Annotated in this window: 48 protein-coding genes, 12 tRNA genes and 1 riboswitch; of the genes, 9 read left to right on the top strand and 51 right to left on the bottom strand. The window is 42.4% G+C overall.

What is annotated here, in order from left to right; genetic code table 11:
- Positions 1-2 precede the first annotated feature (2 nt).
- From BA79_RS17680 to BA79_RS17595, 18 genes are all read right to left on the bottom strand, one after another.
- Positions 3-93 (bottom strand) — tRNA-Ser (locus BA79_RS17680).
- A 3-nt stretch (positions 94-96) separates the two neighbouring features.
- Positions 97-171 (bottom strand) — tRNA-Asn (locus BA79_RS17675).
- 43 nt (positions 172-214) lie between these two features.
- Positions 215-290: transfer RNA gene (locus BA79_RS17670), tRNA-Ala, on the bottom strand.
- A gap of 14 nt (positions 291-304) precedes the next feature.
- Positions 305-381: transfer RNA gene (locus BA79_RS17665), tRNA-Ile, on the bottom strand.
- A 158-nt stretch (positions 382-539) separates the two neighbouring features.
- A tRNA-Gln gene (locus BA79_RS17660) sits at positions 540-611 on the bottom strand.
- A 9-nt stretch (positions 612-620) separates the two neighbouring features.
- Positions 621-696: transfer RNA gene (locus BA79_RS17655), tRNA-His, on the bottom strand.
- 62 nt (positions 697-758) lie between these two features.
- Positions 759-834 (bottom strand) — tRNA-His (locus BA79_RS17650).
- A 24-nt stretch (positions 835-858) separates the two neighbouring features.
- Positions 859-932: transfer RNA gene (locus BA79_RS17645), tRNA-Trp, on the bottom strand.
- A 13-nt stretch (positions 933-945) separates the two neighbouring features.
- Positions 946-1,030: transfer RNA gene (locus BA79_RS17640), tRNA-Tyr, on the bottom strand.
- Between the two features lie 15 nt (positions 1,031-1,045).
- Positions 1,046-1,118 (bottom strand) — tRNA-Thr (locus BA79_RS17635).
- A gap of 6 nt (positions 1,119-1,124) precedes the next feature.
- Positions 1,125-1,200 (bottom strand) — tRNA-Phe (locus BA79_RS17630).
- 26 nt (positions 1,201-1,226) lie between these two features.
- Positions 1,227-1,303 (bottom strand) — tRNA-Asp (locus BA79_RS17625).
- Between the two features lie 264 nt (positions 1,304-1,567).
- Positions 1,568-3,415, bottom strand: a complete 1,848-nt coding sequence (locus tag BA79_RS17620) for a sigma-54-dependent Fis family transcriptional regulator (RefSeq protein ID WP_025206802.1) — start codon at positions 3,413-3,415, stop codon at positions 1,568-1,570.
- A 103-nt stretch (positions 3,416-3,518) separates the two neighbouring features.
- The gene (gene lpdA, locus BA79_RS17615) at positions 3,519-4,898 is read right to left on the bottom strand and encodes a dihydrolipoyl dehydrogenase (RefSeq protein ID WP_035704233.1); all 1,380 of its coding nucleotides are present in this window, start codon (positions 4,896-4,898) and stop codon (positions 3,519-3,521) included.
- A gap of 16 nt (positions 4,899-4,914) precedes the next feature.
- Positions 4,915-6,045 (bottom strand): dihydrolipoamide acetyltransferase family protein, encoded by a 1,131-nt coding sequence (locus BA79_RS17610; protein WP_008346885.1) that lies wholly within the window; start codon positions 6,043-6,045, stop codon positions 4,915-4,917.
- A gap of 17 nt (positions 6,046-6,062) precedes the next feature.
- The gene (locus BA79_RS17605; protein WP_035704231.1) at positions 6,063-7,100 is read right to left on the bottom strand and encodes an alpha-ketoacid dehydrogenase subunit beta; all 1,038 of its coding nucleotides are present in this window, start codon (positions 7,098-7,100) and stop codon (positions 6,063-6,065) included.
- A 20-nt stretch (positions 7,101-7,120) separates the two neighbouring features.
- Positions 7,121-8,098 (bottom strand): thiamine pyrophosphate-dependent dehydrogenase E1 component subunit alpha, encoded by a 978-nt coding sequence (locus tag BA79_RS17600; RefSeq protein WP_035390370.1) that lies wholly within the window; start codon positions 8,096-8,098, stop codon positions 7,121-7,123.
- A 192-nt stretch (positions 8,099-8,290) separates the two neighbouring features.
- Positions 8,291-8,764, bottom strand: coding sequence for a SprT family protein (locus BA79_RS17595; protein ID WP_035704229.1), 474 nt, complete (start codon positions 8,762-8,764; stop codon positions 8,291-8,293).
- Between the two features lie 99 nt (positions 8,765-8,863).
- On the opposite strand from BA79_RS17595, the gene cmpA reads away from it, so the two are divergent.
- The gene (cmpA, locus tag BA79_RS19420) at positions 8,864-8,998 is read left to right on the top strand and encodes a cortex morphogenetic protein CmpA (protein WP_008346893.1); all 135 of its coding nucleotides are present in this window, start codon (positions 8,864-8,866) and stop codon (positions 8,996-8,998) included.
- Between the two features lie 19 nt (positions 8,999-9,017).
- Here the strand turns inward: cmpA and BA79_RS17590 are convergent, their stop codons facing one another.
- The 14 genes from BA79_RS17590 to acpS all read right to left on the bottom strand — a co-directional run bounded on the left by BA79_RS17590 (position 9,018) and on the right by acpS (position 20,003).
- A complete protein-coding gene (locus BA79_RS17590) occupies positions 9,018-11,177 on the bottom strand; it encodes a Tex family protein (protein ID WP_035704226.1) in 2,160 nt (719 codons plus the stop codon).
- A 76-nt stretch (positions 11,178-11,253) separates the two neighbouring features.
- The gene (locus tag BA79_RS17585; RefSeq protein WP_035704223.1) at positions 11,254-11,853 is read right to left on the bottom strand and encodes a PP2C family serine/threonine-protein phosphatase; all 600 of its coding nucleotides are present in this window, start codon (positions 11,851-11,853) and stop codon (positions 11,254-11,256) included.
- Positions 11,853-12,641 (bottom strand): RNA polymerase sigma factor SigB, encoded by a 789-nt coding sequence (sigB, locus tag BA79_RS17580; protein ID WP_025206796.1) that lies wholly within the window; start codon positions 12,639-12,641, stop codon positions 11,853-11,855. Before sigB ends, BA79_RS17585 begins: the two co-directional genes overlap by 1 nt.
- Positions 12,607-13,095, bottom strand: coding sequence for an anti-sigma B factor RsbW (gene rsbW / locus BA79_RS17575; protein ID WP_007496471.1), 489 nt, complete (start codon positions 13,093-13,095; stop codon positions 12,607-12,609). Before rsbW ends, sigB begins: the two co-directional genes overlap by 35 nt.
- On the bottom strand, positions 13,092-13,421 hold the full coding sequence (locus BA79_RS17570; protein WP_008346902.1) for an anti-sigma factor antagonist: 330 nt from the start codon (positions 13,419-13,421) through the stop codon (positions 13,092-13,094). Before BA79_RS17570 ends, rsbW begins: the two co-directional genes overlap by 4 nt.
- Before the next feature lie 59 nt (positions 13,422-13,480).
- Entirely contained in the window at positions 13,481-14,488 is a 1,008-nt protein-coding gene (locus BA79_RS17565) for a PP2C family protein-serine/threonine phosphatase (RefSeq protein WP_008346904.1), read from the bottom strand.
- A gap of 10 nt (positions 14,489-14,498) precedes the next feature.
- Positions 14,499-14,900, bottom strand: coding sequence for an anti-sigma regulatory factor (locus BA79_RS17560; protein ID WP_003214085.1), 402 nt, complete (start codon positions 14,898-14,900; stop codon positions 14,499-14,501).
- 2 nt (positions 14,901-14,902) lie between these two features.
- Positions 14,903-15,271, bottom strand: a complete 369-nt coding sequence (gene rsbS / locus BA79_RS17555; protein WP_003214235.1) for an RsbT antagonist protein RsbS — start codon at positions 15,269-15,271, stop codon at positions 14,903-14,905.
- Positions 15,272-15,275: 4 nt separating this feature from the next.
- Positions 15,276-16,106 (bottom strand): RsbT co-antagonist protein RsbRA, encoded by an 831-nt coding sequence (locus BA79_RS17550; RefSeq protein ID WP_007496484.1) that lies wholly within the window; start codon positions 16,104-16,106, stop codon positions 15,276-15,278.
- A 114-nt stretch (positions 16,107-16,220) separates the two neighbouring features.
- A complete protein-coding gene (gene ndoA, locus BA79_RS17545) occupies positions 16,221-16,571 on the bottom strand; it encodes a type II toxin-antitoxin system endoribonuclease NdoA (protein ID WP_003214169.1) in 351 nt (116 codons plus the stop codon).
- Positions 16,572-16,575: 4 nt separating this feature from the next.
- Positions 16,576-16,857: a hypothetical protein gene (locus tag BA79_RS17540; protein WP_003214273.1), complete on the bottom strand. Its 282-nt coding sequence runs from the start codon at positions 16,855-16,857 to the stop codon at positions 16,576-16,578.
- Positions 16,858-17,150: 293 nt separating this feature from the next.
- Positions 17,151-18,332 carry an alanine racemase gene (gene alr / locus BA79_RS17535; RefSeq protein WP_035704220.1) on the bottom strand — a complete coding sequence of 394 codons (1,182 nt, stop codon included), beginning with the start codon at positions 18,330-18,332 and terminating at the stop codon, positions 17,151-17,153.
- 128 nt (positions 18,333-18,460) lie between these two features.
- Positions 18,461-19,477, bottom strand: coding sequence for an outer membrane lipoprotein-sorting protein (locus BA79_RS17530; protein ID WP_007496489.1), 1,017 nt, complete (start codon positions 19,475-19,477; stop codon positions 18,461-18,463).
- Between the two features lie 160 nt (positions 19,478-19,637).
- Entirely contained in the window at positions 19,638-20,003 is a 366-nt protein-coding gene (acpS, locus tag BA79_RS17525) for a holo-ACP synthase (RefSeq protein WP_017358398.1), read from the bottom strand.
- A 94-nt stretch (positions 20,004-20,097) separates the two neighbouring features.
- Between acpS and BA79_RS17520 the strand changes: the two genes are divergently transcribed.
- Positions 20,098-20,703, top strand: coding sequence for a rhomboid family intramembrane serine protease (locus BA79_RS17520; RefSeq protein ID WP_007496491.1), 606 nt, complete (start codon positions 20,098-20,100; stop codon positions 20,701-20,703).
- Between the two features lie 55 nt (positions 20,704-20,758).
- Here the strand turns inward: BA79_RS17520 and BA79_RS17515 are convergent, their stop codons facing one another.
- The 7 genes from BA79_RS17515 to BA79_RS17485 all read right to left on the bottom strand — a co-directional run bounded on the left by BA79_RS17515 (position 20,759) and on the right by BA79_RS17485 (position 28,204).
- Complete coding sequence (locus tag BA79_RS17515) at positions 20,759-22,255, bottom strand: PH domain-containing protein (protein ID WP_017366662.1); 1,497 nt, start codon at positions 22,253-22,255, stop codon at positions 20,759-20,761.
- Positions 22,245-22,724 (bottom strand): PH domain-containing protein, encoded by a 480-nt coding sequence (locus BA79_RS17510; RefSeq protein ID WP_008346922.1) that lies wholly within the window; start codon positions 22,722-22,724, stop codon positions 22,245-22,247. The genes BA79_RS17515 and BA79_RS17510 overlap by 11 nt, the downstream gene beginning before the upstream one ends.
- Positions 22,725-22,834: 110 nt before the next feature.
- Entirely contained in the window at positions 22,835-24,325 is a 1,491-nt protein-coding gene (cshA, locus tag BA79_RS17505; RefSeq protein ID WP_017358400.1) for a degradosome RNA helicase CshA, read from the bottom strand.
- Positions 24,326-24,491: 166 nt separating this feature from the next.
- Positions 24,492-24,830 carry an avidin-fold protein gene (locus BA79_RS17500; RefSeq protein WP_017366661.1) on the bottom strand — a complete coding sequence of 113 codons (339 nt, stop codon included), beginning with the start codon at positions 24,828-24,830 and terminating at the stop codon, positions 24,492-24,494.
- 120 nt (positions 24,831-24,950) lie between these two features.
- Positions 24,951-25,649, bottom strand: a complete 699-nt coding sequence (locus BA79_RS17495; protein ID WP_017366660.1) for an alpha/beta hydrolase — start codon at positions 25,647-25,649, stop codon at positions 24,951-24,953.
- A gap of 26 nt (positions 25,650-25,675) precedes the next feature.
- Positions 25,676-27,040, bottom strand: coding sequence for a UDP-N-acetylmuramoyl-tripeptide--D-alanyl-D-alanine ligase (locus BA79_RS17490; protein WP_035704216.1), 1,365 nt, complete (start codon positions 27,038-27,040; stop codon positions 25,676-25,678).
- Between the two features lie 81 nt (positions 27,041-27,121).
- Entirely contained in the window at positions 27,122-28,204 is a 1,083-nt protein-coding gene (locus BA79_RS17485) for a D-alanine--D-alanine ligase (RefSeq protein WP_035704213.1), read from the bottom strand.
- Positions 28,205-28,389: 185 nt separating this feature from the next.
- On the opposite strand from BA79_RS17485, the gene BA79_RS17480 reads away from it, so the two are divergent.
- Both BA79_RS17480 and fbpB read left to right on the top strand, forming a co-directional pair.
- Complete coding sequence (locus BA79_RS17480; protein ID WP_008346934.1) at positions 28,390-28,710, top strand: thioredoxin family protein; 321 nt, start codon at positions 28,390-28,392, stop codon at positions 28,708-28,710.
- Positions 28,711-29,049: 339 nt separating this feature from the next.
- On the top strand, positions 29,050-29,199 hold the full coding sequence (gene fbpB, locus BA79_RS17475; RefSeq protein WP_081827014.1) for a Fur-regulated basic protein FbpB: 150 nt from the start codon (positions 29,050-29,052) through the stop codon (positions 29,197-29,199).
- A gap of 98 nt (positions 29,200-29,297) precedes the next feature.
- Here fbpB and BA79_RS17470 read toward each other — a convergent pair whose 3' ends face one another.
- From BA79_RS17470 to BA79_RS17435, 8 genes are all read right to left on the bottom strand, one after another.
- Positions 29,298-29,633, bottom strand: coding sequence for a hypothetical protein (locus BA79_RS17470; RefSeq protein ID WP_017366657.1), 336 nt, complete (start codon positions 29,631-29,633; stop codon positions 29,298-29,300).
- A gap of 117 nt (positions 29,634-29,750) precedes the next feature.
- Positions 29,751-30,518, bottom strand: a complete 768-nt coding sequence (locus BA79_RS17465) for an ABC transporter permease (RefSeq protein WP_024720482.1) — start codon at positions 30,516-30,518, stop codon at positions 29,751-29,753.
- Positions 30,496-31,422: an ABC transporter ATP-binding protein gene (locus BA79_RS17460; RefSeq protein WP_035704208.1), complete on the bottom strand. Its 927-nt coding sequence runs from the start codon at positions 31,420-31,422 to the stop codon at positions 30,496-30,498. Before BA79_RS17460 ends, BA79_RS17465 begins: the two co-directional genes overlap by 23 nt.
- 324 nt (positions 31,423-31,746) lie before the next feature.
- Positions 31,747-32,988 carry a dicarboxylate/amino acid:cation symporter gene (locus BA79_RS17455; protein ID WP_035704242.1) on the bottom strand — a complete coding sequence of 414 codons (1,242 nt, stop codon included), beginning with the start codon at positions 32,986-32,988 and terminating at the stop codon, positions 31,747-31,749.
- Between the two features lie 77 nt (positions 32,989-33,065).
- A riboswitch (cyclic di-AMP (ydaO/yuaA leader) is annotated at positions 33,066-33,200 on the bottom strand.
- Positions 33,201-33,263: 63 nt separating this feature from the next.
- Positions 33,264-34,286 carry an AI-2E family transporter gene (locus BA79_RS17450; RefSeq protein ID WP_035704206.1) on the bottom strand — a complete coding sequence of 341 codons (1,023 nt, stop codon included), beginning with the start codon at positions 34,284-34,286 and terminating at the stop codon, positions 33,264-33,266.
- 210 nt (positions 34,287-34,496) lie between these two features.
- Entirely contained in the window at positions 34,497-35,765 is a 1,269-nt protein-coding gene (gene dctP, locus BA79_RS17445) for a C4-dicarboxylate transporter DctP (protein WP_007496516.1), read from the bottom strand.
- A 124-nt stretch (positions 35,766-35,889) separates the two neighbouring features.
- On the bottom strand, positions 35,890-36,573 hold the full coding sequence (locus BA79_RS17440; protein WP_035704203.1) for a response regulator: 684 nt from the start codon (positions 36,571-36,573) through the stop codon (positions 35,890-35,892).
- Positions 36,570-38,189, bottom strand: coding sequence for an ATP-binding protein (locus tag BA79_RS17435; protein WP_035704239.1), 1,620 nt, complete (start codon positions 38,187-38,189; stop codon positions 36,570-36,572). The genes BA79_RS17440 and BA79_RS17435 overlap by 4 nt, the downstream gene beginning before the upstream one ends.
- A 67-nt stretch (positions 38,190-38,256) precedes the next feature.
- Here BA79_RS17435 and BA79_RS17430 point away from each other — a divergent pair, with 67 nt between their 5' ends.
- Positions 38,257-39,354: a TRAP transporter substrate-binding protein gene (locus tag BA79_RS17430; RefSeq protein ID WP_035704200.1), complete on the top strand. Its 1,098-nt coding sequence runs from the start codon at positions 38,257-38,259 to the stop codon at positions 39,352-39,354.
- Positions 39,355-39,380: 26 nt separating this feature from the next.
- Here BA79_RS17430 and BA79_RS17425 read toward each other — a convergent pair whose 3' ends face one another.
- Positions 39,381-40,211, bottom strand: a complete 831-nt coding sequence (locus BA79_RS17425) for an EcsC family protein (RefSeq protein ID WP_007496524.1) — start codon at positions 40,209-40,211, stop codon at positions 39,381-39,383.
- Between the two features lie 156 nt (positions 40,212-40,367).
- Here BA79_RS17425 and BA79_RS17420 point away from each other — a divergent pair, with 156 nt between their 5' ends.
- From BA79_RS17420 to BA79_RS17405, 4 genes are all read left to right on the top strand, one after another.
- Entirely contained in the window at positions 40,368-40,628 is a 261-nt protein-coding gene (locus BA79_RS17420; protein WP_003214275.1) for a GlsB/YeaQ/YmgE family stress response membrane protein, read from the top strand.
- A 430-nt stretch (positions 40,629-41,058) separates the two neighbouring features.
- On the top strand, positions 41,059-42,336 hold the full coding sequence (locus BA79_RS17415) for an Nramp family divalent metal transporter (RefSeq protein WP_008346963.1): 1,278 nt from the start codon (positions 41,059-41,061) through the stop codon (positions 42,334-42,336).
- A 67-nt stretch (positions 42,337-42,403) separates the two neighbouring features.
- Positions 42,404-42,973: a GNAT family N-acetyltransferase gene (locus tag BA79_RS17410; RefSeq protein WP_008346964.1), complete on the top strand. Its 570-nt coding sequence runs from the start codon at positions 42,404-42,406 to the stop codon at positions 42,971-42,973.
- A 99-nt stretch (positions 42,974-43,072) separates the two neighbouring features.
- On the top strand, positions 43,073-43,336 hold the full coding sequence (locus tag BA79_RS17405) for a hypothetical protein (RefSeq protein WP_008346966.1): 264 nt from the start codon (positions 43,073-43,075) through the stop codon (positions 43,334-43,336).
- A 39-nt stretch (positions 43,337-43,375) separates the two neighbouring features.
- On the opposite strand, the gene BA79_RS17400 is transcribed toward BA79_RS17405, so the two are convergent.
- The 3 genes from BA79_RS17400 to BA79_RS19970 form a co-directional block, all read right to left on the bottom strand.
- Positions 43,376-43,600 (bottom strand): hypothetical protein, encoded by a 225-nt coding sequence (locus BA79_RS17400; protein ID WP_035704197.1) that lies wholly within the window; start codon positions 43,598-43,600, stop codon positions 43,376-43,378.
- 81 nt (positions 43,601-43,681) lie between these two features.
- The gene (locus BA79_RS17395; protein ID WP_035704194.1) at positions 43,682-44,137 is read right to left on the bottom strand and encodes a hypothetical protein; all 456 of its coding nucleotides are present in this window, start codon (positions 44,135-44,137) and stop codon (positions 43,682-43,684) included.
- Between the two features lie 16 nt (positions 44,138-44,153).
- Positions 44,154-44,968 (bottom strand): pre-toxin TG domain-containing protein (locus tag BA79_RS19970; RefSeq protein WP_282706818.1); only part of this gene is annotated, 815 nt, incomplete at its 5' end.

Here is a 44,968-nt window from a genome sequence, read left to right as displayed (position 1 = left end):
AATGGCGGAGAAGGAGGGATTTGAACCCTCGCGCCGCTTACGCGACCTACACCCTTAGCAGGGGCGCCTCTTCAGCCACTTGAGTACTTCTCCATTTGGCTCCGCAGGTAGGATTCGAACCTACGACCGATCGGTTAACAGCCGATAGCTCTACCACTGAGCTACTGCGGAAAGTCTGTATTACTTATTGTTATCTAGTTTTCAAAGAACACGTTGGTGGAGCCTAGCGGGATCGAACCGCTGACCTCCTGCGTGCAAGGCAGGCGCTCTCCCAGCTGAGCTAAGGCCCCGATTTAATAGAAGATGGTGGGCCTGAGTGGACTCGAACCACCGACCTCACGCTTATCAGGCGTGCGCTCTAACCAGCTGAGCTACAGGCCCATGAACGATATGCAAATGGAGCGGGTGATGGGAATCGAACCCATGCTTATATTTTACTTTCTCGGTACCTTTTGACTCAACTCAACAATATTTTGAATAGTTATACATTCCAATCGTCAAAATAAAAAAAAGACACCTTTTTAAAAAAGGTGTCTTAACTGGGCTAGCTGGATTCGAACCAACGCATGACGGAGTCAAAGTCCGTTGCCTTACCGCTTGGCTATAGCCCAATAATAAAATGGGGCGATTGATGGGAATCGAACCCACGAGTGCCAGAGCCACAATCTGGTGCGTTAACCACTTCGCCACAACCGCCATACTGATATTTATTTGTAAAGTCCGTTGCCTTACCGCTTGGCTATAGCCCAATAATAAAATGGGGCGATTGATGGGAATCGAACCCACGAGTGCCAGAGCCACAATCTGGTGCGTTAACCACTTCGCCACAACCGCCATAGATGTTATGAATCATATAATTGGCAGGGGCAGTAGGAATCGAACCCACACCGGAGGTTTTGGAGACCTCTGTTCTACCGTTAAACTATGCCCCTATGAAAATAAAAATGGTGGAGGGGGGCGGATTCGAACCGCCGAACCCGGAGGGAGCGGATTTACAGTCCGCCGCGTTTAGCCACTTCGCTACCCCTCCACATTTGAAAAACAGTGCCGGCAAGAGGACTTGAACCCCCAACCTACTGATTACAAGTCAGTTGCTCTACCAATTGAGCTACACCGGCAAATAGTGGTGGCTCGGGACGGAATCGAACCGCCGACACACGGATTTTCAGTCCGTTGCTCTACCAACTGAGCTACCGAGCCATCATCAAAAGATGAATATGTATAAATGGCGGTCCGGACGGGACTCGAACCCGCGACCTCCTGCGTGACAGGCAGGCATTCTAACCAACTGAACTACCGGACCATTAGAGAAAACCGATAGCTCTACCACTGAGCTACTGCGGAATAATAAGACATGTTTCATTATATCTATGCCAGAAAAATGTGTCAAGAATTTTTAAGTGTTTCATTCCTGTCTCATTAGCGACGGCTTTTATAATTTAACATATACTAATATAACAGTCAAGCCTTTCTTCCTTCCTTTTTGTTTTCTGTTTAGACATGACAGAAAGACCCCGACCTCTAACTGAAAGACCAAGGTCTCCTTGCTGCTGCGCTCCCTATAGGTTCATGACAGCTTATACTTTCGCATCCACTTGTAAAAGGTGCTTCTTGGCACCCCTGCTGACCTCGCTGCTTCTGACACATGACCTTTTGTTTTGTGCAGTGCTTCTATCACTGTTTGCTTTTGAATGCGTTCCCTAAACGTGAGCTCTTTTGGAATCTCGGTACATTCTACTGGAGGCAGCTTCTGCTTTTTCTGATCCATCGTCTCTAATACCGCCGTATATTGCGATTCACCAATCCATCCTCCTTTAGGAAACAGAACCCTTATATGTTCAAACAGATTAAAAAGCTCTCGTATGTTTCCAGGCCAATGGTACGCTTCCAGCTTACGAAAAAAAGATTCAGGAAATGTCGCATTCCATTGGTGTTTCTTTTGGTAATAACGATATAAAGCAACAATGTCTTCTTTTCTTTCCCTAAGCGGCGGGATGTTGATTGGATAGACATGAAGACGGTAATACAAATCTTCTCGTATTTTACCTTCCCTCAGCAGTTCGTTCATATTCCGGTGTGTCGCTGTAATGATTCTAATATCCAAAGGGATTTCGTGTGTCCCGCCGAGCGGTACGACTTTCCTTTCTTCAATGACCCTAAGAAGCGCCACTTGCATCGCATAAGGGATTTCGCCAATTTCGTCTAAAAAGAGCGTTCCTTTATGCGCCTGTTCAAATTTCCCCTTTGCTCCATGACGTTTTGCCCCTGTAAAAGCCCCTTCAGCATAACCAAATAGTTCGCTTTCTAACAGGCTTTCAGGTATGGCTCCACAATTCACGGCAATAAACGGTCCTTTATGTCTTTCACTAGCTAAGTGAATCGCTCGAGCGGCCAGTTCTTTTCCTGTACCTGTTTCTCCCCAAATATAGACATTTGCATCTGTTTGTGCCGCTCGTTTCAATTCGCTGAGCGTCTGCTGAAATGTCGTACTTGTTCCAGATTCCCCGGGAAATTGAGCAAAAGAAACAGTTATATTGCTCTTCGCTGCTTCTTCAAGAGAAAAAGACATCCCAAGCAGCTTTCCGTCTTGTTCTGACTGAATGATCTGCTTGTCCCGTGTAACAAATGTATCGTCCATGAGCAGCTCAACATCCATTCCGTACCAGTCTGAAAATCGGTCTCTAATCGGCTTACTTGCCAAAACAATCTGCTTTTTCTCATTACAGACAACATACGGCTCGTCCGCTTCTACCTGCTGGAGACAATGACTGATCAGCTCCATCTCTTTCCTTTTTTGCTGGACCTGAATTTCTCTCTCTATGGCATATGCAACTGTTGAAGCTATTCCAAGCATAAAAGGATGATTTTGATCCGCCATACAGGAGATATCAATGACTCCTATGATCGTGCCGTCTGCATCACGAATAGGGGCCGCTGAACAGCTCCAATGGTGGGAAGCGACTGAAAAATGCTCAGTTCCGTTGATGGCTACGGCTTCCCCAATGACCAGTGCCGTTCCAATAGCATTCGTTCCCACATCGGCTTCGGTCCAGCGCGCGCCCTCCATAAAATTTATTTTTTTCGCTTCGACCAACGTCCTTTGACTTCCTGTCAGACTTAGCACATAACCATCTGCATCGATAAGTAATGCCATCATGTCAGATTCTTTTAATTGCTGACTGATTTTATTTAAGTAAGGAAGAGCTGCATTTAGGAATAGTGAGTACTTCTTTTTTTGAACACTGAATAATTCCTTTTCTAACAACGACTGTCCTTTATCTAAATACGGATTCACATTTGCCTGTTTACATCTGTGCCATGACTCCATCACTCTCTTATCCAGACGAGACCTATCAAGCAAACCTTCATGAACAAAACGTTTCCAAGTATTTAAATAACAAGGCGTCGGATTCATTCCATCCTCTCCTCTGGGGGCTTTTTATCCATTATAGATAATTATAAAAGCGCTTTCAATTATTGGCTGACCCAGGAAGTCATTCGGATAGAAAGTTTCTCTATCAGCAGTGCACCGCTCGCCCATTTGTTTGCAGCAAGGCTTCGTGTATCGCCTCAGAGAGTGTCGGATGTGCCGCAATAAACTGCTCTAATGTATCAGCTGTCAGCTCTGTATGCATCATCACCGCCGCTTGTCCAATCAGTTCTGTTGCATTCGGCCCGATAATGGATACACCTAAAATTTCTTGATATTGCGGTTCGACAATGACCTTTACTTGACCAGCTGGCTGATTTAAAATTAGTGCTTTTCCATTTGCAGAGAATGCAAATTTCCCTATTCGAATCTCCCCATATTGTTTTCTAGCATTCTCTTCATTTAAACCGACACTAGCGATTTCTGGAGACGTGTAGATGCACCTTGGAATCACTTGTTCATTGACCTTTACATCTTCACCTGATGCATGTGATGCCGCAATCGTTCCTTCATGAAAAGCAGCATGAGCAAGCTGAACGCCGCCTGTCACATCACCGCACGCATAGATATGCGACAGATTGGTTTGCATATGTTCATTGACACAGATGCCATTCCTGTCAAATTCAATGCCGATCTGCTCAAGATTCAGCTCTCCCAGCCTCGGCTTTCTGCCAATTGCGACTAAACAATGATCAGACTGGATGTCACAGCGCTCCCCATGATCCTTCTCAACCACCACTTTTTTTGAGCTTGCATCAAGCTGTTTGACTGCTGCTGATGTCAAAATTTCTACACCTGCTTTTTGAAGCTGATCGTAAAGACAGTTAGCTGTATCGTAATCTTCTTCAGGTAAAATGTGTGCTGCCTGTTCAACCATGACAACCTTTGATCCCATTCTGCTAAAGATGCTTGCAAACTCACAGCCGATCACCCCTCCACCAATGATACAAAGCGAATCTGGTATTGAAGGGAGCGTCATCGCATCCTTACTATCAATGATCCACTCTCTGTCAAATGGGGCGAAAGGTAAAGCAGCAGGTTCTGATCCTGAAGCAATAATGATTTGTTTTGCCTGGATGATTTCAGATTTCCCTTCACTTTCTATCAATAGCTCATGTGCTGAAAGAAATGATGCCTTCCCATTTAACACGCTGATTTTGTTTTTATTCATCAAATAACGAACGCCATCAGTCAGCTGCTTGACGACTGACCGTTTCCGCTTTTGAACGGCATCCCAATGAATGACAGGCTCCTTCCCTGGAAGCTCAATTCCAAAATGTCCAGCTGATTTCACATGCTCGTACATATCGGCGCTTTGCAAAAGTGCTTTCGTTGGAATACAGCCTTCATTCAGGCAGGTACCTCCTAACAGGCCTTGGTCGATTAGTACAACCTCTCTGTCAAAACGGGCGGCTGTTATTGCCGCCACATATCCTGCTGGCCCGCCTCCTATAATGACAAGCGTCATTCATTTCACCTTCTTCCTATAAAAGAATGGATACTGGATTTTCTAAATACCTTTTAACAGTTGATAAAAATTGTGATGCCGGCGCTCCGTCCAGCACGCGGTGATCAAATGTCAGACTGAGTGGCAGGATCGTCCCTTTACATAATTCATTCCCACGATAAATTGGCATGTGATCCGCTTTGCCAACGCCAAGAATACCTGCTTCCGGCGGATTCAAAATTGGTGTAAAATGTTCCACACCATAGGCGCCTAGATTCGTGATTGTAAAAGTAGAGCCTTCAATTTCATAGTGGAGAAGTTTGCCTTCACGTGCTTTTTTTCCATACGATTTGATGCTCTTCGCCAGCTCAATAAGTGAAAGCTTTTCCGCATGCCGAATAACAGGCACTGCCAGACCGTGATCTAAAGCAGCAGCGATTCCAAGATGAACATACTCAAAAGTTTCGACTCTATCATTCTGATATTGACTGTTCATTGCAGGATGCTCTAGCAGGGAAAGAACCACTGCTTTGGCTACAAAATCGGTCATGGTTAATTTCATATCGTGTCGTGCTGCGGCTGTTTCGTTCAACTCAGGCTGTAATGCTGTCAGCTTTGTCACATCCGCTTTCATCGTTATTGTTAATTGTGCGCTTGTTTGCAGGCTTTCCATCATTCGCGAGGCAATGGTTTTCCGCATCATGCTTACTGGCTGATGCTTTGGTTCTTTTTGTTGTTTTTCTTTTTCATCAGGAAGTGCCCGAAGCACATCCGCTTTCGTGATTCTCCCATCTGGACCTGTTCCCACTAAAGTATGAATGTCCAGATTAGCGCTTTGAGCAATCTTACGTGCAACAGGGGAGATTTTCTTTCTCTCTTTCTTTTGTTTTGGCGTCAGGTCTTTTTCTTTCTTTTCCTCGATCTGTTCATTTCCTTCACCGATATAGCAGATGACCGTGCCAGGCGGTACACCTTCTCCCTCAGGCACTTTTATATCCAATATGGTTCCTTCTGCAGGTGATTCGATCTCCATTTCAATTTTTTCAGAGTTGATGCTTGCAATGCTTTCCCCTTTATTTACGGTTTCTCCGACCTCTTTATTCCAGACAGATACCGTTCCTTCTTTCATTGACATGCCCAATTTCGGCATCACAACCTCGACAGCCATCTTCCTCTCTCCTTTCTTTAGTTCAAGATCTTGTCATGACTCTTTCCAACCATTTCTAATACGGTGTTCACAACCTTATCAGGTGTCGGCAAATAGATATCTTCAAGCGGTGGTGAAAACGGAACCGGTGTATGAGGAGCCGTCACTTTTTTGATTGGAGCGTCAAGTAAATCGAACCCTTTATCCGCAACCAGAGAAGAAATATCTGCGGCAATTCCGCACCTTGGATTTGCTTCATCCACAATGACAAGCCGATTTGTTTTTTCTACTGAAGTTAGAATGGCTTCTTCATCGAGCGGTGACAAGCTTCTTGGATCAATCACCTCTGCTTCAATTCCTTGGGCAGCTAATTGCTCGGCCGCTTCGAGTGCTGTATGAACTTGTTTGCCTACTGCAAAAATGGTCACATCTGAGCCTTCTCTTTTCACATCTGCTTTGCCAAGCGGCAGCGTGTAGTATCGCTCTGGAACATCTCCTGTGATATTGTAAAGCGTTTTGTCTTCAAAAAAGATGACAGGGTCCTGATCCTCGATGGCTGCCAGCAGCAATCCTTTGGCATCGTATGGTGAAGAAGGCACCACTACTTTCAATCCAGGGATGCTTGTAAATAGTGCATACAAACTTTGCGAATGCTGGGCAGCTGCTCTAAAACCCGCCCCATGTGTCGTTCTAATCGTGATAGGCACCTCTGCTTTTCCGCCAAACATGTATCGAAATTTTGCGCCTTGGTTCAGCACTTGGTCCAAACAAGTACCGATAAAATCATTAAACATAAGCTCCGCAATTGGTCTTAATCCTGTTGAAGCAGCAGCCATGGCCGCACCTATATAGCCAGCTTCACTAATCGGTGTATCAAGGACACGTTCACGCCCAAATTCCTGAACAATCCCTTTTGTTACACCAAGAACACCGCCCCATGCTTCATCATCCTGTAAGTGATCTACATGAGCACCTCCCGCAACATCTTCCCCCATTAAAATGACATCTTCGTCTCTTCTCATTGCCAGTTTAATCGCTTCATTCAAAGCACTAGACATGCTGATTTCTCTTGTCATTTTCCTCTCCCCTTTCTGATTTATTGATACGAAACATATACGTCGGTCAGTAATTCGGATTGATCTGGATATTCACTTTCTTCACTGAATCTCACGGCTTCATCTATCGCTTCTGCTACAGACGCTTCAATACTTGATATTTCTTGATCCGTTAGCAGCTGCTGCTTTAATAATTCATTTTTAAAAAGAGTGATGGCATCTTTTTCTTCTTGATGTTCAGTTTTTTCTTGATTGGTTTTGTAGCGCTGAGCGTCTCCTTCAAAATGACCATAATTTCGATATGTCATGCATTCAATCAATGTCGGACCTTCTCCATTTTTTGCTCGTTCTATAGCTTGTTCTGCTGCTTGATAAACGGCTGTCACATCTTTTCCATCCACTTGAATACCCGGAATACCATAACTGGCGGCTCGATCCACAATCGATTTGCAGCTTGAAGCATACGAAAATGGCGTCGCTTCCCCGTAACCATTGTTTTCTGCGATGAAAATGACTGGCAGTTTCCAGATGGCAGCGAGATTGATTCCTTCGTGAAAAGTCCCTTGATTGTTAGCACCATCCCCAAAAAAGCAAACGCTTACATTATTTTTCTTTTTATATTTAGCCGTGAGGGCTGCCCCGCACGCAAGTGGAAAGCCGCCTCCAACAATCCCGTTGGCACCGAGCATTCCTTTATCAAAATCTGCAATGTGCATAGATCCACCTTTACCTTTACAAAGACCTGTGGCTTTTCCATAGATTTCTGCCATCATTCCTTTTAGATCACAGCCCTTGGCGATACAATGACCGTGGCCACGATGTGTACTTGTAATACTGTCTTGTTCATTCAGATGAGCGCAGACTCCTACAGCAACAGCTTCTTCACCAGCATAAAGATGGACAAAACCTGGCAAGATCCCCTTTGTAAAAAGCGTGTGTACTTGATCTTCAAATTGGCGAATTTCCTGCATTTTTTGATACATCCAAACGGCTTTTTCTTTTGTAAGTGCCATTTCCATGTTAAAACCTCCTATCTTTTTTGCTTGCACTTCTATACAAGCAAAAAGCGTGCCAACATCATGGCGCTTGAAAGCTTAGGATTTGAGCGATTCCCATCGATCAAAAAAGAGACAAAATGAGACTCGCGTCTCTATTTGTCTCAATATGTCTACTTCATCTCACAAAAAAAGCACCCCATAAAGGAATGCATATCACTCTGAACCGATTGTACGCTGCCATTTTAATTTTCCTTTGCAGACGCCGCACACATAACGAGAGGTATCAACTCGCCTTTTCCTGATAAAATACTGACCGCATCCTGTGCAAACATATTCTTGTCGCTTCTGTCCACGTCGTTTATTTTGTACGGTCTTTAGCGCTGTACAAAAACGCGGGGCTCCTACTTGTTTTAATAACTCTTTAAAGGAACGGTCACGATGCTGATAGCCTTTTCCCTCAAGATGCAGATGATAATGACACAGCTCATGCTTGATGATCCCGATTAATTCTTCTCGTCCATGTTCTTCTAGGTATCGGCGGTTCAATTCGATATTGTGTGTTCCAAGTAAATATCTCCCGCCTGTCGTTTTTAAACGGGGATTGAAAACAGCCTGATGGCGAAACGCCTTACCAAAGAACTGCTCTGAAATGTCTTCTGTTAACTGCTGTAACTCTCTCTCGTTCAATCAAGATCGTTCCTTTCTATAAAAACCTCGAACGGGACAATTTCCTCTTTGCATACATTGAAGGTACACCCACTGTTTTGATCAAAGGAGGAATGGGCGATGCCCAACTGGCTGAAAAATCAGATGCAGAAAGCATTTTATGAGAAAAATCATTATCAAATCAAATTGCTTAATCAATGCTGGTACTTCTATAGAAAAAAACATTCAGTCACATCAAGGCACACCCCATCCTAAGGTGCGCCTCGTTTTTTGTTTACTCTGGTTTTAGCATCGAAAGAGCCACCCGACCTTTTGCCTGGTCAACGGAGTCTACCCATACGGTCACAATATCACCGACTGATACAACGTCGAGCGGATGTTTCACAAAGCGATTGCTTAGCTTGGAAATGTGGACAAGTCCATCCTGTTTTACGCCAATATCAACGAATGCGCCGAAGTCTACGACGTTTCTCACCGTTCCTTGTAGCTCCATCCCTTGCTTCAAGTCCTCCAATTTCAACACATCTGTTTTCAAAAGAGGTTTTGGTACTTCATCGCGTGGATCACGCTCAGGTCTTGTGAGCTGATCGATGATATCCTGGAGTGTAATTGGACCAATGTCAAGCTGCTGTGCGGCTTCGTCTAGCTTGACCTCTGCGATTTTCTCTTTTAACTGCTCTGTACCAAGATCGTCTGGCGTCATGTTGATCATACGTAAGAACTGTTTTGTTTCTTTATAGCTTTCAGGGTGAATACCCGTGCGATCAAGTGGATCTTGTCCATCTGTGATGCGCAGGAAGCCGATACACTGCTCATAAGTCTTTGCACCAAGCCTTGGGATATCCTTCAGCTCTTTTCTGCTTGTGAATCTGCCAATCTCTTCGCGGCGCTTGACGATGTTCCCTGCGACGGCTTTTGAAAGACCTGACACATATTGCAGCAGTGCCTGTGAAGCTGTATTAACGTTCACACCGACTTGGTTGACGACCGTCTCCACCACGAAGGTTAACGAGCTGTTTAATTGCTTTTGGCTCACGTCATGTTGGTATTGGCCTACTCCGACAGATTTTGGATCTATTTTTACGAGCTCTGCTAATGGATCTTGTAATCTTCGAGCAATGGATATAGCGCTTCGTTCTTCGACTTGCAAGTCTGGAAACTCTTCTCTTGCCAGTGCAGATGCAGAGTATACACTTGCCCCTGCTTCATTCACGATCAAATATGAAACTGGCTGGTCCAGCTCTTGGATCAAGTCTGCGATGAATTGTTCGGTCTCTCTTGAGGCTGTTCCGTTTCCGATCGCAATGACTTCAATGTTGGATGATTGAATGATTTCTTTCACTTTTTGTTTGGCTTCCGCTTTTTTCTGCACAGGCGGGTGCGGATAAATGACGCCAATATGATGGACTTTTCCTGTATCATCCACGACGGCTAATTTACAGCCTGTACGAAACGCAGGGTCCACCCCAAGTACACGTTTCCCTTTCATCGGCGGTTGAAGGAGGAGCTTTCTTAAGTTTTCAGCGAAAATATGAATGGCTTGTTCCTCTGCTTTTTCTGTCAGCTCTTTTCGTATTTCCCGTTCAATTGAAGGCTGAATCAAGCGCTTGTATGCATCATCAATGGCCGCTTCAATGTAAGGCCTCGCCGTCGTTTGTTTGCCTTTTAAGACTTGTTTATCGAGGTAGAAACGAATATTTTCAGCAGGTGGTTCGATGGCTGCTTTCAAAATCCCTTCTTTCTCACCTCGGTTGACCGCGAGTACACGATGAGGCACAATTTTTTTAATCGGCTCTTGATAGTCGTAATACATTTCATAGACGTTTTTCTCGTCGTTTTCAACGTCTTTTCCTGATGTGACAAGACTTCCCTTTTGGTACGTCTCACTGCGAATCCATTTCCGCATATCAGGATCATCCGCAAGCTGTTCAGCAATGATGTGCTGGGCGCCCTCTAGTGCTTCTTCTGCGGTTGTGACTTCTTTTTCTTCATTAATAAAAGCCGATGCTTTCTTTTTGATCTCATCGTTTGGCAGCTGCAGTAAATACTCCGCCAGCGGCTCAAGTCCTTTTGCTTTGGCTACATTTGCCTTCGTTTTTCGTTTTTGTTTAAATGGTCGATATAAATCTTCGACCTCTTGCAACTTATGCGCCTGTTCGATCTTCTGTTTTAATTCATCTGTTAATTTGTCTTGTTCAGCGATTAAGCGAATCACTTCTTCTTTTCGATTCGTCACATTTTGGATATATGTATAGCGTTCAGAAATGGTTTGAATTTGCACCTCGTCTAGTGAGCCTGTCTGCTCTTTCCGGTAGCGTGCAATAAACGGGACGGTATTGCCATCCTCTAATAGCTGGATTACACTTCCAATTTGTTTTGTTGAAAGCTTTAATTCTGTCGCAATTTGTTTCAATAAAAAGTCAGATGTCTTCATACTTTGCATCCTCTCACTGTGTCTTCTCTTTTAGTGTATCAAAAAAACCGGCAAAACAGAAAAAAGGTCAGCTATTTCATGTAAGCTGACCAAGTACATAGGTGAGATCGTCTTTCTTGTCTTGTGTGTATGTTTCAAGTTCTTTTGCGATGTCTGCAACTGAATGGCTATGCTTTAAACACATTCGCATGTTTGGCACATTCAGCCCGTCTGAATACATAATGAATGTCGAACCTTTTTCGTAGGAATAGGTGTATGTTTTGTATTTTCTAGGTTTACCTGATAGATATCCTGATGTCGGAAGTGGATAAATATAGTCGCCAGAAGGTGCATTCAAGATAAATCGAATATTGCCAACCGAACAATAGGTAAACTGCTGCTGAGAAAAATTCACCTTTAATATGGCCACAGTGGCCCCACGTTTATTTTTCATGGCCTGATTGCATCTATCAATGAGGGTTGTTACATCCTCATGTCCATATTCTTCGACAATTTCGCTGACTAAAGAAGATGATTCATTGGCGTACTGGCCGCTGCCTAATCCGTCTGCTACAGCACAAATTAGTTCTTCATCATCTGCTTTAATAAAAAAACTGTCCCCGCAGCATGATTTTCCTTCTTTGTTCGATTGATAGATAATGGCGTTTACATGCTCATGCTGTTCGATCTGCTTCATTACCCTAGCTCCATAGACGCATCTTCTGACAATGCATCTCGTAGCTTTTTAACTGCCTTCCGCTGCAGCCTTGATACATGCATTTGAGATATGCCGAGTAAATCGCCTGTTTCTTTCTGGCTTTTATTTTGCAAATACGTGAGATTGATAATTTCTTTTTCTCTATCTGTCAGAACGTGAAGCACACTTTCAAGCATCATTTTTTGGTTTACACGTTCGTACCCTTCTTCTTGTGAGCCGACGACGTCTAAAATCGTCACAGTGCTTCCTTCAGAATCTGCCTCTACTCCTTGGTCAACAGACAGCGCTTGATAGCTTTTGCCCATCTCCATTGTTTCAAGAACTTCTTCTTCTGTTACATCTAGATATTCTGCAATTTCTTGTACTTTAGGTGACTTTTGCGTTTCCGTTGTCAGATGATCAACTGCCATCTTGATTCTTGGTCCAAGCTCTTTAATTCGTCTTGGTACATGGACACTCCATGTTTTATCACGTAAAAAGCGTTTGATTTCCCCGATAATGGTTGGAATGGCAAATGCCTCAAATGACTTACCGACAAGTGGATCATAACGCTTAATTGCGCCGAGTAGACCAATCATTCCAACTTGTCTTAAATCCTCATGAAAGCTTTTTCCTTTGGAGTATTTCTTCGCGAGCATATCCACAAGATTTGTATAACACTCAACTAGTGTCAGCTGCGCCTGCTCGTCATGGTTGGATTGATAGCTTTGAATGAGGCGATCCACTTCATCTTTAGTTAGTTTCATAGTTTTGGATGGTTGTGTCATGGTCAACTCGCTCCCTGTTTAAAAACTTTGTCATCGCCACGGTAACTCCGGAGTTTGCTTGCACCTCGACTTCATCCATCAATGTTTGCATTAAGTATAAACCAAGACCTCCTTCTGCCAATTGATCCACCGTATGAGCAGATGTGTACGGCCCTAGGTCTTCCTGCTTTTGCTTAAAGTCAAAGCTACCGCCTTTATCAGCGACAATGATTTCTAGACGATCTTCATAGACAAGAAAGCGAACCGCTACCTCTCCATCTTCGCCATCTGCACCTTTATAGGCATGCTGAACTGCATTAGTACATGCCTCACTGACGGCAATTTTCAAGTCCTCAATCTCTTCGTAGGCATAGCCCATTCGGCTTGCAACGCCTGAAAGAGTCAGACGAATGATGCCTACGTATTCTGGTTTCGCCGGTATTTTCATCTCGATTAGATCTACTGATTCGTTCATTGTACCCCACCCTCTGACTTTGCAGAAATGTCAATGATGTCCTTTAGTCCAGTGATTTCAAACAATCTGACAAGCCGATCCGACAAGTTCTCAAGCTTTAATGATCCTCCTGCTTTTTGAGCCGCTTTGAACAGCCCAACAAACACACCTAAACCTGTACTATCCATGTAAGTAACATCTTTCAGACAAATGTCAAGATGCTCTCCTTTCTCTGCTTTGGGCATAAGGGTTTCTCTCAGCTCAGGAGCAGAGTACACATCGATTTCTCCGCTGACACTAATTTTCGTCTTATGATCTATTTGATGCTCTTTTACAGACATATTCATTATGCATTCACCTCGAAATTCTTGTTTCCTAAAGTTTTATATACCCGCATATTCACTTTCTAAACCTTTCTTTTAAGGACAAGTAAAGTAAAGTCATCGTGAAGCTGAAAATCTTGTAATTTGAGTAAGCTTGCATAGATAGCGTCGACCATTTCCTGTGCTGAATAGGAAAGATGCTCTGCTATGAGCGCTTTGATATCTTCGCGCTCTAAGAAGCCGTCCTCTGACTTGGATTCGGTGACCCCATCTGAAAATAAGATCACCATATCTCCTACGTCCAAATGCTGCTCATACTCCCTGTAATCAAAGTCTGGTGCGATTCCAAGGACAAGACCTTTTGCATCTAAATCGTAAAATTGATTCTCTTTTTTGCAATAGAAAAAGCCCGGCTCATGTCCAGCCGATGCGTACTTAAATTCATGTGTTTCTTTATTATAGCTGCCATAAAACATGGTGATAAACATGCTTGGGTCTACGTTTTGCTCGACCACACGATTAAGGGTTTTGAGCACTTTCGTTGGACCGCTGCCTGACTCTGGCAAGGAATCCATCGCATACTTAATCATCGACATACAGAGCGCAGCTGGAATGCCTTTCCCAATGACGTCTGCAATCGCGATATTGATTGTATCGTGATCTGTTACGAAATGGTAATAATCCCCACTCATCTGTTTTGCCGGCACACTGATGGCTCCGATATCAAATGTGTCTCCTTCTGGAATTTTCGTTTCCAGAAGGGTTTGCTGAACATTTGCAGCAATTTCAATTTCCGACTTAATTTCTTGCTGGATGCCTCTTAGTGTTAAATGCTCCTGGTAGGCAAGTCCGTATCCAATCATGACTTCAATTAAGAAGTCTAGTGAATGAAAGACATCTTCCGGCAAATCAGGGTAAAGCTCCTGAATCACTTTTCGGTGAACACTCACTATTTCTTCAGGAGGTATTTGATGCTCAATGGTTTTACGGCTAAATTTTTGAGCTTGATAAAGCGATGTTTCAGTTAAATCACTGATATAACGACTGAGCAGCTGATGATACCGCTGCTCCATTACCTCCTTAAAATCCATGGTTTCCCTCCTAGCGAAGCCACTTGACAGCTTGTATCTCAGTTCCTTGTTCTGGTGCGGAATCTAATTTAAATTCATCCATCAGTCTTCTGACGCCCGGCAAGCCTGCTCCGAGTCCGCCTGATGTAGAAAATCCGTCTTCCATTACTTTACGTATATCCATAATGCCAGGACCCTCATCGGCTGCGATGACTTTGAGTCCACGCTTTCCGCGCTCCATTACTTCTTCTATACAAATCTGACCTTTACCAGCGTATAAATAGATGTTACGAGCTAATTCTGAAATGGCCGTCGTAATTCTTGCTTGGTCAACTGTTCCAAAACCAAGTTCTTTTGCAACATTGCGCCCCAATTGTCTTGCTGCGACTATGTCCCATTCCGTCAATATTTTTACACAGGATTGGTCTTTCATATCTATTCCCCCAATTCCCGCTTCAGTGTCTCAAGCCCTTGTTCAAGATCTAGTGCTGTCTGAATTTCTTCCAGTGAAATGCCAAGTTCAATAAGCGTCACAGCGACTGCCGGTTGTATTCCTGTTAATACAACTTTTGCCCCCATGAGCTTGGACATGGTGATCACATCACCTAATACCTTGGCGATAAATGAATCAATCATATCGACGGATGTTAAGTCAATGACCACACCGTTTGCTCCTGTTTCATGAATTTTATTCAGCAAGTCTTCTTGAAAGTGAAGAGCTGTTTGATCATCAAGCTCCCACTGTATTGAAATCAGAAGACAATTATATAATTTTAAGATTGGAATCTTCGGGTGATTTCTCAATTGGTTATCCCTCCAATGAAACAATTTTTCGATTTGTCATTTCCAAAGCAGTTTGAATTCCTTTTTGAAGGGTATTCTTTGTTGTAACCTGAGATAAATCAATTCCAAGGTTAACGATCGTTTGGGCTATTTCTGGGCGAATACCGACAAGTAAACACTTCGCTCCTACTAATCTCACAGCCTCTGACGCTTGAATGATATGGTGGGCCACCATTGTGTCCACGACAGGTACACCCGTGATATCAATCAAGACGACCTGTGAGCGATGTTTGACGACACCATTAAGCAGGTTCTCCATAATTTTTTTCGCACGATCTGTATCAATTGTTCCAACAAGTGGCATGACGGTGATGTGCTCAAATACAGGGATTAGCGGGGCAGAAAGTTCCTGCAGCGCAATTTTTTGAAGGCTGACGGTTTTTTCCCATGAGATGGAATACTGGTTTAAGATCTCATTATGGATGGGTGTGATGAATCGATCGATTTGCCAGATGAGGTCATGACTTTCTTGTGTTGTATCTTTGTCATCGTTCATTTTTTCATATAAATGTGTACGGATTTCTGTTAGACCGTTTGCCAGTAACTTAAGTGATATACCCATTTGAACAATTTTTAAAGCAAAATTTTGCACTTTTTCTTCAAAATCCTCATGATCCCCCTCTGAAAGAGATGTAATGATGAGTTGAACATATTCCGAACAGATGGTTTCATACATTTTGTCGTTCAGCATCATGTCCGTTTCTTTTTCTCCGAGTCGTTTTAAAATGTCCGTCCACTCTTTTTCTAATTCCTTTTGGTGCTTTCTTGCAAAAGCTAACACGATATGATTCGACATGTTTTACCCCCTACTTACATTTAAAGCTCTTCTCTAGTCTTTCTTCATTATAACGTTAAAAAAAATTGAACACAAAAAAAGTTGCTCCCAGTAGAGCAACCAAGTATCACCATATTAAAAATCAATAAGAGCCAAACTAACTTGTAAGGCTTCATCAACCTTCTCCATCATCTCATCATCAAGATGTGTGATTTTATCTGTCAATCTTTGTTTATCGATCGTACGAATCTGTTCCAAAAGAATGACAGAATCTCGTTCAAAGCCGTAGCGCTTTGCATTAATTTCGACGTGAGTCGGTAATTTCGCTTTTTGTATTTGGGCTGTTATGGCTGCAACGATAGCAGTCGGGCTGAAGCGATTTCCAATGTCATTTTGAATCACCAATACCGGGCGAACCCCGCCCTGCTCGGAGCCAACAACAGGAGATAAATCAGCAAAGTAAACATCACCGCGTTTAACAATCAAATGTTTAACCCCCGCTGACTAATCGCTCAACTGTATTCTCAGCCTCAAATTCTGCGTATTGTGCCTCTGAAGAGATATTCAGATTAATTTTCGCCATCTCCATGTAGCCGCGTCTCATCGATTCACGATTTTGTCGAATATTACGTTCACGAATATACGTTTTTGTCGCTCGGTAGATCAATTCATTTCTTGTTACCTTATCCTGCTCTGCTACTCGTTCGATCTCAGACATTAAAGCCTCCGGCAGTCGAATCTTCATTTCATTTGTTGCGCTGGATTCAGACAAAAAACATACACCTCCACAAAACTTACGGATACCGTTTCGATCCATTCCAAGACTAATCATACCATTATTCAATGCACAAGCAAAGCTGTTTTTTCATGATTTCTTATTAGAACATGAAGCGGCTCGCCACCCGTAAATCAAGATGATAATGGAGTTCCTCTTTCCCATTATACGCTTTTTTCCGAAAATCATACGGTATTTCCAAAATCTCTAAAAAAGGGAGAATGTTTATGATGCCTTTGTAGAATAAAAGAGAACGATGTCAGTTTGAACATCGTTCCCGTGGATGCTGTTTATAAAAAGCTTGGACCGCCTTGAAGCAGCGGATTTCGTACACGAACCCTTTCGCCGTCCTCTATATAGACTCTTGGGACGCGGTAACCAACAGAACATGTGACTTCGTAGTTAATGGTTTCAAGCCGCTTGGCTATTTCATCGACAGATATCCTGTCTTCGCCTTGTGTGCCGATGAGCACGACTGGCTCCCCTGCCGGAATGTCCTTTTTCAAATCAACCATGAATTGATCCATGCACACCCTTCCAGCAATTTTTCGGCGTTTTCCGCCAACGAGCACTTCTGTTCCGGCAAGCTTCCTGATCCAGCCGTCTGCATACCCGATTGGAATCGTACCAATCCATGTATCTTGATTCGCTGTATAAGTTGCACCATAGCTCACGCTCTCACCCTTTTGAATGGGCTTTACATGTGCAAGTTTTGTATGAAGAGATAATGCTTCTTCCAGTTGAAACGGCAATTCATCCTTGATTTCTTCCGACGGCGACAGCCCGTACATACTGATGCCAAAACGAACCATATTAAATAAAGTGTCTTTAAACCTTAGACCTGCTGCACTGTTGGCGCAATGAATGAGCAGTTTGTCCGTATGAAGCGGTTGAAGCAATGTTTTAAACGTATCAACCTGCATACCGAAGTAGTTTTCATCTTTTTCATCCGCTGTGGCAAAGTGAGTAAATACGCCTTCCAGCTGTAAAAAAGAATGATCGTGGACAAGCTCTTTTACTTCGCTCACCTGCTCGATTGTTTTCACACCTAACCGATTCATGCCGCTGTCGATTTTCAAGTGGAAACGAATGGGTTGTCCCATCTGCCCTTTCATCACTTTGACGACTTCTCTCAGCCAATCGATCGAGTAAGCGGTCATGATAACGTTGTATCTAACGGCGACTTTGACATACTCTGACGGTACTGCGCCGAGCACAAGAATCGGGGCTTTGATGCCTTTATTTCTTAAAGAAATGGCTTCATCTAAAAAAGCGACGGCTAACAGGTCTGCTCCTGCTTCGAGGGCAGCTCTTGCCACTTCTATATCTCCATGTCCATATGCATTGGCTTTCACAACAGCCATTAGTTGGACGCTTTGACCAATATGGTCTTTCATATGTGAAACATTATGCTTGATTGCTGTTAAATCAATTTCTGCCCATGTGTCTCTATAAAAGGCATTTGTGTCCATTCATCACACTTCCCTATTGAATGATTCAATACTTCATTATGATACTAAAAATCCAGAATAATGTGAAACAACTCAAAGAAAATCAGCCCCTGCACAGGGCTGATTTGTTGTTATGTTAAGAATCTCGCCTATTTCGCTGACTGTCCTTCTACACTTTTGGCGACCATTAAGAGTTCTTCTTTCGATAAATCACTTGAAGAAATTAAGTAGTCAACTCCATCAGATGTCCAAGAAAGAGATTTGTCTGTCAGAACACCCACTGTCATGCCAAGATCGACTGGCTCGCCATTCATCGTCACAGGCGTAGACGCTTCTGCTACCCGCGCTTTTTCCTGAATGAGCGTGAAGGATTTCTTTCCGCCATACGTCATCACATACCGCTTTCCAGCATCTGTTGTCATTTCTTTCTCTTCCATTTTCTTCACGCCCTCTGGCATATCCACAGGCGTTTTCACAGCAAAGCTGTCAGATGGATCTGCGCTTGTGGCAACATCCATTTGAGAAAGTGTCATATTTTTCTTCTCATCAAAGGCGTCTTTGTCAAAGGATTTGTTGAATTCAAAGTGAGAGAATTCTACTTTCACCATTGGCTTTTTATCGCTATCCAGTACTTTCACACTAGCAGGCGCCATTGTTTTTTTATGAAAGGTAATCTCTTGGGTCGGCAGCATTTGGTTGTGCTGATAGTTGGTTTTTGTTTCAAAAACGTACTTCGACTCTTTTGCTTTGAACTGAGCTGCACTGTCATTTTTAATGTCTTTCACAAGTGATTCAAATAAATACACCTGACTGCTGTTGTTCGGCCAATCACTATGGAAGCGGAAGCTTTTGTTTAATGAAGGTGTCAGCACAAATACACCATTGCCATTTCTTAAAATGACTTGACTCTGATCCTTCTTCGGATTTTCTAAATAGACACGGTAAAGCTCCGGCTTCTTGTACCAAATTTCCACATGGTATTCCTGCGGATCATTTCCTGTCTCAATGGTCATTTTTGCTTTGGCTTTGTATGATGTCATTTCCTCTGCCTTTTTGTTTAAATCTCCAACGATATCTTGTTGAGATTTTTGACCGCATGCGGAGAGAATCAATACAAAAAGGATCCCCGTTACAAGCAAAACAAAGCTTTTTCTCACCCTTTTCAACCCCTTCGTTAATTGTGTTAAAAGGAAGAAACCGCTTGTTTGACTTTAACAGTACGCCTCAAGAGTTAACTGCGTACCGCGAACCATCAAAGCCTGTTAGCAACTCGCCCTTCCTTATCGCACTACCCAATATATGAAGGGGGGACAAACAATATGCAGACTAGCTTGACAACCTTTCAATTAAAACTTGTGCTGCAGCATATTCTTTTGTGTGTGTAATGGATACATGAACGTAGTCTTCTTTTGTTTTCTCACTTTTGATGAGGGGTTTTCCGTTCGCATCTTTTTGTATCTCGATGTCGTGAAAGCTGATATACTGACCAATTCCCGTACCGTATGCTTTTGCGAATGCTTCTTTCGCCGCAAAACGCCCTGCCAGAAACTCCAGCTGTCTCTTTTCACTTAGTGTGTGAAAGACTTCCTGTTCACGTAAAGTCAAAATTCGTTCTGGTAAACGGGGCTGCCTGCTAAGAACTCGTGACAGCCGGCCGATCTCTACAATATCCATACCGATTCCTTTAATCATGAGGTACCTCCTATGATACTCGTACTAATTTGGATGTTCGCTTCATAAACGTGTTACTATAAACTTACCATTATCTAGTCAAAAGGGGTTTGTTATGTTTATTCGAACGGAGAGCTTTCAACAATTTATTAGATCGTATCCAATCGTAACAGCGATCCTTGCTTTGCAAATCGGCCTATGGCTTTTATTTGCGATCCCTATTCCAATGATCCAGCTTGGGCAGGACCATCTCGTTGGTTTTAATTATGGTGTTGCAGCAGGAGAATGGTGGCGGCTTTTAACGCCTATTTTTCTTCACGGAAGTCTGACACATATTCTGTTCAATTCCATGTCGCTCTTCCTATTCGCTCCAGCACTTGAGTATTTGCTTGGAAAGGTTCGATTTCTTGTGATTTATCTGGGTGCTGGATTCATTGGCAATCTCGGAACCTATTGGGTGGAGCCTTTAGAGTACGTACATGTCGGGGCTTCTGGTGCGATATTTGGTTTATTTGGCGTCTATCTTTATCTTGTCCTATTTAAACCGCATATGATGGACCGTGGTAATTCTCAGGTGATCTTAACGATTCTCGGCGTCTCTGTTATTATGACGTTCGTCAACTCGAACATCAACATCATGGCCCACTTATTTGGATTGATAGGCGGCATGATCCTAGCACCGATCACTCTATTCTTCCATTCAAAAAAACGACGCTATTAAGCTCATAAAAAATGTCGATCACTCCGTTTAACGGGAGCTGATCGACATTTTTTGTTTAAGTTGATTGATTCGTTTCATAGGAATACCAATCGCATACACGTTCAGCATCTTCCTCTTCAAGGTGATGCACACCAAAGGAATCAAGCAAGGCAGAGGACTTCACAAAGGTGTGAATACTTGCCACCCGCCCTTTCTTTTGAAAATAGGATTGGGTCATCGTATAGTTTTGCATTCGTTTTCTTAAAACAATTCCGGTGGTCTTGCCGATACCTCTTGTCGTTAATTGAATCAGTTGATCTTTGATCACATATCCTGATTGTTTATAGGCTAAATACCCAAAAAACAAGGCAAATGGTAATGGAATCAGCGCCAAATACCCCCATGGTGGAAAACGTACAGAAAGGATTATACCTACAAGTAATGGAACAAATCCGTAAGATATCAGATAACGTTTTAGTGAACGCTTCGGCACTTTTTTCAATTCACTTTCTGGTGCCAGCTGATATTGATCTGTAAATTGCGTTAACAATTCATTGATCTTTTTCTTCCGTATGAGTGGAAATAAGACAGAAGAGGTCTCTTTTTCTGTAATGGAACCTCCTGCGCTGACAAGCATGACCGTCGCAAAACCAAATGGTTCACGCAGAATATTTTCTTTGATTTTCACTGCTTGAATTCTCGCAAGCGGAATGGTCATTTGATGCCTTTCGATGAGTCCTCTGGTGATGATGATGTCTTTCCCTTTTCGTTTTGCGGTAAAATTCGCATATTGAAGGGCTGTTACCCCAACACTAAGAATCCACGCAATCAATACGGCAATAAATATGAGAATCGCATAAATCTCAACACTCGCATGACTTAAAAAAGAAAACCGTTTAAGGAATCCGTCCAAAGGTAGAATTTCATCTATTTGTGTGTAAATGGCGAGACACCCAGAAATAATGACGCCGATTCCGCTTGAAGTGGTCGCAGCCAAAAGCAGCTCTGGTATACCCATTCGGTAGGAAACACTGATTTCTTTTTCTACAGGCTGTTGCGCTGTCAGAGAATCAGGGAAATCTAAATTTTCATCAATCATTTCTTCTTGTTGCAAGCTTTTCTTCCGGTTGAAAATCGATTGCTTTAGTTGCTCAGCTTCTGCTTTTGTAATGGCCGTCAGGCTCACTTCAGGTCCATCCGTCCCGCCTGCCGTTTCGATTTGCACCCGAACCAAACCGAAAATCCGCTGGAAGATGCCTTCACTTGTATTCACCGTTTGAATTCGTTCTAACGAGATATACTTTTTCTTTTTGGTGATGACACCTGATTCTACTCGAAATTCATCGTCTTCCATTCGGTAGGTGAATCGTCTCCATGCTAAAACGGTTGAAACAGCTTTCCATAAAAGAAGCACCCCAAGAATAATGAACGCATAAAAACGAATACTTGAATTCGAGTTCACAAAAATAAGCACGAAAAAAGGGATAATGAAGTTTTTGATCATGGATACGGCATCTGATATAAAATCAATGAACATCGAGATTGGATGTACACGTTTTGGTTCAGACATCATCTTCCGTCACCCTTGCTAATCGAGATATGTAATCGCGAAGCTCATCTGCCTCTTCTAATTCCAGTGCCGGAATATCATGCACTGTCGCAGCCGTAGAAATTTGAACAGATGCCAACCGGTAGCGCCTTAAAAGCGGCCCTTGAGATGTATCCACATGCTGAACACGTACCATTGGCACAATGACACGTGTGACACGAATCAATCCGTGCTGTATTTCAATTTCGTTCTCAAATACTTCATAGCGCCAGATGTGATGACGGATTTTCGGTATGAGCCAGATTCCGAAGATGACCTGTAAAATCCACAAACCGATGAGGATGGCTCCAATCCAATATGGCCATTGAAAATAATAACTAGCTACAAATACCCCAATGATGATGAATAAGAAAATCAATGAGATAATTCCATTTTGAAGACGCCATACTTTTAATCCATTTAAGCTGATTTGACGTTGCGGCTGTTTTCTCACATTCTTCCCCCATTCTCTTACTTTTCTATCAATATATTACGAAAGAAAGCCTAAAAAGTTTCATTAGGACTGTTAAAAAAAGCGAACCCTGCAAAGGATTCGCTTTTGAATTAGTTGTTATAAGATTTCTTTTGACGACGATCGTTAGAAGAACGATTGCGGTCATTTGAAGAACGCTTTTTATCACCGTAAGATGAACGGCTTTTTCCGCGATAGCCGCCACCACCGCCGCCGTCTCTGCGTTTAGAAGAGCTGCGGTTGTTACGATTGCGTTTTGAAATCATTGGTGCTTCATCTGTCAAACGAACAGGCGTTGCATCCGGCTCTTTTGTCATCATTTTGATGGCAGCCGCAACCACTGTAACAGAATCATGATCTTCTAACAATTCAGCAGCTGCTGTCATGTAGAAGTTCAAGTTGTTTTCACTAATGATTGTGCGTAGACGGTCAACTGTGACTTGTTGTTGTCCTTCAATTGCCTCGTCTAGAGTTGGTTCTTTCATACGATCCATTTTACGCTTAGTCGTTTGCTCAATCGCACGAAGCATATCTTTTTCACGTGGTGTGATGAATGTCATCGCCATACCTGTACGTCCAGCACGGCCTGTACGTCCAATACGGTGTACATAGCTTTCTGGATCTTGTGGTACGTCGAAGTTATACACATGTGTAACACCTGAGATATCAAGTCCACGTGCTGCAACGTCTGTTGCGACAAGCACATCGATTGAACCTTCTTTAAATTTACGAAGCGCAACCATACGTTTCGCCTGAGTCAAGTCACCATGAATTCCTTCAGCTGTATAACCTCTAAGGTTTAATGCTTCAGTCAATTCGTCAACGCGGCGCTTTGTACGGCCGAAAACAATTGAAAGCTCTGGTGATTGAATGTCAAGAAGACGAGTCAATGTATCGAACTTCTTACGCTCGTGAATATCCAAGTAGAACTGCTGGATGTTAGATACAGTCATTTCTTTCGCTTTTACTTTTACATGTTCTGGGTTTGTCATGAAACGTTCTGCAATACGCTTAATTGGTGCAGGCATTGTCGCAGAGAATAAAAGTGTTTGGTGTTCACTTGGTACATTTGAAAGGATCGCTTCAATGTCTTCGATGAAACCCATGTTGAGCATTTCGTCTGCTTCATCAAGCACGACTGTTTCAACATTTTGAAGACGCATTGTGCGACGATTAATGTGATCAAGTAAACGTCCTGGAGTTCCTACAATGATATGAGGATTTTTCTTGAGCGAACGGATTTGACGGCCGATATCTTGTCCACCGTAAATCGGAAGTACACGTGCACGCTTGTCTTGGCCGATTTTGTATAGCTCTTCAGATACTTGAATCGCTAATTCTCTTGTTGGCGCAATGATGATCGCTTGGATGTTAGGAGACGCTGGATCGATTTTTTCTACAAGAGGAATACCAAATGCTGCAGTTTTTCCTGTTCCTGTTTGTGCTTGTCCGATGACATCTTTATTCTGAAGACCGAGAGGAATCGTTTCTGCTTGAATCGGTGTTGCTTCTTCAAATCCCATGCGGTTAATAGCTTTCATGAGACTTTCGCTTAATTGAAAATCTTGAAACGTTATAGTCAATTTATTCAAACTCCTTCTAATTGCTGTTTCAGTAATCTCGTGAATGATCATTAAAAACTGCCCTTTGTATGAAAGGACAGGTCCATTATATACAAAGCCCGAATTACCCTACATTATATCTTACCATTACACTATTTGTTTTTCAACAAGACAGAAATGGATATATCTACTGCTCGACAATGACTGATTCACCTTCACTTTGATCTCCGTCCATCCATTTCCACTTTTCAAACAGTTGGATTTTCCCGTTATCCAGCTGCTTAGGGGTGGAATGACATGAACCGCTTCTCATGCTGCCATCCTTACTTACATGATGATATCTAAAATGAAGTGCTCCGTCTTTATTCACAGTTCCTACAAGTACGCCAGATTGAATACTGCCGCCTTGATATGTGCCCGTTAAAATATTCCCGTCCTGACGATATTGAAATATGGTTCCTTCCGATACTTCCCCATTGCTCGAATTAGACTGCGGGACAAAGGTTTTTCCGTCATATTGAAACAACCGAATCGACCACCTTTTCTTACCTATTGTAACATAGGCCTGTCACTCATTCGACAAAAATGATGCAAATTTTAACAAGTGGGATTCAATTTATATTAGTTTAGCCACATTTTAGCTTTTCTATAGATTAAATTGTTTTTTTAGAAATTGTTCGACTTTCTCAAACAATTGCTGTGCACAAGGCTCATGACAAACGTGATGTTTACAATCCGGTAAATAGAACATTTCTTTCTGACGGGACGGGATTTTATGATAAATGAATTCTGCACTAGAAGCGGGGACGATCCCATCGCTTTCACCTTGAACGATCAAGACAGGTAGATGAAGCTTTTCAAGAGAACCTTTCGTTTGCTTCACCAATTTCATAAATTCTACAGCAGCTGATAGCGGTGTACTCTTCAGCTTATGACGATATCGATCATACAATGGGTTCGTATCAATCAAACCAGACAAGGATTCCTTCACCATCTGCCTTGTGTCTTGAATCATTTGTTTTGGGTTAACATATTTAGCAGCAGCACTTAACAGAACAAGACGGGCCACTGGATACTTCGCTGCTAAATATGAGGCAATCATCCCGCCCATAGAAAAGCCGACCAAATAAATGGTGTCACATGTTCGGTAAAGGGATAAGAGTTCTAATTCAGCGGTGGCAATCCACTCCTGATAGAGAATGCCTTTGAGCTGAAGTTCCTCCCCATGCCCCGGAAGCGTGACAGATTGTACCGTCCAATCTGTCGTCTGCTTTAAATATTCCGCAAGCGGCTCTACTTCATACGGGGCACCAGTAAAACCGTGTATACATAGACAGCCAATCACCCTGTCACCTTCTTTGCCGATCTGATTTATAGTGCAGTAATCACGTCTTCCAATCTCATGCCACGGGAAGCTTTGACAAGAACGACATCGTCAGGTCCTGCCACATCCGCTAGTTTTTTCTTCAGTTCTTCTTTGTCCATATAAGAAGATACACGGTCGTCTCCAAATGCTTTCTTTGCTCCTTCAGCAATGAATGCGCCAAGACGGCCAAACGTTAAAACATGATCAATAAACTCAGGCTTGATGTACTCCCCTACTTCAAAATGATAGGTCTCTTCTTCACTGCCCATCTCCAGCATATCTCCGAGAACGAGTATGCGGTTAGCAAAGCCGTCCATATCTCCTACAAGATCAATCGCTGCCTTCATCGACGTAGGACTCGCATTATACGCATCGTTGATAACCGTGATGCCCTTATCTGTTTTAAACAGTTCTAAACGCATGCCTGTCAATTTCGTTTGCATTAGCCCTTGGGCAATTTGTCTTTCATTCAGACCGAAATGCTGGCCGATTGCAATAGCTGCAAGAGCATTCTTTACATTGTGTTTCCCTAATACAGGAATGAGAAACCCTTGAGCATATCCCTCCACTTGAAATTCAGTACCTTCAGCGAGTTGGTGGATGTGAATCACCTTGATATCACAGTCCTCTGATTCCCCAAATGTTTTTACGCTACGTTCAAGGGCATTTGCTCTTTGGCGGAGTAAAGGCTCGTCTCCTAAATAATAAAAAGTCCCATGCTCTTTTAACCCTTTTGTGATCTCACATTTTGCATCTGCAATGGCTTCTCTTGATCCTAGATCCTGCATATGAGATTCTCCAATATTGGTGATGACAGCTGCATCAGGTTCAGCGAGATTAGATAAAAATTCGATTTCTCCTTTTGCACTCATGCCCATCTCTAATACAGCAATCTCTGTTTTTTCTGGCATTGCAAGGATGGTCAGTGGAAGTCCAATATGATTATTAAAGTTGCCATCTGTTTTATGGACTCTGTATGTCGTTTGTAGGACAGAATGGATCATGTCTTTCGTCGTTGTTTTGCCATTACTTCCAGTAATACCGACAACTTGAGGGTTTTCCTCTTTTAAGTATGATTTCGCAAGCTGTTGGAGTGCTGTCAAAGTATCCTCTACAAGAATGACAGGTACACCGGATGGTGGGTTCGCTTCTGTTTCATTCCAAAGAACCGCTGCCGCTCCAAGCTCCACTGCTTTTGAAGCAAAAGTGTGACCGTTAAAATGTTCCCCGATAAGCGGGATAAATAGTGCGCCTTTTGATACTTTTCGTGTATCTGTTGTCACTCCGTGTATCTGTTCTTCGCCAAAAGCTTCATTCGATAATGTGCCACCAGCCATTTGGGCGACTTGTTTCACTGTACGTTTGATCATGTTTTTTCGCCTCTCTTTCTCATTTCACGTTTGAAGGAAAAGAGACACTACCTGTAGGATAGTGTCTGCTTGCTTCTTACATTAAAAAGTGGTTTTAATGGTTTGTTTTTCTTGATGGCGTTCAATTGCAAGTGACACCAGCTTCTCAATCAGCTCAGGATACTCTACACCAGTATGTTTCCAAAGAAGCGGGAACATACTAAAAGGTGTGAATCCTGGCATAGTATTCACTTCATTGATCAGCACTTTGCCTTCTTCTGTTAGGAAGAAATCTGCACGTACGAGGCCAGATCCATCAATGGCTTTAAATGCCTTGATCGCCATATCGTGAATCGTCTTGTACTCTTCCTCTGACACACTCGCAGGAATGATCAAATCTGTATCGCCATCTTCATATTTTGCTTTATAGTCATAAAAATCTGTTTTAGGTGCAATCTCACCAACGACTGAGCATTTCGGCTCGTCATTTCCTAATACACCAATTTCAATTTCTCGTCCTACAACGCCTTCTTCCACAACAACACGACGATCATATTGGAAAGCCAAATCAAATGCTGTTTGCAGCTCTTCTTTGCTGCGGCATTTACTAATTCCGACACTTGATCCCATGTTGGCAGGTTTCACAAAACAAGGATACCCGAGAACTGCTTCTACCTGTTCTAGACTGTCTGATATGGCTTTCTCATAATCCTTTTTATTGAAGGAAAGGTGCTTTGCCTGCGCAAGTCCAGCTTGAGCAAACACATCTTTCATCATGACTTTATCCATACCCGCAGCAGACGCGAGAACGCCGTTACCAACATACGGGATATTCAATAGTTCAAGTAACCCTTGCATGGTCCCATCTTCACCATTTGGCCCATGTAGCAATGGAAAGACAACATCAATCTTTTCATCAGCTGCTGCAGGCTGTGGAAACATGCTTTCATTTAAAGAAGTTGGTAAAAACGTCTTTGCATTTTGTTCAAATTGAAGCATTTTGACGTTTGATACTGGTTCAGTGAGTTTTTCTCCTCTTAGCCATTCGCCCTCTTCTGTAATATAAATTGGATGTATATCGAACTTCTCAGTGTTAAGTGCTTTTGTAACTGCAAGGGCTGTTTGCAGTGATACATTATGTTCGGCTGACTTTCCGCCGTAAACCAATCCTAAACTTATTTTCAATGGATACTCCCCCCACTAAAATTCATCTTTACTATCTTATCACTTTCAAGCAAAAATGCTCTAATTAATTTTTGTTGTTACGGAATTGAAATGATTTGTAAAGATTGTAAGCGCCCCCCCGAGCATTTGTATGTCATTCGCCTTTATTTTATATTAAAATGACATTGAAAAGGAGTTGTGACAAATTGAAAAAAATTACAAGCACTGAACAATTCAACGAAATCATTCAATCAGACAAAGAGGTCATCGTTAAATTCTTTGCGACATGGTGCCCTGATTGCACTAGAATGGACATGTTCATTCCAGACATTTTAGAGGCTTATGCTCAGAATGAATGGTTTGAAATAAACAAAGACGACTTTCCTGAGTTAGCGGAAACGTATCAGGTCATGGGAATTCCTAGCCTGTTAATTTTCAAAAATGGCGAAAAAACAGGTCATTTACACAGTGCCAACGCTAAATCACCTGAAGAAGTAACGGAGTTTCTTCAAGAACACGTTTCATAACTCATTTGAATGGAGACATCAGCCAACTCATGCTGGTGTCTTTTTTTATATCCTTTTAAATCAAATCTCTTCATAAGACGAGATGTACGGCTAAAACGTTTCAACATAGGCAGGAATGTTTGATCTGATTTCATGACAAGGTTTGACAGCGGATTATTTCCTGGGAAAGAATTCATCGTCGATATGGATGGGAATATGTCGGTTACGTGAATTTTCTGAATTGAATCTTTACTTATGACATTCTGCTTTGTATAATGGAGTTGCTAATTGAAAATGATTATCAATTTCATCTATGTGAAATCTTATAGAGTCCATTCTACCAAAGGAGCGTTGAGTTACATGTCTAAGAAGAAAATCAAAACGTATCAGCAATTGATTGAAGAAAACAAGGAAGCGATCATGCGAGACCCTAAGATGATGGAAAGTATATACGCAACCATCGACAAAAAGCACCAGAAGCAGCTTGCCACTGCTGGACGTGAATCATAAACACAAGAAGAGCAGTAAAACAGATGGCTGCTTTTTTATTTGCCTGAAGAAAAGAAAAAGCCGATAAAATCTATTCTTCGATTTTATCGGCTTTTGTTTTAATGTGATTTCGCTACACGGTCTTGTTTCATTCCTAAATAGATGAGCATATATGTTAGATAACCCATTGTCATCGTTAAACCACCGAAGAAGAATTGTGAAAACACGGGTTCTTCAAATGTCGTAACGGCAGCAAGAACGATCCAGCTCGCATATAAATAGACCATGAACCATTTCATGTTTCTTTTAAGTGTATACAGAAAGAAAAGACCCGCTAATGAAAAGATCCCTAGCGCTAGTCTGAAATAAACAAGATGATCAAACTGGAAGGCAAAAGACACAAACGAAAACGACAACAGCAACAAAATAGGTAAAGCCGTAATAAAATTTTTCACGATAGTGCCACCTCCATGACTCTGTCTTATTATAAGACAAAATCAGCCGGTTATCGTGAAATACAGACTCGTTTTCACAAAGATGTCACGAATTTTTCTTGTTATTTGACACAATTTTTACACATTTACATCACGCTTCCAAAAAAGGAGCCAAGCAGCACCAACAAAGAAAACGAAATGCGCCCCTACAATGAATAGCGAAAAAAGAGGGCTCATGCCCTGAAAGAGCGGCGGACCTTGAAAACTGTATTGTGTGAAGTCCGTATTAGCGAAAAGTAGAATCTTCCCCCACTGATTTTCTAACAGAGACATGATCGACACTAATGATTTCGCCGCGTATAAGACGAAAAATGAAGTCACAAGTGCAATCAGACTGTTTCTAAACAAACTTGAGCACAGAAAAGCAAAGCTTGCCATCATGACCACTTCCACCCACTGTGATCCAATCACAGCAAATGTGTGCAGAAATAACCGCCCAGTGCTTTCATCAAAATCAGTACCAAAGAAAATAAGGCCAAAAAGAAAAGCGAACACATAATAAAAAACAAACAGGTAAAGGACCATCAGCACAAGAGTGATGTATTTTGACAAGAAAATATGAAGCCTTGTCTTCGGCCGGATCAACAAGAACTTGATGGTTCTTTTTTGAAACTCTGTTGAGATCAATGTGGCGCCAATCACGACAGCGAACACTTGTAAAATAAACACAACATTCGTGGAATAAGCAAAATAGTTCGCGACTGTATCTTGCCCGCCAAGCCCGGAAATGACTCGTTTCAATGCTAGCGCCATCGTCAATTGAAAGACAACAATCAGTCCAAGTGCAATGAATGTGATCTTTTGTCTCGTGATTTTTTTATGTTCATTCTTGATGAGTTGAAGCATCTGCCGTCCCGCCTTCCGTCCATTTCATAAAGGCCTCTTCAATTGATTGTTTTTGAGGCGTCATTTCAAGTACATCAAATTCTGCTAAGACAAGCTGTTTATTCAGCTCCGGCACACGGTCTTTATTCAATTGAACCAGCACATGCTGATCCCTTTGTTCATATGTATATCCTTGCGTATCTAGCCATGAAACTGCCTTTTCTACTGGCTGAATATTCATCAGCACCTGCTCTTTTCCTTCCATGTCGCGAAGGTTTGTATTGGCTTTGATCTGTCCTTTTTGGATGATGATCATGCGGTCACAAAGCTCTTCTACTTCATGCAAAAGATGTGTAGCAAATAACACAGAGACACCTTCTTCTTGTACAAGTATTTGCAAGTGCTCTCGAAACTCCTTCATTCCTGCGGGATCAAGCCCATTTGTTGGTTCATCTAAAATGAGCAGATTGGGCTTATGCAAAATGGCTTGTGCAATCCCGAGCCTTTGTTTCATCCCTAGTGAATACGTTTTGACCTTCTGTTGAATGGCGTGCTCCAGACGAACTCTTTTTACCACTTCAAGAATGCGCTCTTCTGAAACTCCATCATGCATAGACGCATACAGCTCAAGGTTTTCAAAACCTGTTAAATATGAATAAAATTCCGGATTTTCTATGATCGCCCCAACAGTTGACATCGCCTTTTGATGATCATCATCTTGAGAATATCCATTTATGATGATCCGGCCGTTGTTTTTTTTCATCAAGCCAACGATCAATCGAATCAAGGTCGTTTTTCCAGACCCATTTGGTCCAAGTAAACCGACAATTTCCCCTTGCCTAATGTCCATCGAAATATGTTGCAAAATTTGATGCCGACCAATTTGTTTATCGACGTTCTCTATGTGTAAAACAGCAGACTGCAAAGTGGTTCCTCCTTCTAATGTAAAACCTATGGCGGCAGTTACGGCTGCTCATCCTGTAAAAAGTATATCACGCTAGACAAGCCGTTCCACGAAAAAAAGGGCTGATCCAGTCAGCCCTTTCAGATTGTTGACAAAGGGCTAAAATGAACTTTATTTTAGCCCTTTGTCTTCTATTCAGCGTGATAGAAAGCCCTTGAAGTCTAGGAAGGACGAGCACTGGCACGGAGCGAATTTGACATTCGTGAGTACCAGCGCGCAGGACTGACAAAGAATGCGAGGGTTTGTCTACACGCTGAGGGCTGATCCAGTCAGCCCTTTTAAACATTACATTGATACATGAGGTGATGATGCATCTTTCTCATGTTTTTTCTCAGTTTCTGCGACAATCACTGCACACGCTGCGTCACCTGTAATATTGACAACCGTTCTTGCCATGTCTAATAAACGGTCTATCCCAAGGATCAGCGCAATGCCTTCAACAGGAAGACCGACAGAATTCAGTACCATGGCCAGCATAATCAAGCCAACTCCCGGTACGCCAGCAGTCCCGATACTGGCTAATACAGCGGTTAATACAACGGTGAGCATTTGCATGAGCGTTAACTCCACACCAAACACTTGTGCAATAAAAATAGTTGCAACCCCTTGCATAATCGCTGTCCCATCCATATTGATCGTCGCGCCTAACGGCTGCACGAAACTAGAGATCGGCTCAGGTACTTTCAATTTCTTTTGAGCGGTTTCCATTGATACGGGAAGAACAGCATTACTGCTTGATGTACTAAATGCCACGACCATTGCAGGTGAAAAGTCTTTAAAGAATGTAAAAGGATTCCGTTTTGCAAATATCGCCAATGTGGAACCATAGGTGAGAAAGAAATGAACCAGTAGCGCTACTAGAACGACTGTAAAGTACAGCCCCATGGCTTTAATGGCATCAAGACCTTGGCTTCCAATAGCCGTTACAATTAAGCCAAATGTTCCGTATGGAGCAAATTTCATGACCACGCCCACAAGGTACATCATGAGTTCATTGCCTTGTTCTAATATTTTGAGTAATCCTTCTGTTTTTTTACCTAGTACTGCAATACCTAGGCCTAAGAAAACACAGAAAACAATGATTTGTAGCATATTGCCTTCGACTAAAGATTGAACTGGATTTGATGGAATGATGTTTAATAATGTTTCAGCTGTAGATGGCGCTTCTTGAGGTTTGTATTCTGCCCCTTTTGTATCGAATGAACCAAAAGAACCTGGTTTAATCAATAAGGCTAAAGCCATTGCAATGATAATAGCGAATGTTGTTGTCAGTAGAAAATAAGAGATGCTTTTTGCGCCGATTCTGCCAAGTTTTTTCGGATCGCCAAGGCCTGCTACACCTAGTGTGATCGAAAAGAAGACAATCGGTACAACTAACATTTTAATCAGGTTTAAGAAGATTTGACCTAGAGGTGTAAATAGATAAGGGTCTAACACTTTGAATACATTTGGAGCAAAAATGTTGAGCAGTAGTCCTGTGATTGCACCTACAATTAAAGCAATAATAATTTTCGTCGCAAGCTTCAATAAAATCTCCCCTTCCTCATCAAAAAGGCCCACGAGAGAGTCTTCTCGTGGGCCTGCGTGTCCATACGTGTACCACTGTCTACTCTCTTCACGCTGATGAGGTTAGCTGACGGGTTAGGACGAAGAGATGTCCTTTTTTCTTAAAATAAGAAAAATTCACCCCAAAAACTTGGGTCCCCCATTCCTTTAGAAGGATTAAGCGTGTGGTAATATGATATTTTCATACTATTTATACCTTATTTTTAGAAAATTGTAAACAGGTTCATATGAACTTTTTAATTACTTTCTTCCTTATTCGTGACCTCCAAGATATCTAAGATAAACACAAAGATTGGGATGCCGATAATCAGGCCCCAAATGCCAATATAGTGTTCAGAAAAGATCAGGACAATAAACGTGAAGAAAATAGGGAGCTCTGTTTTAGCTGACATGAGCTTCGGATTTAAGAAGTAGGCTTCAATGGCATGGATGATCACGATCACCAGCACAATATATAGGACGTACATTCCGCCTCCAAGTGTATACGCAATGATGCTGAGTGGAACGAGAGAGATGACCACACCCGCTACCGGAATTAAACCTAACAAGAAGACCATGACCGCTAATCCAAATAATTGCGGGAAGCCCATAATGCCAAGCGCAATTGTCGTTAAGACACAGTTAACTGTTGCAATGATGAACTGTGCTTCAAGTACCTTACCAAATGTTCTGGAAAACTTACGTCCAAAGAAGGCAATTTCATGATAGAACACGGAGATTTTACTCGTTTTGAACTTATTCATGAATTGAATGAGGCGTTCCTTTTCGAACAGGAAGAACATGCTTAATATTAAGGACATAATGACCTGGATACTGAACGTGCTGAAATCTGTTAAGTATGTATAGAGGAAATTAAACCCTTTCTCGAAGAAAGAAGATATTTTGAAATCTCCGAACACATTGGTGACGACGTCAAAGAAGGGTAAATCTTGTGGATGATCTGCAATCTTTTTCCCTAAATGAAATAACTGTTCCACCTGTTTCGCGATGATGGGCACAAACACAAAGCCGCCAAACGTCAATCCACCAGCTAGAAGGATGTACAAAATGGTGATGACTGATTTCTGTCCTATTTTCAGGAAGCGATTTAAAAAGCCTCTTATGACCTCTTCTAACCGGTTCATTAAAAAGGTGAAAATGAAGGTCAGGAGAATTAAATTCATCATTCCTCTTAATAGATATAATGCTGTGGCTAATACTACAAATACTGAAAACCTCTTGACACCAGGTTTTTCGAACAATTTAAAAAATGCCGTCATACGTTACACACCTGCCAGGACTAAAGTCTATTTTTCGTTGGATCTCATATTCATTATATCGGATCTTTCTGTAAATTATATAACAAAAGGTCAATGAGGTCTTACGATTCGTCCTAAATTAATCAAGCTTTTATGTTTTTTCTTTTTTTACACAAGAAAAAACCGAACCCCATGTAGAACATAAGGTTTCGGTTTTTGGTTGTTTTTATACTAAACAGCCTGCTTGATATTTCGCATTTCCTGTAGCGCTGTTTTACTCTTCGCTTCGTCAAATTCCCCTTCACTTTTCGCTACAACAATTGTAGCAATTCCATTTCCAATCAGGTTCGTAATCGCTCTTCCTTCACTCATGAAACGGTCGACCCCTAATAGCAGTGCAAGACCTTCTAGCGGGATAACCTGAAGTGCAGCAAGTGTAGAAGCTAGCACGATAAATCCGCTTCCTGTGACTCCAGCTGCTCCTTTTGATGTGAGCATCAGAACAAGGATAATCGTGATTTGCTGTCCGATGGATAGGTCCACCCCAAACACTTGCGCTAAGAAGACCACGGCCATGGACAAGTAGATTGAGGTTCCATCTAAGTTAAAGGAATAGCCTGTCGGGATGACAAGTCCAACAACCGACTTAGAGCACCCGTAGCGTTCCATTTTATCCATCATTCTTGGCAGAACAGATTCTGAAGAACTTGTGCCAAGAACAATTAAAATTTCATCTTTGATAAAACGGAGGTAACCGAACAAGCTGAAGCCATACATTTTACAAATGATGTTCAGCACGACGAAAATAAACAGGAACATCGTCATATAAACGGAAAGCATCAGACTAGCCAGTGGTTTAATTGAAGCTAAACCGAAGTGTCCGATTGTATAAGCCATTGCTCCAAATGCCCCTAATGGCGCGGCACGCATGATGTAACCAATGATTTTAAAGAAGACAAGCGACAGTTTATCAAGCCATTCGATGATGCCTTTCCCCTTCTCGCCAAGTGCAGCGAGCGCAACACCGAATAAAATAGAGAAGAATAAGACCTGTAAAATATCTCCCTTTGCAAAGGCATCTACCATGTTAGATGGCACAATGTGTGTGACAAACTCCATCCAGTCGATACCCTGTCCCCCATTTTGGGTATATTGCGAGACATCCCCTTTTTCAAGCTTACTATAGTCAAGACCTGCTCCCGGCTTCATGATATTGACCACAAACAGTCCGATGACAAGCGCAAGTGTCGTCACAACTTCAAAATAGATAAAAGCTTTTCCCCCAACTTTTCCAACCTTTTTCATGTCCCCCATCTTGGCAATTCCAAGAACAATGGTTAAGAAAATAATGGGTGCAATGACCATTTTCACTGCATTAATAAATGTGTCACCAAGCGGCTTCATTTCTTTCCCGACGTTTGGCCAAACCATCCCAACAATGATCCCGATAATGACAGCTGCAATGACCTGAAATGTCAGGTTCTTCAATAGCCTCTTCATAAAAAATCAACTCCCTCACCCTTTGATGTAAACGCTTAACTGTTATCTGTAGGTAAATGATAGCGATTTCATCAAAGGCTGTGAAGCTTATGGACATATCGTACATTTTGGTCTTTTTGGTCTCTTAGTCAGAATGTACGATATATTTATTCACAGGGCGTCCGACCCCGCCATATTGCATATCTAATTTCAGCTCGCCTTCTTTTACAAGGAAGTCTAAATAACGGCGTGCTGTGACACGTGCAATCCCAAGTGCATTGGCTACTTCCTCTGCAGACTGCGCTCCTTCTTGCAGACGCATGTAGGCTTTAATTTCATTCATCGTATGCACATTCAGCCCCTTAGGAAGCCATGTCTCTTCCTGCTTAACTGCAGGCTTTCGTATGATATCATCGAGCATCTCTTGAGAAAATTCTGCTGCGGTACGAATTTTTGATTTAAACGCTTTATAGCTTTCAAGAGATTCTTTCATCCGTTCAAACTTAAATGGCTTAATGATATAATCTCGGGCACCATTTTGAAGCATGGTGCCGATCGTCTCTTTGTCCTTTGCTGCCGAAATCACAATCACATCCACCTGTATCTTTTGCTTTCTGATGTCTTGCAGTGTTTTGATGCCATCTTTTTTAGGCATATACACATCGAGCACCACAAGATCTGGGCGAATGTCTTTGATCAGCTGGATGCCCTGCTCGCCATTTCCTGCTACAGCCGCAACTTGAAAGCCAGGGACACTCTTAATGAACTCTTTATTGACTTCTTGCACCATCGGATCATCTTCAATTAATAGCACCTTAATCTGAGTCATCTGTCTCTCTCCTCTATTGTCATTGGGAATTCGATTGAGAAGGTGGTACCAATGCCGATGCTTGATGTGACTTCTACATTTCCCATTCCTTTGTCGATAATCGTTTTTACAATATACAGCCCGTAGCCTGTTCCGCCTTCTTTACCGTGAGTAAAGCCTTTGTCGAAAATATGAGGAATCATGTCCTCTTCTATTCCAGATCCATAATCTTCAATTAAGATCGCGAGGACATCCTCTGTTTGATCAATACTAATAGAAATGAGTTTTGTGTCTCTTTCTACAGTATCATACGCGGCAAAGGCGTTCTCGATCAGGTTGCCAAGCAGCTTCGTCATATCATGCTGATCCAGCAGCTCTGGGAAATCGCGCAGATTGCTATTTTCATCTACTTCAACCTTTATGCCTAGCTCCTTGCCCCTTCTTATCTTGCTCATCAATAAACCTGCAACTGCATCATGCTGTATCACACGGTGGAGAAAGTCCGTCACATGCTCCTGCTCTTCGGTCGTTTGAAACGCTAAATCGAGCGCTTGATCGGCTTTCCCCAGCTGAATTAATCCCGCAATTGTATGAAGCTTATTCATATGTTCATGATTTTGCACCCGCAGGCCATCAACGAAGTTCTTCACCCCGGTTAATTCCTCCGCCAATTTGGCCGCCTCTGTCCGGTCCTGAAAAATCGCAACCGCTCCGATGATTTTCTTTTTCATCACAATTGGAATTCGGCTGCTCATGATCCGCTTTCCGCTCATATGAATTTCTTCATTGTAGACGGGTTCTGCGCGATCAATGATTTCTGGAAGCCTTGTATCTGACAGCACATCCCAAATATTTCGGCCCACTACATCACCTGTCACGCTGAAAATTTGCTTCGCTTTTTCATTAAAAATGGTGATCATGTGCTGGTTATCAATGGCAATGACCCCTTCATTAATGGAATGAAAGGTAGCGGTGCGTTCCTCTAGCATTCTGACAATCTCATGCGGCTCCAGCTTAAACATTTGCTGTTTGATATGACGGGCGAGCAAAAATGAACCGACAAGCCCGAAGCTGAGTGTGAGCAGAAGGATCATGAGGATATCCTGCTTCATTTCTCCTAATATATCTGCCATACTCGGCAATGTTCTTCCGACTAGTACAACCCCTGTTTGGTTAAATTTTTCATCCTTTACTGGATAAAAGGCTCTAATGGCTGTGCCAAGCTCTCCCTGTGCTTCTGAGAAATAGATATGCTCTGCAAAGGCAGGTTCTTCATCTGTCCCCTCAGAGCGCTGGCCAATCCTTGTTTTCACTGGATGTGTCAATCGCATGTGATCCATATCCATGACAACAATGTAGTCAGCATCTTGGATAATCCGAATCTCTTCAATGGCATGCTGCAAACGCGAACGCTCCTTTGTCTGATCATCCAATGCCTGCTTTACCTCATTCATCTCAGCTACTGTTCTTGCCGTGTTCATGAGCCTTTTTCGAAGTTCTCGTTCCTCTGTTTGCTGAATTCCCCCGACCAGAACAATTCCTCCGATTAAAAGGGCAAAAATGACAACGAAATATGTGAGGATGGTGAGCTTCCATCTAATAGATAATTGTTGTAATTTCAGTCGATTTCTCATCATTTTTTCACCTGTATCTTTACGAATTCTTCCTCTGTCAAGTATCCTTGACATAAGGGGGATCTGACGCATGAAGAATTTACTCGCCTATACGCTATTGCTCATCATCGGTTTTGTAACCGCTTTATACTTTGGTTTTTATCATATGATGCCTAAATCAGCGACGACCTTCGACGATGAACAGACTGGGCTGAAGGATCAGCTTGTGTTCAAATTCAGCCATGTTGTCGCAGATAATACCCCAAAAGGGCTGGCTGCAAAGAAATTTGCTGAGCTTGTTCATGAAAAATCCGACGGCAGGATCAGCATTCAAATCTTTTCAAACGGGAGTCTTTATTCTGATATCGAAGAAATTAATGCACTAAAAGAGAATCAAGTTCAATTTATTGCTCCGTCTACGTCAAAGCTCGGCATGCTGTCCCCTGAATGGCTGGCACTTGATCTGCCCTTTGCCTTTTCTAACTACGATGCTGTCCAAGATGGGTTACATGGTGCGATTGGACAGAGACTGTTCGGCACACTGCAAAAAGACGGACTAAAGGGAATGGCCTACTGGACAAATGGCTTTAAGCAAATCACTTCGAATAAAGGCCCAATCAAGCAGCCTAGTGATTTAAAAAAGCAATCTCTCCGTATTATGCAAAGTGACATGATTGAAAAACAATTCAAGCTTCTTGGCGCAAAACCCTATCAGGAATCGTTTAATTCAACGTTTCAGCTGCTAGAAACAAAAAAAGTAGACGGTGAAGAAAATACAATTTCAAATATTTATTCAAAAAAATTCTATCATATACAAGACTATATGACGATCAGTAATCACGGGTATTTAGGGTATGTCGTCTTAACAGATCAATCCTTTTTTGATCGTCAAACACCTGAGACGAAGCGAATTTTACTCGAAGCGATGGAAGAAACAACGGCATGGAACGAAAAACATGCCGAACAAATGAACAAGGATCAGCTGGAGGAAATTAAACGCGAATCTCCAATTGCCATACACGAATTAACACCAGCAGAGCGGCAAAAATGGATGAAGGCTCTTGATCCGCTCTATGATGAAGCAGAAAGGATCATCGGTTCCACCTTGATCAAACAAATCCGCGAGCTCCGGGCACGCTATGAATATTCTCCGATTCAAGCGTTTGAAGAAGATGCTGAGACCAAATAAAAAATCCCTTCGAGAAAGGGATTTTTTTATGCGCCGGAGTCACGCTGTTCTTGCTGAGCAAGCTCCTCTAATCTTGATAATATTCTGCGCTTTCGATATTGCATGATGCCTGTTTCAGCTATTCCTTTTAACTGTGAGCGGTTGGACGCTGCACCAAACAAAATCCCCGCAATTGGGACAAGTTGAAACAGCTTCTTCCAGCCAAACGAATCACGGTAGTTATATACGACCTCACGCCATCCTTGAATTTGAGAGATCATGTTTTCATGCTTCCCTTCTGATGCATGATAGCTCTTCAGCTCTTTTAATATTGATTTTTTCCCAACAACGTCAGCAGAATTCAGCTGTAAACATTTAATGATAAAGACTCGTTCTTCTTTATTTTTCGGATCATAGCCATAGGTGACGGCGATATCCTGTAATGTTTTTAAAGAGAGACCGAGGACAGCCGGAATATCTGCCGCTAATGTAAACATACCTCCGACACCTGTTGTCGCACCTTGCACAGTGGCGAGGTTAGTTCGGTTTTTCCCCATCTGATCACTAATGGCATCCATGACCTCGATCGGAGCCGCCTCAATATCTTCAATACGCTGAATCGATTCATCGGCACATTTCTTTTGAAATTGATGAATAATGCCTTTCTCTGACGTCAAATAGACACCGCCTGATTGAATGTAGTGCCCCATCTCATCTAATAACACACCGATTTTTTTTTGAATAAAGGCAGGGGTCAGCTTGTCCAGCATTTGAAATGGAAGCCGGCTGAGTTTCTCCCAAAACCATACCTTTTGCTGGTCTTTCTCCCACTTTTCAATCTCTTTTAATTGTGCTTTTAGCCACTCTCTTTCCTCCATGCCATTTGCCTCCTTAGATGCCGTTCAAGTATATGTCTGTTATTATACACAATCCTTGTCCATCATACGTATCGAACATTGAAGTGGTTCCGAAAGGTTTTAATCTCTTTTAAAACGGTTATTGCTTAGTAAACAAACAAAAGAGGAGTGATCAACATGTTAGGATTTCTGATTTCATTAGTTGTGGCGATTGTCATTGGTCTCATTGGGAGTGCACTCGCTGGAGGAAGTGTGCCAGGAGGCTGGATCGGTTCAATGATTGCCGGGCTTGCAGGTGCTTGGATTGGTCATGGATTACTTGGAACGTGGGGTCCTAGTCTGGCAGGATTTGCGATCATTCCAGCGATCTTAGGAGCAGCCATTTTTGTCATTATTTTAAGCCTGATCTTCCGCAGCGTTGGATCAAGGGTTTCTTAAAAAACGATACAAAAGAAGAGGAAGCAGAGGATGCACCGCCTAAGATCAGAGGCGGTGTCAGCGTGTAGACAAACCCTCGCATTCGTTGTCAGTCCTGCGCGCTGGTGCTCACGAATGCCAAATTCGCTCCGCGCCAGTGCTCGTCCTTCCTAGACTGCAAAGGTTTTCTATCACGCTGAAAAGAAGACAAAGGGCTAAAATAAAGTTCATTTTAGCCCTTTGTCAACAATCTGGCACCGCCTAAGATAAGAGGCGGTGTTTTTTATGTTTTGATTGACAAGGTATCTATTTTTTTCACTTACATATGATAAACAAACCTATTAGTTCAGATAGTTGACTTTTCATGAAGATGGGCATATGATGATTAAAAATTGCATCGAGGAAACTTTTTGTGCCAAAGCAAAACTTTGTAGAATCTAGGTGATGACATATGACAAACAAATACATCGAGGCACAAGCCCACATGTCAGTGGCAGCGGAGCGTGCACTTGAAGGAAAGGTGAAGGGATTTAGAAGGCTCCTTCCTTTTCTCGGGCCTGCTTTTATCGCAGCCATTGCCTATATTGATCCAGGAAACTTTGCGACCAACATTGCGGCTGGCTCGAAATATGGCTACCTTCTGTTATGGGTCATTCTCATATCCAATCTCATGGCCCTACTCATCCAGTCTTTGTCTGCAAAGCTAGGAATCGCAACAGGGAAAAATTTACCTGAAATTGCTCGAGAAGAGTTTCCAAAACCAGTCTCGATCGGTTTATGGATTCAGGGCGAACTCGTCATTATCGCCACAGATTTAGCCGAATTTATCGGGGCTGCCCTTGGTTTATACTTACTCTTTCGTATCCCGCTGCTTGAAGCATCGATTATTGCAGCGATCGGTTCTTTTGCCATTTTAGAGCTCCAAAGACGAGGTTATCGAGCGTTAGAAGCAGGAATTACCGGCATGCTGTTTGTTGTCGTGATTGCTTTCGCTGTACAAACCTTTGTGGCTAAACCTGATCTTGCAAGTGTCGCCGGTGGACTGTTCATTCCAAGGTTTGAAGGGACAGACAGCGTACTGCTTGCCGCTGGTATTTTAGGCGCTACGGTGATGCCGCATGCGATCTATCTCCATTCAGCCTTAACGCAAAGAAGAGTTGTCGGCAGAACGGAAAAAGAGAAAAAGCTGATTTTTCGTTTTGAGTTTTTAGACATCCTCATTGCGATGGTAGTTGCTGGCGCTATCAATGCCAGCATGTTGATTGTAGCAGCTGCTTTATTTTTTAAAAATGGTCTTTTTGTTGAGGATTTAGATGTAGCATTTCAGCATTTTGGCACTCTCGCAGGTCCTGTATCAGCGATCTTATTTGGTGTAGGTCTGCTTGTAGCCGGACTTTCCAGTTCTTCTGTTGGTACACTGTCAGGCGATATTATCATGCAAGGTTTTATTCAGTACCGAATTCCGCTGTATGTCCGCCGGCTGATTACCATCATTCCCCCTATTGCGATCATTGCATCTGGGGTCAATCCGACATCTGCGCTTGTGATGAGTCAAGTGGTCTTATCCTTTGGCATTGCGTTTGCTTTAATTCCGCTCATTTTGTTTACAAGTAAAAAACGAATTATGGGCGATTTGACGAATGCTCGCTGGGTGACCGGAATATCTTGGGTGATAGCAGCTCTTGTTGTCGCACTTAATCTGTTTTTAATTGTGGATACGTTTATGTAAAAGACAGTGATCAGGCTGTCTTTTATATCGGGTTGTGGTAGAATTTCCCTTGAGAGGATGTGATCACATGTTTTTTTATCAGGATCAAGATCTATCCATGCGGCTGCTTGAACCAAGAGACGCGAGAAGTCTGTATCTGCTCATCCAACGCTCAAGAGAGCACTTACGTGAATGGATGCTATGGGTCGATTCGACGCAGACAGAAGAAGATAGCATGGCGTTTATTCAAGGTGCCATGCAGCAAGCTTTGCAAAACAATGGTTTTCAAGCTGGAATCTGGTCACATGGAGAACTCGTTGGTATCATTGGCACCCACCAAATTCATTGGATTAATCGGACGGTTTCCATTGGCTATTGGCTCGGGGAAGGCTATCAAGGAAAAGGCATCATGACAAAAGCATGCAAAGCGGTCATTCACTATTTATTTGAAGAGTGCGGTCTGCACCGCATTGAAATAAGGGCCGCTGTTGATAATCAAAAAAGCAGACGCATCGCAGAGCGTTTATCTTTTTCACTTGAAGGCATATTAAGACAATGTGAATGGCTGGGCGACCACTTTGCCGATCACTGTGTGTACGCACTTTTACAGCCTGAATATATGAAACAAAAAACGAATTCGATCAATCAGCCTACTTAATTGTGTCGATTGGATGAACTATTTTACAAAGTGAAGCTTTGTAGTATCCGTTGTGATTGGCATCTGATAAAATAGAAGGAAAAAATCGAGGTATGATGTATGTCTCTTATTATTTTATTTTACTTATGGATTGTCCCTTTATTATTTGGCATTTTCTTCTCATTCCTAACAAAGAAAGCCACATACAAACGCCGCTTTGTCCCATCGTATAGCATGGCTGGACTCAGCATCGTGTTTCTCATTCTGGCACTCGTCTTTTCAGCCAGTCATTTTCTATTCATTTGCGGTATGTTCCTATTTGCCACTACACTTGTCGGCACAGGCATCCCGTTATTTTTAGCCTTTACTAAAACACCTTCATAAACAAAACCACCTTTTCGCAATGGAAAGGTGGTTTCTTTTTTACTGCTGAGGCATTCGATAGGTCATCGTACCATTTGGGTTTTTTTCAATTACTTTCACAATGTCTTGAAGGATCTCTGACGCTCGATCATTTGAGTCATACTTGCCGAGCGTCTTGACCCAAGAATCGCCGCCTGCGATAGACCCTTCAATCTTTTTACCGGTTACTGTGACTTCGTGAACATTAACGAAACTTTGTTCGTTTTGTGTGAAAATCCATAGCATTGGTTGATTCCCCTTTTTTGTGGTGGTTTATTAGCCTCGTTTTTAAGATACATTTATACTCCACAACGTATTGAAATTCTCTCACTTATTCAGGTTATGAACCAGGTGTTTCTCAATTTCCACATCATTACCATAAACTTCAAAGTAAGAAAAATCGAATGCTCTAATTTCAATATCTGCTAAAGAGTGTTGAATGCCCTCATCTTCTTCTGTTTCAGGCATTGAATTCAAATCCCATTCAATCTGTAAACCTTTTTGAAATCCTATAAAGACACCTGATTCAAATTGAACAACTTGTCTTACACTATCTATTAATTGGTCTGTTGACATTACACTCAAATCTTGGCTTGGGAATAGCTCAAAAAGAGAAGAATGAGTCGAACCAAAGACATCAAATACATACCATTGATAATCCTGTTTAAATTCCTTAATACACAAAAGAATCTCAGCAAGTTGATCACCTAAGCAAGATAATTCATCGTTAAAATATTCCATACCTCTTATTTTTAATAGAAACGCTGATTCCTTTACACCCATTCAAATCTCCTCCAAATTATTCTTTAAAACTCCATGATCCATCCTTAAAGACCGCAAGATGAGAGTGTGGATTTGTGTGATCACCTCTACCATGATCCGTCCAATCTGTTCTTTGTATCGGCGTACCATCTTTCCCCCATTCGAGGGTTTGAATGTACCCCTCTTTACGCCCTTTCCTATAACCAATTTGCGTATGAGGAAACTGTGAATCTGGTTTATGAACCGTTCCATTGATTAACTTCCCATTCTCGTATTTTGGCAGACTCGCATTTTTACCATTTATATCTTTCGGGATATATTTGGGCTTTTTAATGGAATCTAAATTACTTTTAACTCCCTTCGCCCCAAACGGCAAAAGCATGCTCAGCGCCGCATTCATACTCGCTTCCTGCTGTTCTTTCGAGACTTTATTTCCAAACATGTCTCGACCCGTAATCGCTTCGCTGAAGCCGTTGGTCGCAGTAAGACCGTATAAGCCTTTTTGTGATGTTTTCAGGGCGTCAAAGGATTTTTGAGATGTCTTGTAAATGTCGACTGCTCTGACTGCGGCGGACGTGGCTTGAGTCGTTTTATAGACGGCTTTTCCGCCTTTGAAAATGCGTCCTGCCCAACCGACGATTGGGATATAGCCTGCTGCTGCCATGCCACCTGCAGCGACTCGTTGGCCTGCCGTGAGTTCCTCGCCTGTGATTGGATCAATGCCTGTTGCTGCTCGTTTTGCATCATTCACACCGGTTAGCTCATTGACAATGTTTCCCCCATAATCAAGGGCTTTTTCATACCAAGGACGGTTGGCGAGCGCTTCTTGTTCCTTTGCGATCTTGCGGGCTT

It is taken from the genome of Bacillus altitudinis 41KF2b, from assembly GCF_000691145.1.
Lineage (GTDB): Bacteria > Bacillota > Bacilli > Bacillales > Bacillaceae > Bacillus > Bacillus altitudinis.
This window is presented reverse-complemented; position numbering and strand designations above follow the sequence as displayed.

Coding starts and splice junctions, on each gene's coding strand:
- BA79_RS17560 (WP_003214085.1), bottom strand. CDS start 14,900: ATGAAAGACCAATCCTGTGTAAAAATATTGACGGAATGGGACATAGTC.
- BA79_RS17620 (WP_025206802.1), bottom strand. CDS start 3,415: ATGAATCCGACGCCTTGTTATTTAAATACTTGGAAACGTTTTGTTCAT.
- BA79_RS17440 (WP_035704203.1), bottom strand. CDS start 36,573: ATGACTCAGATTAAGGTGCTATTAATTGAAGATGATCCGATGGTGCAA.
- BA79_RS17490 (WP_035704216.1), bottom strand. CDS start 27,040: ATGATCAAACGTACAGTGAAACAAGTCGCCCAAATGGCTGGTGGCACA.
- BA79_RS17515 (WP_017366662.1), bottom strand. CDS start 22,255: ATGATGTCTGAACCAAAACGTGTACATCCAATCTCGATGTTCATTGAT.
- BA79_RS17585 (WP_035704223.1), bottom strand. CDS start 11,853: ATGAAGCAGATCGAACAGCATGAGCATGTAAACGCCATTATCTATCAA.
- BA79_RS17405 (WP_008346966.1), top strand. CDS start 43,073: ATGTCTCTTATTATTTTATTTTACTTATGGATTGTCCCTTTATTATTT.
- BA79_RS17415 (WP_008346963.1), top strand. CDS start 41,059: ATGACAAACAAATACATCGAGGCACAAGCCCACATGTCAGTGGCAGCG.
- BA79_RS17605 (WP_035704231.1), bottom strand. CDS start 7,100: ATGACAAGAGAAATCAGCATGTCTAGTGCTTTGAATGAAGCGATTAAA.
- BA79_RS17400 (WP_035704197.1), bottom strand. CDS start 43,600: ATGCTATGGATTTTCACACAAAACGAACAAAGTTTCGTTAATGTTCAC.
- cmpA (WP_008346893.1), top strand. CDS start 8,864: ATGCCCAACTGGCTGAAAAATCAGATGCAGAAAGCATTTTATGAGAAA.
- BA79_RS17425 (WP_007496524.1), bottom strand. CDS start 40,211: ATGGAGGAAAGAGAGTGGCTAAAAGCACAATTAAAAGAGATTGAAAAG.
- BA79_RS17395 (WP_035704194.1), bottom strand. CDS start 44,137: ATGGGTGTAAAGGAATCAGCGTTTCTATTAAAAATAAGAGGTATGGAA.
- BA79_RS17550 (WP_007496484.1), bottom strand. CDS start 16,106: ATGTCGAATCATATCGTGTTAGCTTTTGCAAGAAAGCACCAAAAGGAA.
- BA79_RS17410 (WP_008346964.1), top strand. CDS start 42,404: ATGTTTTTTTATCAGGATCAAGATCTATCCATGCGGCTGCTTGAACCA.
- BA79_RS17430 (WP_035704200.1), top strand. CDS start 38,257: ATGAAGAATTTACTCGCCTATACGCTATTGCTCATCATCGGTTTTGTA.
- alr (WP_035704220.1), bottom strand. CDS start 18,332: ATGGACACAAATGCCTTTTATAGAGACACATGGGCAGAAATTGATTTA.
- BA79_RS17590 (WP_035704226.1), bottom strand. CDS start 11,177: ATGAAGACATCTGACTTTTTATTGAAACAAATTGCGACAGAATTAAAG.
- BA79_RS17600 (WP_035390370.1), bottom strand. CDS start 8,098: ATGGAAATGGCACTTACAAAAGAAAAAGCCGTTTGGATGTATCAAAAA.
- BA79_RS17520 (WP_007496491.1), top strand. CDS start 20,098: ATGTTTATTCGAACGGAGAGCTTTCAACAATTTATTAGATCGTATCCA.
- dctP (WP_007496516.1), bottom strand. CDS start 35,765: ATGAAGAGGCTATTGAAGAACCTGACATTTCAGGTCATTGCAGCTGTC.
- lpdA (WP_035704233.1), bottom strand. CDS start 4,898: ATGACGCTTGTCATTATAGGAGGCGGGCCAGCAGGATATGTGGCGGCA.
- BA79_RS17610 (WP_008346885.1), bottom strand. CDS start 6,045: ATGGCTGTCGAGGTTGTGATGCCGAAATTGGGCATGTCAATGAAAGAA.
- BA79_RS17420 (WP_003214275.1), top strand. CDS start 40,368: ATGTTAGGATTTCTGATTTCATTAGTTGTGGCGATTGTCATTGGTCTC.
- BA79_RS17570 (WP_008346902.1), bottom strand. CDS start 13,421: ATGAATATGTCTGTAAAAGAGCATCAAATAGATCATAAGACGAAAATT.
- sigB (WP_025206796.1), bottom strand. CDS start 12,641: ATGACACAACCATCCAAAACTATGAAACTAACTAAAGATGAAGTGGAT.
- BA79_RS17450 (WP_035704206.1), bottom strand. CDS start 34,286: ATGACGGCATTTTTTAAATTGTTCGAAAAACCTGGTGTCAAGAGGTTT.
- BA79_RS17565 (WP_008346904.1), bottom strand. CDS start 14,488: ATGGATTTTAAGGAGGTAATGGAGCAGCGGTATCATCAGCTGCTCAGT.
- BA79_RS17435 (WP_035704239.1), bottom strand. CDS start 38,189: ATGATGAGAAATCGACTGAAATTACAACAATTATCTATTAGATGGAAG.
- acpS (WP_017358398.1), bottom strand. CDS start 20,003: ATGATTAAAGGAATCGGTATGGATATTGTAGAGATCGGCCGGCTGTCA.
- rsbW (WP_007496471.1), bottom strand. CDS start 13,095: ATGAACGAATCAGTAGATCTAATCGAGATGAAAATACCGGCGAAACCA.
- BA79_RS17465 (WP_024720482.1), bottom strand. CDS start 30,518: ATGCTTCAACTCATCAAGAATGAACATAAAAAAATCACGAGACAAAAG.
- fbpB (WP_081827014.1), top strand. CDS start 29,050: ATGTCTAAGAAGAAAATCAAAACGTATCAGCAATTGATTGAAGAAAAC.